We start from the raw sequence: 56,203 nt of genomic DNA on the forward strand, positions 1-56,203 counted from the left end.
ACCCGCGGCGGAGCGCCGTGGCGGCGTGCTGCGGTCGCGCCATTCGCCTGCGGCGGAGCAGTGGTTTGCGCTGGACCGGAGGCGCTTGTTCATGGTGTTGAGGGAGTTCTGCCTGAGCGCATCGGGGTTCTGGCTCGGGGCCGCGTCCGGCGCCGAGGTCGTGCTCGCGGCGACGGTCGAGGCGCCGCCGGCAGGACCGCGCGGACCGGTGTTCGAGGTGGTGGCGACGGGCGGGGCGGACCTGCAGGATCTCGCGGAGCAGCTCGCACGGCCCCCGACGCCGGAGGGGCTGGTGGCGGACGCCTTCAACAGCGGCAGGATCGGTCTCTACCTGTGCCGGCGGCTCCTCGAGGGTCTCGGCGGCACCCTCGACCTCGAGGCCATCGACGGCGGTTGCCGTTTCGTGCTCCGGATGCCCGCCGATGCCGTGCCGGCGCCGACGGATCGGCCGGACGGAGGGTCCGTCCCCGAACCGCGGTTGGCGGGCCATGTACTGGTGGTCGAGGACAATGCACTGAACCAAACGCTGCTCACCCGGATTCTGCAGCGCTATGGGGCGTCGTGCGCCTGTGTCGCCGGCGGTGCCGAGGCCATCGCTCGGTGCGCCGAGGGTGGCATCGATGCCGTGTTGATGGACGACACGCTCCCGGACATGGACGGCTGCACGGTCACCGAACACATCCGTGCGCAACGGCTCGGCGACGCCCGCCATCTGCCGATCGTCGGACTTCGTGTCCCGGTGCCCTCCGCCGAGAGACGCGAGCCCTGCGCGGGGCAGGATGCGGTGCTGATGAAGCCGGTGAAGCACACGGCATTGTTCGATGCGCTGCAGCCGTGGCTCGGCATGGCGAACAATGTCGCGGAGCCTTCGCCCGACGTGGGTTGAACCGAAGCCATGACGGGTTCGTGCATGCCCGCCGCGGTCGCGGTCGCGGTCGCGGTCGCGGTTCGGGACGACCTTGCCGAGCGCTTCGCCTCATGTGAAATTGCAATTCCACTGGCAGTTTACTTAATCGTAACGGTCGCAGAATCTGAATTGAGTAAACCGTCACCAGAAACTCACATTGAGCTCGTCCCCGACGCCAGCGGCCAGAAGGCACAGGCCATCCACTGGCAGCGCCATTCCATCGACGGCACCATGACGACCCATCCCGGGGTCTACTGCCTGCGCAGCAACGAACTCACTTGGGGCGCCGAGCAACTGTGGCGGACCAATATGATGTTCACCGACCCCAAGGCGGTGTTCTGCTCCTTCAAATCGGAACTCGGACTGCGTCCGATCTTCCACCATAGGGAAGAGCGTTGCGAGGGGCACCTGTTCATCACCGTACTCGCTTATCAGTTCGTGCAGCTGATTCGCCGACACCTGCATGCGCAGGGCATCAACGACAGTTGGGCGATGATAATACGCGGCAACTTCGTACGCTGTCACCCGAAGTGTCTGCCGCGGTCGATAGCGCATCCGAACAGCTGGGCTTTGCGTTCGCGACAACAGACCAGGATGCCGCCGATAAACTGGAATCGATTCCAGGAGCCTTGAGCGTCACAGCCCTGTCACTCATTCTGTCAGAGCAGCGCCCGTTTCGCGCGTTGAGCCTCGACGGCGTCGAACCAACCCCAGCCAACATTGCCAACGGAACGTATCCGCTCTATAAGCGGTTTTACTTCATTGTGCCGCGCAGTCCCTCGAACACGGTAAAGGCCTTTATTGACTATGCGCACTCGCCAGAAGGCATCGCTATTCTCGTCCGGACCGGGCACTGGATTCCCCAAGAATAGACGACAATGTCGACTCTGCTGAAACCACTTGATCGTTATATCCGGCGCTTCGCGACGTTCGTTGCGCTCTTCGCTTGGTTGATACTGCCGATCGGTGCCGGGGTCTTGACGTATCGGGATCTTGTGAACGACCTGGATTTCAAGGCGTTTGTGAAAGCCAACGCTCTCAATGAGTTGGTCGCTGATCTCCTCAACCTCTGGATGTATGCGGAAAACCGAGTCAATGGGATGATCGAGCGCGAGCCTGTTCCCCTTACCGATGAGCAGGTCAGCGTCTATGACCCGGCCGGCGAGCTCATCACGGTTGTCGGTCGTGGCGTCCTTGACGCGCCCGTCATCCGTTCCCGTGGCGTTTACGACGGCCCGCGGAAGGTCGGCTCTGTCGAGGTGTCCCTGTCCGCCTGGATTCTTCTCGGAGGGATTGCCGTGGCGGTTTTTTTCACCACCCTTCTCGCGACGCTGATCCTGGTCGGTTTGCAGGTCTTGTCTTTACGCGTGGAGCGGCGAATTGCGGACGAGCTCTTTCAATCCGAACAGCAAGCCGGCGTAACACTTGCCGTGATGCATGACGCCGTCGTCGTCGCCGATGCCAACGGCCGGACGATCTATCTCAACCCGGCGGCGGAGCAGATGCCTCACGTTGTCCTGTTTATGGATTTGGACCGATTCAAGGTCGTCAACGATACCTGTGGACATGCCACCGGTGATCAGTTGCTCAAAGATATCGGTGTGCTCATCGAGAACCGTTTGCGCGAGTCCGATACTCTGGCATCGGCATGGCCCTGATCGATCAGCACACCAAGGGTGTCGATATGGTGTTGAACGCCACCGATGCGGCCTGCTACCGGGCGAAGAGGCAGCGTGCCGGCGATCCTCACACCTATGATGGCAATGGCCCTGCGTCCGCTGCGCTATTGCAAGGCTAGACCGGCGCGGCAGTCGTGATCGGGAACGGGCAACGATGCCCGGCTGTCCGCATCGATTCGCTTACGCCGGCCGCACGATCAACTTGCGTCCGTCCATGACCGCCACCATCGCCAAATACACCAGCATCAGCAGGGTGCCGGCGGCGAACGCGTTCCAGCCGAGCTCGGAAGTCAGCCAGCGGCCCGTGCCGAACAGCCCGAGACCCAGCGCGATGTAGCCGAACACGCGGGTCATGTCGTAGGGCACCGGGTAATAGCGCCGGCCGAGCAGGTAGGACATAGCCACCATGGCGCTGTAACAGGCCAGGTGCGCCCAGGCCGCACCCTGATAGCCATAGATCGGAACCAATAGCCAGAGCATGGCGATGGTGATGCCGGCGCCGATCAACGCGACCCAGGCGCCCATCAGCGTGCGATCGGTGAGCTTGTACCAGATCGACAGATTGACGTAGATGCCGAGCAGCAGGTTCGCCAGCAGCAGCACCGGCACCACCGTCAGCCCCTCGCGATAATCGGCGCCGACAAAGTACTGAAACGAATCCAGGTACAGCGTCACCAGCAGGAAGATGAACACGCAGAAGATCACGAACCAATTCAGCACCAGTGCATAGAGCTGTTTGGCGTCTTGCTGCTTGGCGTAGGCAAAGAAGAACGGCTCGCCGGCATAACGAAACGCCTGAATGAACAGCGTCATCAGGATGGACAGCTTATAGCAGGCGCTGTAGATGCCGAGCTGTGCCATGTTGGTGGCGTCGTCATAGGGCAGCAGGTACTTCAGCGCGGCGCGGTCGAGCATCTCGTTGACGATGCCGGCCATGCCGATGATCACCATCGGCAGCGAGTAGCGGACGATGCGCTTGAACAGATCCAGGTCGAAGAGCGCCCCGGCGCCGAACAGGCCGTCCTTGAGCTGCGGTGCCAACAACAGGATCTTGAGCCCGCTCGCGGCCAGGTTGGCCAGGAAAACGTAGCCGATGCCGATGGCCGGATCCCACAGCCGGCCGAGCAGGGAGTCGGGATCGGCCTCGAAGGCCTGTCGGCAGAGGAGGATAAAGAACAGATTGAGTCCGATGTTGGCGCCGATCTCGATCAACTTAATGCCGGCGAAGCGCAGCGCCTTGTCTTCGGCCCGCAGCCGCGCAAAGGCGGCGGCGCCGACCGAGTCTAGCGCGACGATTGCGGCCACCCACCAGATGTACTCCGGATGGGCGGCATGGCGCAGCAGGTCGGCGATGGGCTGCTGCAACAGTACCGCGGCGAGCAAAAAGCCGCCGTTGGCGACGATCAGCGTGCGCACCACGGTCGCGAACACCACCGGCGGCTCGCGCTCGCCGCCGCTGCGGAAGCGGAAGTAGCCCGTCTCCAGCCCGAACACCAGCAGCACCGCCAGAAAGCCCATGTAGGCATAGAACTCCGCCACCACGCCGTAGTCGGCCGGCGCGAAGGTGTAGGTGTACAGCGGTACCAGCAGGTAGTTCAGAAACCGGCCGATGATGCTGCTGAGGCCGTAGACGGCGGTTTGGGAGGCGAGACGTTTGAGCGGGTTCAAGGTGCGGGACTCGGCGCTTGGATGCACTGGCGCGCGATTGTCTCACGATAGCCCGGCATGCCGCCGCCTGCTCGTCTTGCAACGGGCGCCCTCCGGGCAGCATCAGTTCAGATCCGTGACCGTTGACTTAATCGTAACGGTCGCAGAATCTGAATTGAGTAAACCGTGACCAGAAACCCAAACCCGTCACCAGAAACCCGAAACCTGCGCGGCGCCGACCGCCTCGGCGAGTGTTGTCGTCGCGGCACTGCCGGTACCGGTCAGCAGCAGACCGGTCAACGGGATGATGAGAAGTGGACGGGACATGCCTCCGCTCACGGCCTATCCGCCGCGGCGCGCCGAGGTTCCACTCGACAATAGTGTCGAGCCGAACGGTCATTGTCGCCCGCTGTCGGCGGCGAAATAGCCCAAAGCCATGATGTCGAAGCATTATTACGAGTGGTGCAGCTTTTGCCTTCGTCAAGTGCGGGATCCAATGCAGACCCGCACTCAAACGGAGCATTCGAATGAAATCTTACAGAACCCTCGTGATGGCGACATTGCTCGGCGCATCCATGACCCTGCCTGTTCTCGCCGGGAACGGCGGACCCGGGAAGGGACCCGGCGCCGGCGCTCTGCCGCAGATCGATGCGAACGAGGCGGCGACCCTGAGCTTCATGCGCGAGGAGGAGAAGCTTGCGCGCGACGTCTATCTCGACATGAACGATCTGTGGGACGCCGTCATCTTCGTGAACATTGCCGCGTCCGAGCAGCAGCATATGGAAACCCTGTTGCCGTTGCTCGACAAATACGGTCTGCCCGATCCGGCCGAATTGGATATCCCCGGTTGGTTCTCCGACGAAGACCTGCAAACCCTGTATAACGGCCTGGTGGATCGCGGCGGTGTGTCCTATGCCGAGGCTCTGCAGGTCGGCGCCTTGATCGAAGAGGTGGACATCGAGGATCTGCAGCTGGCGATCGAGCAGACCGACAACGCCGATCTGCAAAACGCCTACGAGAACTTGATGCGTGGCTCGCGCAACCATCTGCGTTCCTTCGTTGCCGAGATCGAGCGTGCCGGGGTCGTCTACGAGGCGCAGCATCTTGACCCGGCGATCGTCGATGCCATCCTCGACAGCCCGGTCGAGCGTGGCGGATCGAGCAAAAAACGCAACTGAGGGCTACCAGCGGTCAATATCCGGAAAGCGAGCCGTTTCCCGACCCGGAGCGGCTCGGCCGGACCTGCTGCGGCCGATCCCCCGAGACGGTCCGTCGGTGCAATCCGCGCTCAAACCTCGCGTCGTCGGATCCCGTATTTTCCCATCTTGTAGCGCAGCACCCGTTCGCTGATCCCGAGTATCTCGGCGGCCCGGGTCTGTATCCAGGCCGTCCGCTCCAAGGCGGACACCAGCATCTCGCGCTCCACGGCCTCGATGCGCTCCTGCAGCAGGCCGTGGTCGATCATCTCGGCACGTCGGACCTCGGGCGGCAGATCGGCCGGTTTGATCAGACCTCCTCGCGTCAAGGTCAGGGTGCGCTGAACGATATGCTCGAGCTCGCGCACGTTGCCCGGATAGGCGTACTTGACGAGGACGTCCAGGGCTTCGTGCGACAGGCGTACGGGACGATCCGCGTAGCGCGCGACGAAATGCTCGATCAGCGCCGGGATGTCTTCGCGCCGCTGGCGCAAGGGCGGCAGGTCTATCTCCAGCACGTTGAGACGAAAGAAGAGATCCTCGCGAAACCGCCCGTCCTCGACCATGATGCGCAGATCGCGGTTCGACGCGGTGATGATACGCACATCGGCGGTCAGGTCGCTCTCGCCGCCGACCCGGGTGAAGCGTCCCTCCTGCAGCGCCCTCAGCAGTTTCGATTGCAGGATCAGCGGCAGCTCGCCGACCTCGTCGAGGAAGAGGGTGCCGCCGTGCGCCAGCTCGAAACGCCCGCGGCGCTGTTTCGCCGCGCCGGTGAAGGCGCCTTTTTCGTGGCCGAACAGCTCGCTCTCGAAGAGGTTCTCGGGGATGGCCGCGCAGTTGACCTCGATGAAGGGTGCGTCGCGTCGTGTGCCGAGGAGATGGATCAACCGCGCGATCAACTCCTTCCCGGTCCCGGTCTCGCCGCCGATCAGGACGTTCCACGGGCTGCTCGACACCCGGTGGACGACGGACAGAAGCTCCAGCATCGCGGGGCTCTTGCCGATCAATCGAAGCGGCAGACCGGGATTCTCCTCGAGCGCATCCTCCACCGCCGCGACCTCTTCGTCGACCGCCAGCACGACCTCGACGCGCTGAATCTTTTCGAGCAGGCTCGGCAGGTCCAGCGGTTTTTCGAGGAACTCGTCGGCCCCGAGCTTCATCACGCTCACGGCGGTATCGACCGCGCCGTAGCCGGTGATCATGAAGGCGCGAATCAGCGGATTCAGCGCCTTCATTTCAGCCAGCGCCAGATCGCCGCTCAGCTTCGGCATGCGTTGGTCCAGCAGCACCAGGTGCACCGGCTCGGCACGCACGATCGCGACGGCTTCGGCACCGTCGGCGGCACAAAGGACACGGTGGCCCTGCCGTTGGAGGAAACCTTGCAGCAGCTCGCGCTGCATGGGGTCGTCGTCTGCGATCAGAATGTTCATCGGGGGCACTCGATCGAGGTCAATCTGAAGGTGGATGCAGGGCCAAACGGCCTCAGTCCGGGAGCAGGACGTCCACACGCAGTCGGCCGGGGCTCGGGGAGTCCACCAGCAATTGACCGCCGTGGGCCTGGATGATGCGCAAGGAGATGGCGAGACCCAGGCCCGTGCCGTCGGTCTTGGTGGTGAACCAGGGCTCGAGGATACGCGCCAGCGCCTCGGGTGCGAGCTGCAGACCGTCGTTGGTCATGGTCAACCGCGCGCCCTCGTTGCGCGAGGACAGACCGATCTCGAATCGGCCTCCAGCCGGCAGGGCATCCAAGGCGTTGCGCAGCAGGTTGTCGAGCACCTGCCGAAGCAGGTCCGGGTCGCCGCGGACCTTGGTGGAGCGCGCCAACTGTTCGGTCAGATGCACATCCAGATCCCGGATGCGCTGCCGGTAGAGACTCAGCTGCTCGCCGATCAGTTGGTCGAGCCGCACGGGCTCTCGGCGCGGTCGATAGGCTCGCGCATAGTCGAGCAGGCCCCCGACCGTGTCGTTGGTGCGTCGCAATGCCTCCAGGACAACACTCAACAGCCGCTGTTGGCCCTGATCAAGCCCGTCGGCCTCCATCTGCAGACGTTGCAGCCCCATCGCCATGGCGTTGAGCGGGTTGCGGATCTCATGGGCGATGCCGGCGGCGGCACGACCCAACCCGGCCTCTTCGCGTTGTTGGGACAACTGCCGCTCGTAGGCCCGCAGCTGGCGATCGTGCGCCTGTTGGTGCCGGTAGAGCAACCAGGTGCCGAGCCCGCCGGTCACCACCAACACCAGCAGGAAGCCGGCAAACTCCAACCATATCCGCCGGTGCTGCTCGACCAGGCGGTCGGCATCCATGACGAGCACCAGCTTGCCTCCGTCGACGGGTGTCAGCGCCTCGGCGACCAGCCGTCCACCGGCTTGGCGGCGAATGCGGACCGACGGGGTACCCACACCGCCGGCTCGGGCGAGCGTCGCATTCGGCTCGCCCTCCATCTCGACCGCCAACACACCGGGTAGGGTTGCCAGGTTCTCCAGTGCGCGGGTCAGACCGACCGCGGCCTTCAGTCGGTCGAGGCCGCGGCTGTCCAAGCCCACGAGGACACAGCCGTCGGTGCGGGCCCGCGGGACGCCGAACATCAGGGTTTGGGTGTCGGAGACGGGGATCAGCCGTTGTAGGAGCGCGCATCCCGGCCCGACCTCGTCGCGCCCGCCGGGCGATCCCTGAATACGGCGACCCGGCCCGATCACGCGGATCATGGACAGGCCCGCCTGCGTGGCGAATGCGCTGAGCTCCTCCTCGCTGAAGGGCTCGATACCGTCGAGATAGTCGACGAAACGTGCGGAGCTGCCGAGCAGATCGGTCAAGATGGAATCGATGGCGTCCTGCGCCAGAACGGCGCCGCGGGCCTGCAGCGCCACCGCATCCGAAAGCAGCCGTGCATGCTCCTCCATATCGGCGACGAAACCCTGCTGGCTCTGTCGTGCCTGGATGAAGAACCAGCCGGCAGCCATGGCGACCAAAAGCCCGAACACCAAGAGGTGGCCGATCCAGGATGGCGGAAGTCGGCGGGCTGCGACCTCACCGACCATGCCGACTGCCTCCGCCGCTGCCTGCGCCCTGTCCTCCGCCAAAAGGACCCTGTCCGGCACCGCGGCCGATGCGCGATCGCACGCCGGTGCGGTCGGCGTCGAGGGTGCCGACACGGCCTCCGGCCTGTGGAGCGAGGCGCCAACCCGGTCCTCCCGCGGCGACGTCCGGATCGGACCAGAGCCGCACCCGTGCGCCTGCGGAGAGGTCGCCCGGAATCTTGCCCGGCTCGACCGGCAGACGCACGGGTTGCGCGCCGACGCCTTCGGGCTGAATCAGAACAGAGCTCTTGTCCACCGAGACGACTCGACCGATCAGAGGCGTCTCCGCCAGCGCCGGTGCAACAGCGAGGAACACGCCGGCAGCCAACAGCATCGCGTGCCAACGATGTCGATCACCAACCTTGTCGATCAAAAGCGCCATACCAGGCCACAACGGGTCACCGTCTGTTGGAAGGACTTGATCGGGAGATCCGACTGGTTTTCGAGCCAGCGTAGCTCGCAAAGAACCTCGCCGGGCCCCGCACTCCATTGCAGCGATGCGCCGAGCGCAGATCCCGTGTCTTGCCGTCTAAACCCGCTCCGGGTGCGTTCATAATCGGTCCGATACCAACCCGCGTCGATCCGAGCCTGCCACCGCGGCGCCGGCATGAGCGTGAAGGACAGGTCGGCCGCGCAGGCGCCGTATCCATCCGGGACGATGGACGAGCTGTTGCGGGCGCAGCTCAAGGCCATCGCGCCGGATGCGTCGGCCGACAGATGCCAGCGACCCTCCACCCCAAGGCTGGCAAGCCAGTCCTCGCGATGCTTGACCCCGCCGCCCCACTCGGACGGAGTGGCCGAATGCGCACCGCCCGAGGTGCCGGCCCGAGAAGGCCCGGTCCGACCGGGGCCGGGTCGTCCCTCCCAGGGATAGGCCGGGTCCAGGTAATCGAGCCAACGCAGCTCGGCGAACGACATCAGATCCAGGCGCGGCGTCAGGATGCGGTCGAAATGGCCACGCACGGCGAGCTCGTGGCGCGAGTCCGCGGGGATGATCTCGTCCCGATACAGAACGGCCTCGGTCGAGACGGCGAGTGCGCCCGGAATGCGATCGAGCGTCGTCTGCCAGATCCCCGTCGCCGCAAGCCGCCCGATGCCGTCGGGGCCTTCGTAGTCCTGGTACCAGGCATCGAGGCGCCAATCCAGTCCGCTCATCCTCCGGTCCATTTGGCCTGCAATGCTCAGGGCGACGTCGGCGAAGAACAGACCCGAGCCGTCGCTGCTCTGTGCCGGGTTGCTGTCGTACCCGGTGCCGATGGCGCCTTCGATCGGCACGGATGCTGGCGGCTGCGCGTCCGTCGCGCCTGCTGTACACATCCAGGCGGCCAAGCCCCATGCGGGGGCGGTGCCCGAGCGTCGGCATCGCAACATTCCTTGGCGACTCCCCGAGCGCACCCTAAGCGTGCCGCTCGATCATCGTCGGGCGCCCCTCGGGTGCTCGATTACAGGTGAGTAAGCAAGTTTTCATCCAACGACGCTGGGTTCCCGTTGCTACGGCAGTCGGGGCCGCGATGGCTGTTCGGCATCCGACGTCGGTCGGCAGCGTCGACGAAATTGTCGCGCCGTTGAAGCGTCGGAAAAGGTGCCGGGCTCGATTATGAACCCGGAAAATGGCCTAACCTTCGGCCAAAGAGCGAGCGCGCGCCATCGATGTTCGAACTGGTTTGCAGGGTCCGTGGCCTAAACGTTAGCCCGCCGAGAGCGCGACAGGGCGATTCGGCAAGGCCCGCAGGAGCTTCTTGTCCATAGTGACGAGCTTCGTATCCAGCGTCATTGCCAGAGCAATGAATTCACAGGCATACGCTGAACAGTCACTGTCTCGAACAGGTTCAAGCACCGTTCTGGACTCAATCTCGAACTCGCAACCTGCCAGCAGACTTGCAGCCTCGCTTTGCAGATTGACCGCTTGTTCAAATGAAATAAATTTACGCCGCATGTACCCGGCCAGAATGTTTCTGAATTCACTCCGCCAAGAAATCGGCGAGGCCCAGTCCGGCGCTCGCTCGGGCAGGCTTCCGCGGCGGCCGTGTGTTCGCCCGGCAAGTACAGGTACGCCAGCACGTTGGAGTCAACAACAATCATGGCCTTCGTGCTTGTTCGCATCAATGTCGTCGGCTGACGAGCCACCATTGTAACTTCTCAAAAAGTAGTGGCAAGGAAACCAGTAAGCTACGAAAATAAGCTTTACTGTAAGACAAACTGTCGCCCCTGAGCACTTCATCTGTCGAGCATGGCTGATCCGAATCCACTGCCGGTGATTCCCGAAACGGAGCGTACGCCGCTGGTCGAGGTGTTGCTGGCGCGGATCGAGCGTCTGCTGGAAGAACAGCGCCGGCAAGCCGAGCTCATCGGGCAGTTGCGCGACGAGATCGCGGTGCTCAAGGGCGAGAAGGCTCGACCGAAGTTCAAGCCGAGCGGGATGGAGCAGCAGACCGAGCCCGAGACCTCCGACGGTGATGCCGGGGCCGCAGGCGCCGACGCAACGGACGGACCGGCCAAACGACCGGGCTCGGCGAAGCGGCCCAAAACCGCGCAGCTCACCATCCACGAGAGCGTCCGGGTCCCCCCCGGCGTGGAACTGCCGGCGGGATCGCGCTTCAAAGGCTACCGCGACTTCGTCGTTCAGGACCTGCGCATCACCCCGCACAACACCCGCTATCGCCTGGAAGTGTGGCAGACCCCGGACGGCGAGCAGCTGGTCGGGACGTTGCCGAGCGATCTGTTTGGCGGTCACTTCGGTGCCGAGCTGCGCCGCTACGTGCTCTACCAACACCATCACTGTCAGGTCACCCAGCCGCTGCTGCACGAGCAATTGCGCGCGTGGGGCATCGACATCTCCGCGGGGCAGATCGACGCCCTGCTCACCGGTCACACCGGCGCGTTCCTGGCCGAGAAGGACCAGTTGCTCACCACCGCACTGGAGGTCAGTCGCTGGATCAGCGTGGATGATTCCGGTGCCCGGCATCAGGGCCGCAACGGCTATGTCACGCAGATCGGCAACGACTGGTTTGCCTGGTTTGCCAGCACGTACAGCAAGAGCCGGATCAACTTCCTGCAGCTGCTGCAGGCCGGCGAGCGGCGCTACAGTCTCAATGCCCATGCCCTGGACTACTGGTGCGAGGAGGGTCTGCCCGCGGCAGCACGCCGGCAACTGCAGAGCCTGACCACGATCGCGGGCACGCCCGCTTGGGAGGCGCATCTGGACGCCCTCGGGATGACGAGCGTACGCCATCGGCGCATCGCCACCGAAGGGGCCTTGCTGGGTGGACTGATCGAACAGGGGTTCTCCCTGGATCTGGCGATCATCAGCGACGGCGCCGGACAGTTCGCGATCCTGCTGCATGCCCTGTGCTGGGTGCATGCCGAACGGCTGGTGCACAAGCTCATCCCCCTCAACGACCGCCAGCGTGCCGATCAAGCGCGGGTGCGCGGCGAGATTTGGGATCTCTATGCCGACCTCAAAGCCTATCGTCGCAACCCCGATCCGGCCCTGCGCTCCGGCCTGGAGGCGCGCTTCGATGCGATCTTCACCCAGCGCACCTCCTACACCACCCTCGACCGCACCCTCAAGCGCCTGCATACCCACAAGAGCGAGCTGCTGTTGGTCCTCGAACGCCCCGATCTGGTTCTGCACACCAACGGCAGCGAAGGGGACATCCGCGGCTTCGTGAAATGGCGAAAAATCAGCGGCGGCACCCGCAGCGATCTCGGCAAAGACTGTCGCGACGGCTTCGCCAGCTTGAAGAAAACCTGCCGTAAGCTGGGGATCTCGTTTTGGGACTACCTGGGCGATCGCATCAAACAGCTCGGGACGGTTCCGCTGTTACCCGACGTCATCCGCGAACGTGCGCTGGCCGCTTCGGCGACGCCATGAGTTTTTGAGAAGTTACCCACCATTGAGCTAACCCTGCGAAATGGCACCGCACAAAAGGGTCGGAGTTCTTTGCCGATATGATCAGAGTCCTGGAAGCTGTTGCCGGCGGTTTGCGTCAAGCGTTTCGCTCGTGCGGTGTATCGACCGGCTTTTTCGGCCGTCCCCGCTGCGTTTCTCCCAGCGCCGCCTCGATGTGCTCTTGAAACCAGCGGACCGATCAACGGGATGATGAGGAGTGGTCGTGACATGGTCCCGATCGCGACCTGCGTGAGGTGGGCACGAGGGAATGACATCTACCGAGCCTTCGCCCGCCGCTTCAACCAAACCTCCAGCCCCTGCGCATTCAGCTCGGTATCCAAGCTCAGCAGCTCGGCGATTGCGTCGTCCGAGAGCGCGACACCGTGGGCGCGGGCGCCGGCGACCAGATAGGCACTCACGGCAGTCTTGATACGGGACTCCCGTTCGGCGTCGGCATTGTCTTCCTCGGCGAGTGCGATGTCGGCGAGGGCTCGGATGCTGGCGCGAAGGTCGTCGACCAGATCGGCGGGGTGTTGGACCCGGCCGTAATGGGTGAGATACATGGCCTGTGGTGAGTAGGCCATGAGCTTGTCGAGGCTGGCGAGCCAGGCGTCGGGATCGAAGGCGACGGGGGTGGTCGGGGCGAACAGCCAGGGTCCGGCGGCGGTATCGAATTCGCGGTAGGAGATGCCGAAGGTGTCGCCGGTGAAGAAGCCGCGGCTGGTCTCGTCGTAGATGCACCCGTGGTGGTTGGCGTGTCCGGGCGTGTCGATGAACTTCAGCGTGCGGCCGGCGAGCTCGAAGGTGTCGCCGTCCGCCGCGATGACGACCCGCGCTTCCGGTACCGGCGTGAGTGCGCCGAAGTCGCGCGCGAAGGCCTCCTCGCCGTAGACGGCCGTGGAGCCGGCGGTCAGGCGGCTCGGGTCGATCATGTGGGTCGCACCCTTGGGATGAATGATTAGACGGGCGTTCGCACAGGCGGCCATCAGGGTGCCGGCGCCGCCGCCGTGGTCGAGGTGGACGTGAGTCGGGATGACGTAGTCGACATGCTCCGGGGTCAGGCCGAGGTCGGCGATCACGCCGAGCAAACCGGGAACGGAGTTGGCGGCGCCCGTGTCGATGAAGGCAAGCCGATCCGCGGAGCGCACCAGATAGCAGGCGGCGAGGCCGTGCCGGTAGAGACCGGTCTCGAGGCAATAGATACCGGCATCGATGTGTCGGTAGGGTGCGGGTGCGGTGGACATGCGCGTGCGTGCTCCGATTCGAATCGTATGTTTTGGATGGGGGCCGAGTCTAAACCAAGTGCCGTTTTGATGCAGTGCAGCACCCATTGGGATCCGGTTTCCGTATCGGCTAAAGCCCGAGATCCCAGCGAATGTCTCCGTATATACGGCATCCGGCATGACGTAAGCTTCACCCCGTTAATCCTGGGCGGCATCCCGTTTCGTGCGTTGCCGCAAGGGTGTCGGAGACCCGCCGATCGTCCGGTGCGGATGATGTCGCGACCCGATACCTCGGGATTGCTCGCGAAGCGGATCGGTCCGAAGCTCGGCCTTCGCACCGGATCCAGACTCGGCCCGCTTGCCTTTTCGGAAATCTTGTAGAATCGTAGTTCTTCGCTCAGTCTTCGCCTAGGGTAGAGTGGCTCGGGAGCTGGAGGGTTGCCGGCCTCATGGGTCGGCCCATACCGCAGCTCCGTGCAGTCCGCTCGCCGGTTTCCATAACAATATCGGAGGATTTAGGATGGACAACATCGCCGTCGCGGAAGAACCGCGCCAAGTAGACCCTCGCGTCAACAAGATCACCTTGGATCACCCCTGGCAATGGCTTGCCAAAGGCTGGCAGGACATCAAGGCAGCCCCCGTCCACAGTCTGAGATACGGCGCCATGATCGTGCTGCTCAGCGGCCTGATCGTCTGGCTGACGGTCATCGGGCACTTGACCTTTCTGATCCCTTTCCTGACAGCGGGTTTCTTCTTGATGGCCCCGTTTCTGGCGATCGGACTCTATCAGATGAGCGCGCACCTGGAGCGCGGGGAGCCGGTGGATCACTGTCAGGCATTGGAGGCATTCAAGCGCAATCAGGGGCAGTTGGGGATCGCGATGGGGTTCCTCATGATGACGATGCAGCTTTGGATCCTGGCATCCGTGTTTCTCTTCATTATGATGTTCAACGACCCGTTTCCGCCGTTCTCGCGCTTTATTCCGGTTGTCGTGCTCTCGGGCGAGTACACGGGCCTCATGCTCTCGGTGATCCTGGTCGGCGCATTTTTTGCTGTCTGCGCCTTCTGTATCAGCGCCATTTCGGTGCCGATGCTGATCGACCGCCCGGTCGACGGATTCACCGCCATGCGCACCAGTGTCCGCGCGGTGGCGCTAAATTGGCTGCCCATGCTGCTGTGGGCCGCGCTGCTGGTCGGGATCGTGGGGATCGGACTTCTGACCTTCTATGTCGGGCTCTTCATCGCCGTCCCCTTGGTGGGGCATGCGACTTGGCATGCCTATCGGGATCTGGTGCCGAGGGACTGAGCTGAACCGGGATCCGGCGACTGGTCGCTTCGTGCTTCGTGCGAAGGCTTTGGCGGCGTTGACGATGTCGGTCATCCGAGGGCTCACCGACTCGGTGATGGCTGCCACGTTCCGAAGTGTAGGCCGGGGTTCGCAGGCTCACCCCGGCCTACGGGTAAAACCACCCCGGCCCACCCGTAAGACCACCACAGCCTATCGGTAAAACAAGTGTCCACCTTGTTTCCGAGACCTTGTTTATCGTCCTGGACCGCGTCGGCGAGGATCTCGCTGGTGTCTGCGACGCAGCCCCAAGCCCGAGTCCGCGCATAGGTCTCCGGGGCGCGGTCTAGTCCGGCTCGAATCGATAGCCGAGAAGCGCGATATCCGCGGCGAAGTGTCTCGCGACCAGCTCGGCGGTCGCATCCGTGTAATACCCCCGATAGTCCTTGCTGCGATCGGTCGCCTTGCGCGCATGCGGCAGTGCCAGCGCGGGGATCCCGATGCGCTCGCAGGCGAGGGCGAAATCCTCGTGCAGACGCTCGTAGCGACCGATGAAATCGACGATCACGGCCCCGTGCAGGTCGATCAGGTAATCGCTCTGCAGCTCGATCGAGGTGTCGACGTGATACTGATAGGGCCGCTCGGGGTCGAGCTTCCAGCGCAGGAAGGGCTCGAACTCGGTGTGGCCGCCCAGGTACTGCGGTCGCTCGCGCCGGATGTGGTGGAAGGAGCTGACCTGAAGGTCCCAGGGGTTGCGCACGAAGGCGAACTTGAACAGTCCGTCGAAGACCTCCTTGGGCAGCATCTCCTGCGCGGCGATCGCCTTGGCATGGCGGGGCAGCTTGGTGGCGATGCGGTGCCCGCTGAGATGGCTTAGTCGGCTGCACAGGAACATGGACCAGTACCAGGGGTCGCGCCAACGCAGCCCTTCCAAGGCCGCGCGCACGCTGGTCCCGCCGGTCTTGGCGATGTGGACGAAGAGAAAGCGATATTTGGGCGAGAGCAGCATGGTGTGGGGTCAGCGCGGTCGATAAGCCTGAAGGCGGTCGTTGATCACGCCTGGCGTGAGATCCGGCGTGAGATCGGCCCTCTCGGGTCTGAAGCCGGAGGAGGCGGCGTCACTCCGACCTGGGTGTTTTCTGCTTCTTCGCACGCGGATGGGCCTGGTCGTAGACCTGCGCGAGATGCTGGAAATCGAGATGGGTGTAGATCTGGGTGGTGCCGATATCGGCATGTCCGAGCAGCTCCTGAACCGCGCGCAGATCGCCCGATGATTCCAGCAAATGGGTCGCGAAACTATGCCGCAGCAAGTGCGGATGAAGGTCCCTCGTTGCGCCGTGCTCCCGGGCCCAGCGGGCGATGCGCACCTCCACCGTGCGCGGATTGATCCGCGTCCCGCGGCTGCTGACGAAGAGCGCGGGCTCCCCGGACGCGGCCAGATTGGCGCGCACCTGCATCCAGCGCTGGACGGCCTCGCGCGCCTTGCTGCCCACCGGCACACGCCGGGTCTTGGATCCCTTGCCCAGCACGCCGAGCTCCCCCTCCGCCATGTCGATGTCGCCCAGGTTGACCGAGACCAGCTCCGCGAGCCGCAGGCCGGAGGAGTAGAAGAGCTCGATCATGGCCTGATCGCGGATCGTGAGCAGATCATCGTCGGCCGGATGGTCCAGCAGGCTGCCCAGCTGATCCGCGTCGAGTGTCGCCGGCAATCGGCGCGGACTCTTCGGCGCCCGCACCCCGACCGCCGGATTGGATCCGGCCAGACCTTCACGCAGCAGCCAGCGATAGAGACTGCGCAGGCTGGAGAGCTCGCGCTGCAGGGTCTTTCCGGAGGCCCCGCGACGGTGCCGCCAAGCGAGATACTGGCGCACGGCCTGCTCGTCGAGCTTCTCGATGGAGAATGATTCGGCCTCGCTCAGCCAGGCGTTCAGCCGCTCGAGATCGCGACGATAGGCGATCAGGGTCTGCTCGGACAGCCGGCGCTCGTGGGCGAGATGGCCGAGGAAGGATTCGATCAGGTCGCCCGATGTGCTCATGTTTTAGTGGTGAGTGGTGAGTGGTAAGTGCAGACCGGGGCTTCGGCGGGGCGCGATTTAAAATTCCGATTATTCATTATCCTAAATCGCGTCAGCTCCGACGTTTATGGATTTGGCCGAGGCAGACCCCATCCAAAAACCATGCATATCGCACCGGACGCGATTTAGCTCGCCTCGTCGCAATGCCCCAGCGCCACGACGCGTAGCTTTTGTCCGAGGATCTCGCCGAGCCGGTCGAGCAGTTCGGTACCCATGTCCGGGCGAAAGCGCTCGGCGTCGTGGCTGCCGATCGCGAGCACGCCGGCATGTCCGTCCGCACGGACGGGCACCAGCGCGGCCGATCGGATCTCGGCGCCTGTCCCGCCGAAGAGGATCTGCGCCTTCTCCGGGTTCAACGGACCGCACAAGGCATGGTGGCGATCGACGAAGTCGCGAAACGCCATCGTCAGCGCGTCCGGTCGGGTGCCGCCTTCGTCTTCGGTCTGGAAGAGCTTGAGCGTCATGGCCTCGGCCGAGAATTCGGTCAGGAGCGCATCCTTGAGCAGAGTGCAGATCTGCTGTGAATCCTGTGCGGCGATCAGCTTCAGGACCAGATGGTGGAGCCGACCCGAGAGCGCCTCGTACTCGCGGGCACGCGAGATGAGATGCGTGAGGCGATGGCGCTCGGCGTCCAACTGCTTGCGTAAGACGCGCACCTGCTGCTCGATCAGAGAGACCGCGGCCCCCGAGTCGTGCGGGATCTCCAGCGCCGCCAAGACCTTCGGATTGCGGGAGAAGAAGGCCGGATCGTTCAGTAGATAGTCGATGACCCTGGGTTCGAGATCCGGGTCTTCGCTCGCCACAGGGGCGGATTCGGGGGGAGTCATGCGCAATACCTCCCTGCGGGGGTGATGTCGGACGCGGCGATCAGGGCCCGATCTGCAGCGGTCTGTCGGGTCCGCTCGACGCTGCCGGGCCAGCCAAGTGTTCTCATAGCGCGATCTCGCCTTCAAAGACCTGCACGGCCGGCCCGGTCATCCACACGGACTCGCCGGGTGCGTTCCACGCGATCATGAGATCGCCGCCGGGCAGGCTGACCCGGACCCGTGCGCCCACCCGGTCGCATCGGCGGGCGTAGGCCATCGCCGCACAGGCACCGGTGCCGCAGGCCAGGGTCTCGCCGGCACCGCGCTCGTAGACGCGCAGGCGCAGATGATCCCGTGCGAGGATCTGCATGAAACCGACATTGACCCGTTGCGGGAAGCGCGGGTGTGATTCGACCAAGGGGCCCAAGCGTGCGACCGGCGCGCTGTCCAGGTCGTCCACCAGGATGACGGCGTGCGGGTTGCCCATCGAAACCGCGCCGATCAGCACGGACTCGCCCGCGACATCCATGTCATAGTCGAGCGCTTGCCGATCCGCCAGAAAGGGGATTCGCTCGGGCTCGAATTCGGGCGCGCCCATGTCGACGCGGACTTGGCCTTCGTCTTCCAGATAGAGTCGGATCGGACCGGCGGCCGTGCCGACCGGGATCTCGTCGTGCTCGGTCAGGCCGCGGTCGCGCACGAAGCGGGCAAAGCACCGCGCACCGTTCCCGCACTGCTCGACCTCCGAGCCGTCGGCGTTGAAGATGCGGTAGTGAAACTCGGTGCCGGGCAGGCGCGGCGGCTCCACCAGCAGGATCTGATCACAGCCGATCCCGAAGCGCCGGTCGGCCAGCCGGCGGGCCAGCGCGGGGTCGAGCGCGATGGGGCGCTCGGTGGCATCCAGGACAACGAAGTCGTTGCCGAGACCCTGCATCTTGCTGAAGGCGAGCCGCATCCCTGCTCTCATCCCGGCAGGCGCCCCGAGACGGCCAGATGGCGGTCGCTGACCACGCCGACCTCGAGCCCGTCGAGCCCCGCGGCGGCCAGCTGCTCGGCGACCTCCGCCGGCTCGAAGGCCGCGAAGAGCGAGTTGCGGAAGTCATCGCGCAGGACCTTCGGCTCGCCGTCGGCATAGGTCGCCACCAACGCCTCGACCCAACCGGCGGAGGCCGGGCGCATCAGGTCCATGATCAGCACCAAGGCACCGGGCTTGCCGGTCTCGATCAGTGTCCGCCACAAGACCTGCGGGTCGTGCAGATGGTGCAGCAGGCTGTTGGAAATGATCAGATCATAGCCGCCCCGTTCCAGGGCCGCGGAGGGGATTTGATCGCGGATCAGTCGACACCGCTTGGCTACGCCGGGCAGCGCATCGAGCGCGGCTCGGGCGAGATCGAGCATGGGTTGGGATCCGTCGAGCGCATCGCAGGAGGCTTTGGGCCAGGCGCGCAGGAAGCGGATGCTGATGTCCGCCGGCCCGCAGCCCAGATCGAGCACCCGCGCGCCGTCGAGCGGACCGGGATCGAGCCGGCGCAGCAGGTCGATGAAGAGCGTGTTGGACTCGTTGAAATCCGCCTGGGCGTAGGCGAGCGCCTGCTCCTGCGTGTCCATCAGCTCGGGCTCGGGACGGCGTTTCATGACGGCAGAACGGACTCCCCTGCGTAAAGGCTCGCGACGGTCTCGCGCTCGCGCACCAGATGCACTTGATCGCCGTCGACCATGACCTCGGGTACGCGCGGGCGGCTATTGTAATTCGAGCTCATGGTGAAGCCGTAGGCACCCGAGCCGCGCACGGCGAGCAGATCGCCCTCGCGCAACGCGAGCTGGCGGCCCTTGCCGAGGAAGTCGCCGGTCTCGCAGACCGGGCCGACCAGATCATAGCGGGCCGGCTCGGCCTCGGTGTCGTGGATCACCGGCACGATGTCCTGAACGGCCTGATAGAGCGCGGGCCGTACCAAGTCGTTCATCGCCGCGTCCAGGATCGCGAAGTGACGCGTGCCGTTCTCCTTGAGATATTCCACGCGGGTCAGCAGCACGCCGGCGTTGCCGGCGATGGCGCGGCCCGGCTCTAAGAGGATCTCGTAGGGGCGATCGCCGAGCTGGTAGCTCATGGCCGCGGCATAGGCGGCGGGTTCCGGGGGATGCTCTTCGGTGTAGCGGATGCCGAGTCCGCCGCCGATGTCGAGATGCGCGATCGGGATGCCGATCTCGCCGAGCCGCTCGGCCAGGGTCAGCACGCGCCCGAGCGCGTCGATGAAGGGGGCCAGATCCGTGAGCTGCGACCCGATATGACAGTCGATACCGGTCACCCGCAGGTTCGGCAGGGCCGCGGCCCGGACATAGACCTCCTCCGCCGCGTGGATGTCGATCCCGAACTTGTTCTCCTTCAGGCCGGTGGCGATGTAGGGGTGGGTCTGGGCGTCGACGTCGGGATTCACCCGCAGCGACACGGGCGCAACCACACCCATCTCCTCGGCGATGCGATCGAGCCGGATCAGCTCGGACTCCGACTCGACGTTGAAGCAGCGAATGCCGACCTCCAAGGCGAAGCGGATCTCGTCCTCGCGCTTGCCGACCCCGGAGAAGATCACCTTGGCCGGGTCGCCCCCGGCAGCGAGCACGCGCTCGAGCTCGCCGAGCGAGACGATGTCGAACCCCGAGCCCAGGCGCGCCAGGACGTTCAGCACCGCCAGATTGGAGTTGGCCTTGACGGCGAAGCAGACCAGGTGCGGATGATCGCGGAAGGCGCGGTCGAAGGCGCGCCAATGGCGCTCCAGCGTCGCACGGGAATAGACATAACAGGGCGTACCGAAACGCGCGGCGATGTCGGCGAGCGGGACATCCTCGGCGTAGAGGACATCGTCGCGATAATTGAAGTGATCCATGCGGTCTCGGGAGGCTCTCGGCTTGAGGTGATTTTGGGGGCGATCCGGCTAGGGTCGGTCGGGAGTCGCGCTCGATTCGGGAGGTGCAACGGGTGCGTTCGGGACATCGGAGCCGATATCGGCCGCGGACGCCGGAACCTCGACGACCGGCGGCTCGGGCAGATAGAGCGGGCCCTTCTGACCGCAGGCCCCGATCATACTCGCGATGCCCAGCACGGTGACGAGGAGGTAGAAGGCTGTTCTGGCCCAGCAGTGCATGCGTGCCTCGTTTGGGTCGGTCCCATGACGATCCGGAGTATAACCGGACTTGATCTCGGTCGGGCGGCTCCCGCGGGAGGCGCCCGACCGAGATCAAGCTGATTGAAACCTGGCGTGGTGCAACGGTCGGAGTGGATATCCTCGGTAGATTTGGTGCGGTTCCTTCGTCACCGTACCCGACTGCTCGGACAGGGGGCGTCGGGTGACGCAAAGGTTTCAATCACCGGGGACTTGACACGCGTGTCTTGCGGGCACCCTTGACGGCACGGTAAGTCGACTCTACGCCCTCGCGTGGCGCGGAGCGCCGGGGAGCGGTATGCCACCGCAGGAGCGATATCGCGAGCGCATCGGGTCGGGTGGCCGGCCTCATGACCGTGCTCCGATCGGTCGCATCCGCGAGGCGCTCAGCGTGTCTCGGTTGCTTTCGCGGTCTCGGGCACAACCCGGAAACGCGCGGCAGTCGCGCCATCCTCGGTCGTCAGCCAGAGCTGCTCGCCCTCGATGCGGTAGCCTCGCACCATCCCGAGCGCCGCGGCATAGGCCGCTGCCTGCTCGGCAACCGCCTGCGGACCCCGGCAGGCCATGCGGGTGGTGGCGATGGGTCCGATCATGAGTCGACCCTCGTCGGAGGTGTAGCCGCTCATATAGCGGTTGCAGCCGTCGGAGCCGGAGAGTGTGCCCTCCGCGGTGAGGGTCAGGGTGATCTCGGTGCCCTTCACCATGGAGACCAGCGCCTGCTTGCCGTTGTTGTACGTCTCCAGGCGCCAGGTGACGCCGACCAAGGGGGTCTCGGTCAGCGTTTCGAGCAGAATCAAGACGGCGCCCTCGGCATCGAGCAGCTCCAGTGTCTGGCCGGCTTGTCGAAATCCGGCCACGGCGGCGAGATGCGTCGTGATCGCCTGCTCCAGAGCCATCAACGACTCCTCGCAGGCCATCATGGTCATGGCCATCCGCGGGTCGATCGTCAGGCGATCGTCCTCGAGGGTGTAGCCGCCGGAGAAGCTGTTGCACCCCAGGGTGCCGGAGACACGACCCTCGGCGAAGGTGAGTCGCGGCGGCACATCGCGGGGCTCGATGGAGACGAGATCGGTGTCGGACCGGTAGGCGAGGATCCGCCACGCCGACGCGTCGATCGCGGGCGGGGCCGTCTCGGCGTTGCCCGCCGTCGGCGCGTCGGTCGCAAAGGACGGAACGACCGTGCCCATCAGGCCGAGAAGAACCAGGGTTCGAAGGGCTGACATGCGCAAGATCCTCTTGATTTCGGTGGATTGGGACAGGGATTCGGCCATCGGTGCGGTCAACGCCGAGCACCGTTTGCGGCCTTGGAAGATACCCCGTCGATCGGACGAGTGGGGCGTCACCCCGGCAGTGTAAACCCGCCTGAAACACCTGCGGGACCGTCGCGGAAAAACTTAGCGGTAAACCCGAGCGAATCGCTTGAGCCCCGACCCGGAATCGGCTTAATCTCCGGGTTCGCCGGATCGGGCTCAAGGATCCCGGCTCATGAACCCCGTCCTGCAAGGGCAAGCCGGCAACACGATGTGCGAGGTGGATTCAATCCATGACAGGGCCAACGTCCGAGACGCCGACACGCACGGATCAACACCCATGAGGACCGCGGCGCGCCGGTGTGCGCTCGGATGCCGAATCGTCGTGCTGTTGCTCGGAGCCGTCTTCGCCGCCTCGGCAGCGGCCATCTCCGACCCGCTCGGCTTGGAGGAGGCCCTGGAGGCCGCATCCGGCCACCCCCGCGTCGCGGCCTCGCCCGAGATCGCCGATCTTCTGCCCCGGCGCCAATCGCTCTACTTGGATTGTCAGCGGCTGGCCTTTCGCAGCTCGAGCGTTGCCGACCCCGAGCGGAACCGACCGCTCGAACCCTTGATCAGTGCCCTGGACGCGCAACGGATCGAGATCATGGAGCGCTTCTTCGACGTGCTCCTCGCGGATCTGAGCTTCTCCACCGAGAGCGAGGCCATGGCGGTCGCCTACATCCAGTTCGACCGCGCTTCCGTGCGCAACGAGCTCGGGCAGATCTCGCCGCTGCGTGTCCTGGAGCTGGAGTCGGTCTATCAGGAGATTCTGCACCGCCGCTCCGCAAGCGAGATCAGCCAGCAGTTGACGCGCGCACTGCTCGCACAGGCGCTCGGCAATCCGGCCGATCTACCGCGAGATCTACTGCAGCCGACCCTCTCGATGCCGCCCGAGCCCCCGCCGACCCTGGACACCGTCCTCGCCCGGGCGCTCGAGACCCCCGTCCTGCGCGACCTGATGGCTGGCCGCTCGCAGGCCGACCGGGAGCTGATCGAGATGGAGGTCCGCCAGCAGGTGCTGGAGCTGCTGCTGCGGCTGCGCGCATTGACCGCGGCCGAGCGCAACCTGCGCACCGAGTTGGCCTGGCGCGACCTGAAACTCGACGAAAGTCGCACACTCTACGAACAGGAGGTGACCGCCGACCTCGGCTATTCCATGAGTCAACAGACCCAGACCCGGCAGCAGAGCCAACGGGTGAGCTTTTGCCGCGCACTGGTGTGGGCGGAGCTCGAGGCCCTAGCCGGGCAGCCCCTCGCCGAAGCGGCAGACGGAGAAGAGAATCAATGACGAAACAGGCGTGGTTCATCGCCCTCGGCGTGCTCATGCTCGCCACGGAAGCCTTCGCCGCCGAGGAGCTCAAAGGCTGGCTCGAATGGGTGCACGAGGTCGAGATGCGCGTGCTCGAAAACGGCGTGGTCGACGAGGTCCTCGTCAGCGCCGGTCAGCATGTCACGAAAGGTGACCTCCTCTTGAGGATGGATCAGCGCGAAGCCCAAGCCCGGCTCCTCGAGGCGAAGGCGCGCGTCGCCCGAGCACGCGTGGAGACGGAGAAGGCCGGGCGCGATCTCACGCGCAGCCAAGAGCTGTTCGATCGCGGCTTGATCGCCATCGAAGAGCTTAAGGACGCCGAGCTTCAGCAGCTCGCCGCTTCAGCGGAGGAGGAGGCCGCGAAGGCGGCCGAGGCCACGGCCCAAGTCGCACTCGAGCACACCGAGCTGCGGGCCCCATTCGACGGGATCGTGGTCTCGCGCAAGGTCTGGAACGGCGCCGTGATCTACAAGACGATCCAGCAGGAGCCCCTCATCGTGATCGCACCGGACGATCAAATGCTCGCCCGCGCCCTCGTGACCGCCGGCACGCTGCGGCGCTTCAAGCCGGGCCAGCCGGCACGCATCAAGATCAACGGGGCCATGCGCGACGGGCGTGTCTACAGCCTCGGTGTGCAGGCCGTACGTGTCGAGCTCGAAGGCGCCGTCTACTATCTCGACATCATCTTCGACCGGCGCCCCAACGAGCTGCTGCGGCCTTCCGAGACCGTGCAGATCGTGTTGCCCTGAACGCCTCGAACCTCAGCTCATATCCTGCGGATCCACGTCGAGCGACCAGCGCAGTCCTTTGCTTCTGGGTAAGGCGCGCAGTGCGACGCTCCAGCCGGCAAGAAACCGCTGGAGCCGGGGGCGTTGTGGCGATTGGATCAGGAGCTGGGCGCGGTAACGCCCTCCGCGGCGCTCCATCGGGGCCGGGACCGGGCCGTAGCATTGCACTCCGGTCTCTGCGAGCCGTTCGGCCCGGCCTTCGGCAGCTTCCTCGGTATGGCCTTCTGCAAGCCCTTCTGCAATCAGGCGGGCCTGATTCAGGAAGGCCGATGCCGTCTCGGCGGCCGGGGCCTCGGCGCGCAGCAGGGCGAGATGGCTGAAGGGCGGCAGCTCGGCCTCGCGGCGCTCGGCAAGGGCCGTGGTCGCGAAGCCCGTGTATCCGTCGCGCAAGAGACTCTGAAGCAGCGGGTGCTCGGGGTGGCGGGTCTGGAGGACCACTCGTCCGGGGCGCTCGGCGCGTCCGGCGCGGCCGGTGACCTGTACGATCAGCTGCGCGGTGCGTTCCGGTGCGCGGAAGTCGCTTGCGTAGAGCGACTGGTCGAGATCCAGGATCCCGACCAGGGTCACGCCGGGGAAGTCGTGCCCTTTGGCCAGCATTTGAGTGCCGAGCAGGATCTGCACCTCGCCGCGCCGGACCTCGTCGAGCAGGCGGGCCAGCTCGCCGCGGCGTCGGGTGGTGTCGCGGTCGAGCCGGGCGATGCCGACGCCCGGAAACAGAGGGCGCAGCTCCTCGTCGAGTCGCTCGGTGCCGCGTCCGAGCATGCGCAGATCCGTCCCTTTGCAGTCCGGGCAGGTGTCGGGCAGCGGCCGAGTCCAACCGCAGTGGTGACACCAGAGGCGTCGGCGAGCCAGATGGAGTGTGAGGCGCGCGTCGCAATGCGGGCATTCGCCGACCCAGCCGCAGGCGTGACAGGTGAGCACCGGGGCATAGCCGCGACGGTTCAGGAAGAGGAGGACCTGGTTGCCGGCGGCGATCTCGGTACGCATCTCTTCGCGCAGGACGGCCGAGAGGCCGGCCTGGAGCGGCTGATTGCGGATGTCCAACAACGATGTCCGCGGCGTGCAGGCCGCACCCGCGCGCTGCGGCAGACGCAGCCAGCCGTAGCGCTCGGTTTGGGCGTTGTTGAGCGTCTCGAGCGAGGGCGTCGCCGAGCCGAGCACGACCGGGCATCCGACCAGCTGGGCGCGTCGCACGGCGAGATCGCGTGCCGAGTAGCGGAAACCCTCCTGCTGTTTGAGCGAGGCGTCATGCTCCTCGTCGACCAGGATCAGGCCGAGCCGCGGCAGCGGCACGAATACCGCCGAGCGGGTCCCGAGCACGACGCCTGCGCGCCCGGAGGCGGCGCGGTGCCAGGCCCGCTCGCGGTCTCCGGCGGCGAGCCCGGAATGCAGGACGGCGGGCGGATCGGGCAGTCGTGAAGACAGGCGCTCGCGCAGCTGCGGGGTTAGGCCGATCTCGGGAACGATCAGAAGGGTCTGTGCGCCGCGGGCGGCGGCGGCCTCGATCAGACGGATGTAGACCTCGGTCTTGCCGCTGCCGGTCACGCCGTCGAGCAGGAATGGGCTGAATCCGCCCAACCCGGCCGTGACACGACGAAGCGCTTCGGCCTGATCGGCATTGAGCTCGGGGCCGGGGCCGGCCGTGGCGCCGGGCGCAGGCGTGACGGGCCCCGCCGCCGCGAGACGGCAGGTCTCGAGCAGGCCGCGCGCACGGAGGCTGCGCAGCGTTGCCGCACAGGGGCCAAGGCGTGCGTTCAGATCGGCTACCGCGATCCCCTCGGGTCGGGATCTGAGCAGGGTCAGAAGCTCGCGCTGCTTCGGCGCCCGCCGCAATGTCTCGAGGTCCAGGGTCCGGCCGGCGACTGTCGCAGACACGCCGGGGACCTGCTCGTCCAGGATCGGTGTGGCTCGGCGCAGACGGGCGGGGAGTGCGCTGAAGAGGGCCTCGCCGATCGGCTGGCGGTAGTAGTCCGCCGCCCAGCGGATCAGGGTCAGGTCGGCTGCGCCCAAAACGGGACGTGCGTCGAGGAGGCGCTCGATCGTCTTCAGGCGAGCAGGATCTTGGTCGGAGGTGGCGCGCAGCTCGAGCAGGATGCCGACGCGCCGACCTTGGCCGAAGGGCACCAGCACGCGCTGACCGGGCAACAGTGACGGCGTTGCCGTGCAGCCGTCCGATGCCGGAGGAGGCGGCAGATAATCGAAGGCATCCATCAGCGGCGCGGCGACGGCGACACGCAGGATCGAGCCGGGCTTTTTGATCGATGCGGGCGGCACGTTGGTTGAGCGCTGTTTTCCGAGAAGGGTTCCGAGGCGGCTGTCTTCAGATTAGACGCGGGACGTCCATGCTTGGCTAGAAAACGCCGGCAATCACTTGTCGTGGAACATGAAACCCGAGCAATTCACAGTTTCTGTGGATAAGTCTGGGGATGACGGGTGTAAAGCCGACGCGAGCACGCGTCATTGTTACGGTTCTGTTCGTTTGGAAACTTTTTAGCCAATGTGTAAACATGTTTTTAATCAGTAAGTTGATTATTGCCATGGTGTCTCGTCCGGGGGCCACGAATCTACGCCGAGCGCCTTTGCGGATCCGGACGGCGGCTGTGAATGATCAGTGGGTTAAGGCGCGGTCTTGCAGAGGGTCGATCGCATAACCGCATGACGGCGACGGCTTGCGCGCGAAGGTCAACTGTGTATCATGCTCGCAAATTCCGAGCCGTAACGCCGCTATGTTGTCACTGACTCAGCAGGTACTGCGAACGGATTTGGCGGGTATGCCGATGGAATGGATAGACTACCGGGTTGCCGCTCGGCTGTATTTCCTCGGGCAGGTGGCCTATGCCTGCGGGGATGCCTTGTTCGAGCTGCGCGGCGGTATCAATTCCAGCACTCACCGACAGAGTCGCTTGGCGATCCACTCCATCATCGCGACCTACGGGACGCATCACGCCCTGAACAAGCTTCAGGACGATTATGCACCGCCCCTGTCGAACCGCACCCTCTTTCATCGCGACGACCATATGTGCATGTATTGCGGCAGTCGCTTCTCGGGGCGTCATCTGTCGCGCGATCACGTGCGCCCCACCAGTCGCGGCGGCAAGGATGTCTGGAACAACGTCGTGACCGCCTGCGTACGGTGCAACAACTTCAAGGCAGGGCGAACGCCCGAGGCGGCCGGCATGGAGTTGTTGGCGGTACCCTTCACGCCGACGCATGCCGAGTACATCTTCCTGATGGGGCGCCACGTCTTGGCGGATCAGATGGCCTTCCTGCGCGCCCACTTTCCGCGCTCGAGTCCCCTGCATCGGCGTATCGCTCGGGCTGTCGACGAGACCCCGATGAACGACACGGCTGCGTGAGCCCGCCGCGTGAGCCTGCCGTATGGCGGGGACATCGATCCGGATGAATGATCGCGAAACGATCGCACGCCATATCGCGCATGCGACCGGAAGGCCTTTCCGTATCCGGCGAGAGCAGTCGGTCGGCGGCGGCTGCATCAATCGCGCAGTCGTCCTCGCCGACGGTGCGCGGGCCTATTTCGTCAAGCTCAACAGTGCCGACCGCTTGGAGATGTTCGAGGCGGAGTCCGCGGGCCTCGCTGCGCTTGGGGCGGCGAATGCGATTCGGGTGCCGGAACCCGTCTGCACCGGCGTAGCGGGCAACCAAAGCTATCTGGCCATCGAGCATCTCGATCTCGCCGGGCGTTTGGACGGCGCGGAGGCGGGCCGCCGACTCGCGCAGCTGCATCGATGCACCGCGCCCGATTTCGGCTGGCATCGCGACAACACCATCGGCTCGACCCCGCAGCACAACACGCAAACCTTCGACTGGGTCGAGTTCTGGCGTGTGCATCGGCTCGGATTCCAGCTGGATCTGGCGGCACGCAACGGCCACGGCCGCGCCTTGTCGGGCTCGGGCGAGCGCTTGATGTCGGTTCTCGACCATCTGATCGGCCACCGCCCCGCGCCGTCTCTAGTGCACGGTGATCTCTGGGGCGGCAACATCGGTGCAACCCGCGAGGGCGAGCCGGTCATCTTCGATCCAGCGGTCTATTACGGCGATCGGGAGACCGACCTGGCCATGACCGAGCTCTTCGGCGGCTTCGGCTCCGACTTCTACGCGGCCTATCGGGAGGCTTGGCCGATGCCGCCCGAGTACGACACGCGCAGGATCCTCTACAATCTTTACCATATCCTGAATCACCTCAATCTCTTCGGCGGCGGCTATCTCGCACAGGCCAAAGGGATGATGGATCGGCTGCTGGCTGCGGTGCGTTGAGGAGGCGACGTACGCGATGCGGGGAATCCTCATTTCCCTGAAAATGACGGATATGTTAAAAGACCCGATACGACGTCCAAGATTTGTTCGACCTCTGCTTGAGTTACGCCGATCCCTTCTTCTCCATGCCTAGAGAGCTCCTCATCCTGCGACACGCCAAGTCCGACTGGGACTCGGTCGCAACGAGCGATTTCGAGCGTCCCTTGGCGAAACGCGGCAAGAGCGATGCCCCCAAGGTCGGAGCCTGGCTGTATCGCGAGGGTTTGGTCCCGGATCTGGTCGTGAGCTCCCCGGCCGAGCGCGCCAAACAGACCGCCTCGAAGGTCTGCAAGTGCCTCGACATCAAGAAAAAGCAGATCCTCTGGGATGCCGACATCTACGAGGCCGAGGTTCCGAAGCTCTTGTCCGTCCTCGGGCGCTGTTCGCCCGAGGCGGCGACCGTCCTCTTGATCGGCCATAATCCGGGTCTCGAGCAGCTCCTGATGCACCTGGTCGGCGAGGATCTGGAGATCCCGGACGACGGCAAACTCCTCCCGACGGGCACCGTCGCCCGACTGGAGATGCCCGACGATTGGAGTGCGCTGCCGTGCGGCAGCGCTCAGCTGATCTCGATCACCCGCCCGCGCAGCCTCAAGGGCTGAGTCCGTCACGACTTAAACCGCGCCCGAAGGGGTCTGCGGTGTTTTTGGATGGGATCGGCCCCGGCAGACTTGACCACCATTGGTGCCGGCGCGGTTTAAGCCATTAAAAAATAAATTATTTTAAGCAGCGCGCCCGCTAAGGGCCGTGGATGCACTAAACGTCGAGCTGAGTCGAAAACGAGCATCTTACTCGGGACACGGTTTAACCCGGCCGCAGCGTCCGATCGACAAGACCCTCTTTCGCTTTCTTCTCCTAAACCGCGCCCCGCCACGTCCGCGTGCGACCGCCAAGGCCGCAGCGACCCCGCAACATCGCGTGTCGTGTCGAGCGCGGTTTAGAGATCGAACCGGTCGAACTCCATACTGAACTGCCCCCGGCCTTGAGTGAGGCTGCGCAGCGCGGTGGCATAGCCGAGCAGGGGTTCCAGCGAGGCCTCGGCACGGATCGCGATGTCCTCGCCGACGGACTCGGTACCCTGAATCAGGGCCCGTCGCGCCTGTAGGTCGCCCAAGACCGTGCCGAGGTTCGGTTCCGGGATGACGACCTCGACACGCATGATCGGATGCATCGTGACCGGCTCGGCGCGTTCGAGCGCTTGGCGCAGGGCCTTGGATGCCGCCGCGCCGAGCGCCTCCGGGGTCGAGGCCGCGCCGAAAAGCTCGACCTCGACGATCCGCACCCGGATGTCTTGGACCTGGGCGCCGAGCACGGGTCCGGCCGCCAAGGTCGATCTCAGCGACTGCTCGATCGCCTCGCGTTGCGCCGTGCTCGGCTCGACCCCTACGGGGATGACGTGCGCGGCCCATTCGAGCCGGTCGCCGCTCCCGCGCGGGAGCGGCTCGATCGCGAGTGCGACGCGCGCCATGAGATCCTGCTGGCGCGGATCGGGTGTGGGCGGCGGCGCGAAGACCGCATCCGCCGTTGCCGGCCGGCGGATGGTCTCGCGAACGGCGACGGCGGGTCGGCCGCTGCGGATCCGCACGCCGAACTCGCGCTCGATGCGCTCGAGCACGATCTGAAGGTGAAGCTCCCCCATGCCGCGCAGCAGGCGTTGGCCGGTCTCGGGATCCTCTTCGACGCGCAGTGTCGGGTCTTCCTGCTGGACCTTGTCCAGAACCTCGAGCAGCTTCTCTTCATCCGTGCCCGCGGCGGGCTCGATCGCCAGCCCGAGCACGGGGGCGCGCGCCTCGATCCGTTCGAGGCTGAGCAGGTGACCGGGGGCGCACAGGGTATCGCCGGTCGAGGCGTGGCGCAGCCCGGCGAGGAGGACGATCTCGCCCGCCTCGGCGCGATCGATGCGGGTCTTCTTTCCGGCGTCCACGTCGAAGAGCCGTGCGACCTGCTCGCGCCGAGCACTGCCGCCGGGGGTCGGCACCTCCACCGTGTCGCCCGGCGACAAGGTCCCCCGATAGATCCGCGCAAAGACATGGCGGCGCCCGTCCCAGAGTTGGACCTTGAAGGCGAGGGCCGCCAGAGGGCCTTCGGTGCCCATCAGGATCTCGATGTCGGTCCCGTCCGGCTGCACGGCGTGAGCCGACGGTCGGTCGAGCGGCGCGGGAAGGAAATCGACTACCCCGTCGAGCAGCGGCTGAACGCCGAGATTCCGCAGCGCGCTCCCGCCGTAGCAAGGACAGAAGCGGCCCGCCAGCGCGCCGCGACGGATTGCCGCGCGCAGGGCGTCCGGTGCTGGCTCCTCGCCGGCCAGCACGCGTTCGGCCAGATCCTCGTCCATCTCCGCGGCGGCCAGATACAGGGACTCGCGAAGATCCGCGACCGCGTCCCAGAGCGCGTCCGGGCACGGCTCGGTCACGAGCGCATCTCCTTGCTCGCCGAGGAAACCAATTCGCCTTCGTTCGATCAAATCCACGACCGCGCTCTCGTCCGGGATCGGAAAAGTGATGGCGATCGGCTCGATCTTCAGGCGCCGCCTGACTGCATCGAGCGCCCGCCGGTAGTCCGCCCCGGGGCGATCCATCTTGTTGACGAAGAAGAGGGTCGGCAGATTGAAATGCGTGCGTTGACGCCAGACCGTCTCGGTCTGAGGCTCCACGCCCCGCACCCCGTCGAGCACCAGGATGCAGCCGTCGAGGACGCGCATGGCGCGCTCGACCTCGATCGTGAAGTCGACATGACCGGGGGTGTCGACCACCTGCAGCACGTGCTCGCGCCACGGCGCCTTGGTGACCGCGGAGGTGATGGTGATGCCGTGCTGCTGCTCCTCGGCCATATAGTCCATGTGGGCGGCGCCGTCGTGGACCTCGCCGATCTTGTAGGACGCGCCGGTGTAGAAGAGGATTCGCTCGGTCAGCGTGGTCTTGCCCGCGTCGACGTGGGCGGCGACGCCGATGTTGCGGACGTGAGACAATCGAGACAATTTCTTCATCCGATTTCAACCGATATAGAAGCGAGAGAATCTATGAGCGATTTTGTTCTTGGCCGACGTCAACGCGCCTGGATCGCCACCGCGGTCTGTGCGTCTGTCTTGGGCGTCGGGGCCGTCGACGGCGTCGGGGCCGAGACCTTCCGCCTCGAGAACCCGAACGACTCGGTGGTGGGGGTCCCCTTCTACTTCAAGGCGCGCGCCCAAGATACCTTGCTGGACGTCGCGCGCCAGAACGGGCTGGGTTTCGACGACATGCGTCAAGCCAACCCCGATGTCGACATCTGGGTGCCGGGCGACGGCACGCCTGTCATGGTTCCGGCCTTTTACGTGCTTCCGGATGCTCCGCGGACAGGCATCGTGATCAATCGCGCCGAAAAACGTCTCTACTACTTCCCGCCGAACGATCCGAATGAAGTTCGGATTTACGCCATCAGCGTCGGCAAGGACGCCATGGGCACACCTCTAGGCAGCTTCACCGTGATCGAAAAGCGCAAGGATCCGACCTGGACGCCCGGGCCGAACGTTCGTGCGGCCCACGCGGCTTACGGGGACATCTTGCCGGCCGTGGTACCGCCGGGCCCGGACAACCCGTTGGGCAAGTATGCCATGCGTTTGAGCCGTCCCGATTATCTGATCCACGGGACCAGTCAGCCGTGGGGGCTCGGGATGGAGGTCAGCGGGGGCTGCATCCGTATGTACCCCGAAGGTATCGAGGAATTATATGGTTTGACCGATATCTCGACGCCGGTAAACATCATCGACCAGCCCTACAAGGTCGGATGGCGTGGAGACGAGCTGTACCTGGAGGTCCAGACCGGCGAGAAAAGCGTGCGACGGAGCGCGAGGGAGGTGATCCCGCATTGGGCGAAGGATAGCGAGGGTGTGACGATCGACTGGGAGGCGGTGGAGCGGGCCGTGCGCGAGGACACCGGCATCCCACAGCTCGTGGGAAGCCGGCGCAGTCCCTCGGAAGGGTCTTACTTGCCCATGATCTTCTGATACATGCGGTCAAGACGCTCGGTGTTGGCGTTGCAGCAAGCCTGGGCACTGTTGGCAGTGTCCATGGCCTGCTGAGCCATGTCGCGAGCGGTCTGGTCGGTGGTGCAACCGCCCAGCAGGGAAACGCCGAGAACGGCAACAGCGGACAGGGAAGCGAGCTTGACAATCTTGGTCATCGTTTTAAATCTCCTGAAGTTGGCCACTAGGCCCTATGTATATAACACATCACCGCGGGTTTTTCCGAGCCTCGGACCTTTTCCCGCCCCGGAGAGCCGGAGCGTCTTGGCTTGAGGCTGGCGGCTGATCTCGCATTTGTTGCTTTTGCCCCACTCCAAAGAACGTGAGACGCTGAAGACAGACGCGGATCAACAGACAGATTGAGGCAAATTTAGCCACGTATCAAGTCTGCAACGACCGTGTAGGCGAGTTTTTTTCATCGGCACCGTGTCGATACACCTCCGGGGGTGTACGCTCGCTGAACGATATGCCCCGTCGCGGAACCTCGGCGCTGGATCCATGCACCCTCGTGGGGCAGAATTGCGCTCGGTCGACCACGGCGGTGATCCGTCTGCCGACCGTCCTTGCCGGCTCGAAGGAGATGCAGATGCGCCGTTACTACGGTCGTTCAGTTCAGGACCAGGGGACGCGATCCGCGCAGGCGTCCTTCCGCTGCGACGGGTTCGTCCGCGACGGCGTCATCGCCGCACCTTCCGGGGACCCGGTGGCGTTGATGACGCTCCCGCCCTTTTTGCGCGCGCTCCTGGTGACGGACGGAACCGTGACCAAGATCCTGGAGGCCTATTTTTGGGAGCCCGTCACGGTCGACACGCTCGAGCAGCGTTTCGAGACCGCCGAGGAGTCCGTTCCCGCGATCCAGGTCGTGCCCGGCGATCGCTGTCTGATCCGCGATGCGCGGTTGCGCGGCACGGATTCGGGCCGCAGTTTTGCCGAGGCCTTCTCGCTGATTCGAACCGAGCTGATCCCGTCCGGCTTCCGCCAGCGCCTCATCGACCGCGAGATCGGCATCGGCGTGCTGATTCGCGACAGCGGTCTGGAGAGCTATCGCGAGGTCTTGGACGTCGGTGTCGAGGTGAGCACCGAGGGTCGCCTCGCCGTGTGTCGAACCTACCGCATCATCATCGAGAGGCGTCCGGTGATTCTCATTACCGAGTGCTTCCCTCTTGCGCTCTATGCAGGGGAGCCGGACGCGGCCTGACCGGGCCCGACCTTCGGGTGCCTCGCCCTGAGCCCGCGTCCCGAACGGACCATGCCGACACCCATCGATACCGTTCGGCTCTACGAGACCCCGGAAGGCGTGGATCTTGCGCTGCGAGTGGCCGGTCCGGCTCCGCGGGCCATCGCCTACCTTCTGGATATCCTCATCCGCTTCGCGCTTCTGCTCCTCGTGCTGCCGCTCGCGGCCTTTTCCGGCCTCGGCACCGGTCTGATCCTCCTCGCCGTCTTCGGGCTCGAATGGCTCTACCCCGTGGTCTTCGAGGTCCGTCGCGGAGCGACGCCCGGAAAGCGCCTGATGGGCCTGATGGTGGTGCATGACGACGGGACGCCCGTGCGCTTGCCCGCGTCCCTGATCCGCAATCTGCTGCGGGTGGTGGACTTTCTCCCGGTGTTCTACGGCGTCGGACTCGTCAGTATGCTGGTGGATCAGGATTTCCGCCGTCTCGGCGATCTGGCCGCGGGCACCCTGGTGGTCTATGCCGATACGCCGCCGCCGAAACCGACACTCCCGCGGGTCGCCCCGCAACCCCCGCCGGCGGGTCTGCCGGTCGAGGCACAACAGGCGATCCTGGCCTTCGCCGAGCGCGGTCAAACCGTGTCCGAGGCGCGCCGGATCGAGCTCGCCGAGATCCTCGCGGACGGCGTCGGTCGGCAAGGCGAGGGTGCCGTCGCGCAGGTCAATGCCTGGGCCGCATGGCTTGCGCGCGGGGTACCGGACGGTCGCGGATGAAACAGGACGCCTTCGAGTCCGCCGCATCGCCGATCTGGACCGAGTACCGCGTCATGCTCGACGCACTCGAGAATCCGCGCCGACGGCGGGCGCATATCCCCGACTTAGCCTCCTTTCCGCAGCTGCATCGCCGTCTGTGCAGCGACTATGCGCTGGCGCGCAGTCGGCGCTACAGCCCCGGGTTGATTGCAGATCTCGAGGTGCTGGTGCGGCGGGGTCACCGCCAACTCTATCGGCGAGGCTCCGCCCCGTTGCGGGCCACGCTCGATTTCATGGCCAGGCAGTTTCCCCGGACCCTGCGTCGCCACTCGGCGGTCTTCTGGATCGCCGCGGCGCTGTTTTTTCTGCCGATGATCGGGATGGGGGTCGCCGTTCATCAGGATACGGATCTGGTCTACAGCCTGCTCGACGCCGAGCAGGTTGCGGATCTCGAGTCGCTCTACGACCCGACTCGGCACGCGCCGGGACGCGGCAGCGAGCGCTTGGCCGATACGGACGTGGCCATGTTCGGCTTCTATGTCATGAACAACGTCGGGATCGGTTTTCGCACCTTTGCCGGCGGCCTCGTCTTGGGTCTCGGCAGTCTGGTCATCCTGCTCGTGAACGGGCTGTCGATCGGTGCCGTCGCCGGGCACCTGACCCGCCTGGATTACGGGACGACCTTCTGGCCCTTCGTCAGCGGACACGGGCCCTTCGAGCTGACGGCGATCGCGATTTGCGGGGCCGCCGGATTACTGCTCGGTCAGGCACTCCTGGCGCCGGGGCAGCGCACCCGGCTCGCCGCGCTGCGCGCGAATGCCCGCGATGCCGTGATCCTCGTCGGCGGTGCAGCGCTGATGCTGGTCTCTGCCGCGGTGATCGAGGCCTTCTGGTCGGCGGGGCCAGCGCCGTCGGGGCTGAAATACGGCGTCGGTGTCCTCGGTTGGGTCCTGGTCGCGGTCTATCTCGCGCTGGCCGGACGGGCGGGCGACGATGCGCATTGACGCCATCGGCGCGCGTTTGCGTCCGCGCCGCCCCTGGGAGGGGGTCGATCTGGGCTTTGCGCTGGGGCGAGAGTGGTTCGTGTCGCTCTGGATCCTGTGGTGGGTCACCGCGCTGCCGATCGCTGCGCTCCTTGCGGTGCTGACCGGCGGAAGACCGGACCTTTGGCTGGTCGCCGTCTGGTGGTGCAAGCCGTTGTACGAGGCGCCGCTGCAGTCCTGGGCGGGCCGTGCCCTGCTCCGCGAGCGTCCGGAACGCGCAGAGCTTGTCGGCATCGTTCGGGCCGCTTTGACGCGACATATCCTGCCTCTACTCCTGTGGCGCCGACCCGGACTGCGCCGCTCCTTTCTGATGCCGGTCACGCTTCTAGAGGGTCTGACCGGTGCTCCGGCTCGTCGCCGCCGCGCGGTCTTGAGCGACGGCATCGGCGCGCCGACCTGGCTGACCCTGGTCTGCTATCACTTCGAGGCCATCCTTTGGGGCGGCGTGCTGCTTGGTTTGGTCTTCCTGGTCCCCGAGGAGCTGCCCCGTCTCGATCTGACCGCCGCCGTCACCGAGTCCGACTCCCCGGTCTATTGGATCAGCGCCGCGATCTATCTGCTCGCCTTTTCGGTGATCGCGCCCTTCTATGTCTGCGCCGGCTTCGGTCTCTATCTGACCCGTCGCACCGAGCTGGAGGCGTGGGATCTGGAGCTTGCGTTTCGCCGCGCGCGCGACGAGCAGGACGCGGCCGCCCGCGAAGCCCGGAGCCCGACCTCGGGCGCTCTCTCGGCCGTCGCGATCCTGTCCTTTCCGAGCACCTCCGCAGATGCGTCCACGCCGCAAGACCCCGCTCTCGATGCCTCTGTCGATGCCGCTCTCGATCCGGGCGAGGCGCAGGTCCTCATCCGCGAGATCCTTGCGGACGAGGACTTCGGAGGCACCCAAGAGATCACACTCTGGCTGCCGGTCGAGCCCGACCCGACCGAGCCCGTCGCAGGCTGGACCTGGTCGATCGATCTCGGCGGATTCGCGGTGGCCCTCGCCGAGATTCTGAAGTGGTCTCTGCTTGTTCTGGCCTTTGCCGTGCTCGTTTGGCTAGCGCTCAAGATCATTCAAGGGATGGCGCAGACGCGGTCTCGATCGCGCAGCTCGAGACCCGGATCGCGAGGCGAGAGCGATAGGCCGCCGCGCCTGCTCGAGGATCTCGGCACCGAGCCGCTTCCCGAGGACCTCCCGGAGATGATTCGTCGCTTGACCGACAAGGGCGAGCACCGCGCGGCCCTCGCCTTGTTGTATCGCGCGAGCCTCGCCGAGCTGGCTCGGGGCGGTGTGGCGATCCCCGCGGGTGCGACCGAGGGCGATGTCCTGGCAATGGCGGCGAAGACCCTGCCGGCCCCGCGCGTCGGTCTCATGGCCCGTTTGACCGGGCACTGGAGCCGGGTTGCCTACGCGCATCGGCCGCCTTCGGGCGCCGAGCTCATCGCGCTGCTCGATGACTGGTGTCGTGCTCGGGACCTTCCGACCGGACCGACCCGAGAACCGAGGTCTGCTCATGACGTCTGAGCGCCGCGTCTTCAAGCTGGTGGTGGTCGGGCTGATCCTGATCGTTGTTGCCCTGATCGGCGCGGTCTTAAGTCAGCTCGAGCGCAGGACACTCCAGATCGAGATCGGCCCCTCGGAAGAGGCCAGGCGCAACCCCTTCCTCGCGGCGGAGCGCTTCCTGGCGCGCATGGAGATCCCGGTGGCGAGCGAGAGCGGGCGCGAGCGTCTGCGTCGACTCCCGCCCCCGACCGACACGCTGGTCGTGCGCCACACGGGGTCTCTCGCGCCCGAGCGCCGTCGGGCACTCGACCAATGGCTGACGGACGGCGGGCGTTTGGTGGTTACGGCGAGCGCGCCCGAGACGGCAGGCGCGGAGGAGGGCGACCTCGCTGCCGGTTACGGGGTGCGCCCGAGCACCGAGGATGCGAAGCGGTCCGCGGCCGATGACCACACCGAGGTGATCGCCGAGATCCCGGTCGAGGGTACGGGGCGCCCGCTCCGCGCGGCCTTCTCGACCGAGCGAGCCCTGGAGACGGTTGCCGAGCCGGACATGGCGATCATCGCCGCCGATCGGCTGCGTCTGGTGCGGCTGCCCGTCGGCGACGGATCGCTCACGGTGCTCGCCGAGGATCGCTTTATGACCAACGCGGCGATCGGCGAGCACGACCATGCACTCTTGATGGCGTACCTCCTCGCCCCCGAGCCCGGCGGCACCGTTTGGCTGCTCTACGACCGCGAGATGCCTTGGTTGGGGGCCGTGGTCTGGTCCGCCGCGCCCTACGCGGTGATCTCCGGTGCCTTGTGTCTGCTCGCCTGGGCCTGGGCGGCGGGCGCACGGCTCGGACCGCTCCAGCCGGTGCCGAGTCGTGACCGGCGCGATCTACTCGAACATTTGGACGCGAGCGGCGACTTTCTCTGGCGACATGGACAGGCCGACCCTCTGATCAAACCCACCCGCCGGCGGGTCCTCGAGCGCTGGCGACGTCGCCGCCCGGACCTCGGCGGCCTCGACGATGCGGGCCTGGCCCACGCGATCGCGCTCGCCGCGGACGAAGACCCGGATGCCGTCGTCCGTGCCTTCCATGTCCATGCAGAAGACGCCGACGCCTTCGTGCGGCAGAGTGCCCTGCTTCAGCGTCTGTGGCGCAAGGCGTCGATTCGGTAGGGTGGATAAGCGCCGTAGGGTGGACAAGCGCAGCGCAGTCCACCAGCGTCGGTGCAGGGTTCGGTGGACTTCGCTCTCGCTCGTCCACCCTACAGGTCCCATACGCCCCGCATCGCATTCAGGGTCCGCGCCATCTGATCTCCACCAGCGGCACCTCCCAGCGCTCCGAGCGGCAATGCTGCGCATGCTCGGGCGGGTTTTGTCGGCTGTCGCGGCGGATCAACGCGTGGACGCGGATGCGCTCGATGCGATCGAGGTCGGGGAGCCAACGGGCCGCCGCACGTTTGGACAGGCGGGCGATGCGATGGCCGGCTTGGTCGAGCAGAAACAGGTCCTGGCCGACCTGCTCCCAACGCAGCTCGTCGCCCGGTTCGAGTGCGGCGAGATGACGGTGGATCGCCGCATCCGGGGACATCCGCCCGGCATAGCCGAGATCCAAGTCTGCCGGCGAGAGGCGCGTGTAGCGGCGCCCGATGACCTCGGCAGGCGGTGGCTCCACGGCCGGCTCGGCCTTGATCAGCCAATCGCCCTCGATCTCGGCAAGGTACGGGTGGCGAGTGCCGGCGATCGCCATCAGCGTCAGGGTCTCCTTCGCGCGCGTCATGCCGACATAGAAGAGGCGGCGCTCCTCCTCGTTCTTCGGATGCGCATCCCATGCGCCGTCGGCGATGAGGACATGGGGAAACTCCAACCCCTTGGCGCCGTGCAGGGTGGTCAGCAGCAGGCCCTCGCCGAGCCGGCGCTCGCGGCGCTGCTCGGCGAGCGTCTCGTAGCAAAACTCGGCGATCTCGGCGGCGGGCACCTCTGTGGCGCCGGCCTCGGCCTGCCAATCCTCGATCAGGCGCTGCATCACGGAGCGCCAGGGGCTCGGGCGCTCGGTCAGCCACTCCGACAGCGCCCGAGCGCTCATCGGCTCGCGTGCGTGCTGCGCGAGGGTGCTCAGGAAGGCGTCGATCTCGCGGACCCGGTGCAGGGGAGGTAGGTCGTCGGGCCAGTAGACCGGGATGCCTCGGTGCTCGCAGAGCGCGCGGACCGGCTCCAGGATGGCATGGCGGCGGGCGAGGACGGCGAAGTCCGACCAGTCTTGATCGCCGAGGCGCCGAAGCTCCTCGATGCGTGCTACCACCGCGACGGCCTGGCGCGGCGGATCGGCCACGCCGAGAAGGAGCACCCGTCCCTTCGCATGGCCGTCGAGGTCCTGCCAACGCCCGCCGGCGGCCCGGGTGGCGCGACGCCGATCGACCCGGATCGGGTGGTCGCGCTTCATCCGTTCGCGGTTGTGCGCGATCAAGGCGTTCGCGGCGGCGACGATGTGGCCGGTCGAGCGGTAATTCTCGACCAGGTGATGCAGCTCGGCGGCGTAGTCCTCTTTGAAGCGGCGGATGCAATCCACGTTCGCGCCGCGGAAGGCGTAGATGCTCTGGTCGTCGTCCCCGACCGCGAGCAGGGTCAGCTTGTCCTCGTCTTGGGCCCGGCCGGCGATGGCCGCCACCAATCGGTACTGATCCGCGTCGATGTCCTGATACTCGTCGACCAGGATATGCCTATAACCGGCGAGGAGGCGTTCGCGCGCCGTATCGGGCTCGATGCCGGGCAGGTCCACGCGGCCCTCCAGCAGGTCCACGGCCTCGGCGATGAGGCCGTCGAAGTCGGGCGCGGCATCGGTGGCCGCAGCGAGGCGCTCGGCGTAGGAGCGCCCCGTCAGCCGCATCGCAAAGCCGTGGTAGGTCTGTACCGTGACGCCGCGGGCCTCGTCCCCGACCAGCTCCGCGAGCCGGCGGCGCAGCTCGAGCGCAGCACCGCGATTGAAGCAGAGAACCAGGATGCGATGCGCCGGAACCCGCAGAACCCGCAGCAGATAGGCGCAACGGTGGACGATGACGCGGGTCTTGCCCGAGCCCGGACCGGCCAACACCAGACGGTTGCCGTCCTCGGGTGCGGCGACGATCTCGATCTGCTCGGGGTTGCCCAGATCATCGACGATCCGGCGGAAGGACTCCGCGGTGGTCGCGCGCAGGAGCTGCTCGCGGCGGTCGGCGAGCCAGCGTTTCACGAACGCCTCTTTGCCGAGCGTGAAGTAGCCTGTGACCAGATTCAGGGCCTGGCGGATCTTCTCCGCGCCAAGCCGGGCGTACTCGTTCATGACATGGATCTGGAACACCCGCTCGCGATAGTGCTGGGCCAGCGGCTGATACTGGGCCTCGCTGTAGCGTCGTCCCTTCGCCTGCGGGAGCAGGCGCAATGTCATGGCCGAGCGGAACACCGCGAATCCGCCTTGCAGGATGATGGCGCCGTGCTCGTGCAGGAACAGCAGGCCGCGCTCGGCTGCCGCCAGCGGGTCGCGCAGCTCGGCGGACAGGGCCAGATCGCCGCGCAGCGCGCGGGTGAGCTCGTCGGTGCCGAAGGCCACCAGCAGCGCGCCGTTGGCGGGGGCGTCGTCCGGCAGCTTGGCCAGGAGGGTCTCGAGGATGCGTTGGGCCACGGCGCGGCGGCGCTCGGCGGTGCGGTGCAGGGTCGGCCAATCGCGATGCAGACGCAGGCGGTAGTGGTCGCGGTCGGTCTGGCGCAGATCCAGGCTGCCGCGGGCGCCGGCCAGGCCGCGACCGTCCAGGGTCAGGCCCTTGAGCAGGGTGCGCAGGGTCTCCGGGTTGCCGTCGTGGCCCTGATCGAGCAGATGTTGGTTGAGACGGCGCAGCGAGAGCGGCAGCCAGACGCCGGTCTGCGCGTCCGGCTCCTGCTCGCGCAAGGCATCCAGCATGGCCCGCTCCAGACGGGCGACACGCGTGAGGATCAGGGCCGAGTGATTCTTGACCTTGTGACTGACGAATGCGGTGAGCTGCGGGCCGTCACGCAGGAGGCCGGCGCCGGCCATGTCGTGCAGGGTGCGCAGGACGCGCTGCGACGGGGTGTCGCCGCGATCCCAGGGCGGGATCGGGTCTGGCGTACCGGCCTGACCGGACGCTGCGCGGACGAAGGCCGGCAGGCGAGCCAGGTCATCGGCGCTGAAGGCCTCGTCCGGCTCGGTATTGAGCATCGCCTCAAGGATCGCCAGCCAGCGTTGACCCTGGGCGGCCGAGAGGCCCAGACCGCGGATCGTCCGCTCGGCATCCTCCAGGCTCGCCACCGCGGGACGGCCCTGGAAAACGAAGGTGCGGTTCTCGTTGCGCTCGACCAGCCCGGCACGCTCCAGCCAGGCGATGGCGATGCGCACCCGGGTGTCGGCGTCGGTGGCCTCGGGATCGAAGCCCAGCCTGAGGTCCTCGTCGCGCAGCAGCTCGCCGCTGGTGACGACCACGACGCCCTCGCGGTCGCGCTTGGCCCGACGCACACCGCGCAGGATCTCGGCGATGTCGCGGCGCGACAGCTCGGAGAAGGACTCCATGCGAAACTGCCGCTCGATGTCCTGCTCGTCGTAGAGCAGGATGCAGGCCGCGGGTTTGCGATCGCGACCGGCTCGGCCGGCCTCCTGGATATAGCTCTCGAGCGAGCCCGGGATGTCGGCATGCACGACCAGGCGCACGTCCTCCTTGTCCACGCCCATCCCGAAGGCATTGGTGGCGCAGATGACCTGCAGCTCGCCGGCGACGAAGGCCTCCTGGATGCGCTTCTTCTCTGCTGCATCGAGACCGGCGTGGAATTCCTCGACCGCCCAGCCTTCGCGCCTCAGGCGGTCCGCCAGCACCTCGGTGCCTTTGCGCGTCGAGGCGTAGACCACCGCCGCGCCGCCGGTCGGGTCCGGATCCTCACTGGATCTCGGAGGGCCGAGGTGCTCGGTCAGGATGGCGTGGATCCGGGCGTCCTTCTCGTGCTTGCCGACGACTTGGACCTCGAATTCGAGATTGTCGCGCTCGAGCCCGCCCGTGTAATCGACCAGATCCAGCCCCAGCTCTTCGCGGAAATAGGCCAGGATTTCGGTCTTCACGTCCCGCTTGGCCGTGGCCGTGAAGCAGGCCACGGGCGGGACCGGCACACCTTGGCGCTCGGCCAGGGTGCGGATGAAGCGCCCGGCATAGAGATAGTCGGGTCGGAAGTCGTGGCCCCATTTCGACAGACAGTGGGCCTCGTCGAAGATCCAGCAGCCGATCTCGCGGCTGGCCAGCATGTCCGCCACCGAGCGGTTGCGCAGCTGCTCCGGCGAGATGTAGAGCAGGGCGATGTCGCCGAGGCGCACTCGCTCCATCACGTCGCCGCGTTCCGGCGGGGTCAAGAGGCCGTAGATGGCCGCCGCACTGGTTGCACCCGTCTTCTTCACCAGGTTGTCGACCTGATCCTTCATCAAGGCCTGCAAGGGCGAGATGACGACGCTCAGGGTGCCGCGTCGATGTGCGCGCACCAGGGCCGGCAACTGAAAGCACAGCGATTTGCCGCCGCCTGTCGGCAGGATCGCGAGCAGCGAGCGATCCGCGATGCCGTCGCGAACGACGCGTTCCTGCAGGCTCCCGCCGTCCTGCGCCTGCGGCTCGGCCCGGAAGGCGTCGAAGCCGAACCAGCGCGCGAGCTGCGCCCGCGGGTCGTTCACCTCCCGGCACCAGGCACAGCTTGGGTCCTCGCAGGGGGTGTCCCGCAGGGCCTTGAGCAGCGTGACCGTCGCCGGGAAGCGATGCCGCACCCAGGGCGGAAGCACCGAGCTGCCGCCGGCCACCTGAAGCCAGGCGGCGGCATAGGCGAGGACCGGGCGACGGTCGGGATTCGCCAGATGATCCAGAATCAGGCGCGGCGCGACGCTCGAGCAGGCACGGCCCTGCCAGCGGGCGAGCAGGGTCTCGCGCACCTCCGACAGGCTCGGCAGCTCGCCCGAGAGCAGTCGAAAGACCGCCGCTAGGCCGTCGCCGCCGGTGGCGTTGGCCTCCAGCAGGGTCGCGCCGCGGAAACAGAACTGGAAGACCCGGATCAGGTCGCGCTCGCCGTTTCCGGCCCCGCCCGTGGACGTGTTCGTAACAACGGCCGGTAGGGTGGACGAGCGAGAGCGAAGTCCACCTACGTCCGCGCCGGCGCTGGTGGACTGCGCTTCACTTGTCCACCCTACGACACTTGTCCACCCTACGACGCTTGTCCACCCTACGACGCTTGTCCACCCTACGACGCTTGTCCACCCGGCGGCGCGTGTCTGGCCTTCCGGCCCGGTCGGCGAGGTGGTTGGGTTTGCGAGCGAGGGCTCGTCGGCAATCCCGTGGGTGCAGCGCCGCGCCAGCTCGTCGAACTGCTCGCGCAGCACCTGCTCGGCCAGGCGGCAGTCCTGAACCGGGTCGGCGACGCTGTCGCGCACCAGCTTGTAGTCCTTGACCAGCCGGTGATAGGGGTTCGCCGGGAAGGCCAAGGGGGACAGATACAGGGTATCGATGATGCGCCGCCCGAGCAGGTCCAGGCTCGGCGCGCGGGCCCGCAGTGTCGGCAGGTCGTGCCCGAGCAGATTGTGGCCGACGACGAAGCTCGCATCGCCGGCAAACCGCGTAAGGTCATCGAGCGCACGCGCCGGATCGAATCTCCCTTGGCGACGGAATTCGCGCCCCTGTCGGATCGCCCCGATCTTGTGGATGGCGCCGTCCGGCCCGGTCTCCAGGTCGAGCAGGAGCGAGCGCTCGATGAGCGAATCGATGCCGGACGTCGGTGGCGGCTCGGTTGTCGGGGCGTGATGAGGCACGGGTCTAGTGCGGGTCTGCTTCCATGAATCCTCCGCAGATTAAACCGAAACGCGGGCGAGGTATCGACCGAAAGACCGGAATCGGTCCTGCGCTTGCCGAGGCCTGCTTCACCGGCCGATCGGTCGATGCAATCCCCCTACCGACCTGAGGGCGTGCGCGATGCGTTCGACATCCTGATTGCGCAGGATCGGATGCCTCCCGAGTGTAACGCGTTGGGGGTCGAGCAGCGGAGTGACCCCGATGATCGCTGGCGCGCGATTCAACCAGGATCGCTTCGGGGAGGCTCGAACAGGTCCGCACGGCCCTGCGCAATGCCGAAGGTGTGGGGCTGGATTCAGGGGGCGACGGTCGCGACCCGATTCCGCCCTCTGCGTTTCGCCTCGTAGAGGGCGGCGTCCGAGGCCCGTATCAGATCCGCCGGCGACGCGACGGACGCATGGTCCGAGGATGCGACGCCCACGCTGACGGTCACGCGCTCGGCGATCGGCGAGGACTCATGCGGCAGATTTAGGTCCCAGACGGCCTTGCGGATCCGCTCTGCGACCTGTTCCGCGCCGAGCACGGTCGTCTGCGGGAGAACAAAGGCGAACTCCTCTCCGCCGATTCGCGCGGCGGCGTCACCCGGTCGCTGCAGGGCGGACGCCATCGCCTGTGCGACGCCGACCAGGCAGCGGTCTCCCGCCGGGTGTCCGTAACGGTCGTTGTAGGCCTTGAAATGGTCGACGTCGGCTGAAATCACGGCAAGGGTACCGCCGTTGCGATCGGCTCGTTTCCACTCGCTCGCGAGCTGCTCTTCGAAACACCGCCGATTGCCGATCTGCGTGAGCTCGTCGAGACGCAACATCTCTTGAAGAGCCGAGCCCTCCGCAACCGACGACGCGAGCCGCAGGCGCATGTCTGTAGCCTCGCGAAACAATCGCTGTACCCGAGCGTACGAAGACAGCATCGCGATACCGAACACCAGGATCATCAGCCCCATGATCACATGCACGCGGTCGCCGAGCATGAGCATACTGAAGGTGATGGGCAGCACGATCGGGATCGCAAAACAGGGGTATGCACGATACAGAGGCGAGAGCAGCGGTACACCTCCCGCTACCATTCCGCCGAGTACGAAGGCAAGAAACACCTGATGCGTGAAGGATGTCGGGTGAAACAGGGCGATCCCCGCTCCTCCCCATACGAACCCCGCCGCGCACGCGCCCGCCACGAAGTTTCGCCTCCAGACCGCGTCCTCGACGCTGCGGGTCCGAAAATGCACGCAGGTTCAGGAACCGAAACGCGGTTACCGAAACAAGACAGGCCAGCCAGATGAGTAACGTCGTCTTCCGGATGCCTCCCCAAAGAACGCCGGTGAGGAGGAGAGCGTTGACCAGGCTCACCGCCAAGGCGATCGGGAGCTGTCGATAGGCTTGTTCGATCAGAGCGGAGAGAATTGCGGACTCTCCGGGACCGGCGAGCTCGCGGTTTGCAGGTTCCAAATCAGAACCTCCTCCGGCAGGATTCGGTGGTTCGAGACGTCTGTTTGCCGGCGTGTTTTCCAATGCTTCGAGCGGCTGCCGACCTCCCCGGCGGCGGCGAATAGCCGAGTACTCGGAATGTTCTTCTTCGGCTAGACGGCCTTGAGTCTACTGCGTTTTGTAAAGTCATGTAAAACGAGGGTTGTCGAGTGCGTTGTCGACCGCTTGCGCCAAAGTCTTTTCGGCTGGAGTCTTGATCTCATCCACCGATCCAAAGCATGCGTGCTACCCGAGCGCGGTGCACATTACGCATCGTCGTCGCGTCGGCGCTATCATCAGGCGATGAGCACGCTGCGCGAGTCCATGGCCGAGCACGGTTTCGAGTCCAACGACGACTACGCCTTTCAGGTGCGTTGTCTCCTGAAAGGGACCCCGAATCGGATTCGCACCTTGAGCATCCAAGGCGACGGCGAGCGCCGGAAGACGGCCTTTGCGACCGCGCTCGCTCATGCCCTCGATACCCCGCAGATCCTTTATCACGACTTCTCGGACGCAGAGCCGCCCACACCCGAGGTGATCTTGCCGCCAGGTACCGACGAGTACGGACGCAAGGCGGCACCGGTCGCCCCGCTCGACGACATCGTGAGTCAGGCCTGCGCGCTGAGCGAGGCGGAGTCCACGGTCCTGATCCTGGACCAATTACAGGCGGCGGATTTCCGCGAGCACATCCGGGTGCACCGCTTGATCCGCGACCGCCGCTGGCTGGTGCGTGATGCGCCTTACTACGCCAACCCGCGCAACCTGCTCTTGTTCCTGATCAGCGAGGCGCCGCTCTACCACTCGCTGCAACGCGAAAGCTTCCGGGTTTGGGTCGGTCGGGTGTCCGAGCGGCGGGTGACCTTGAGTCCCGCCGAGGTGGGGCTCGGTGTCGACGCGGCGCCCTTGCTCGATGCACTGAACGATCTCTTTCGTGTCGTCGATGCTTCGCCGACACGCAGCGAGCTTACTCGGCTGCTCGAGGATCTCACGGCGCACGTTCAAACCGAGGAGCACCTGATCCACGCCCTGTTTGGCCGCTGCGAAGGTATCGACCGCGAGCGCCTGAATGATTCGGATCTCGTGCCGGTCCTGACGCGGGTCATCGAGCGGCTACGCGACTATCTGGACATCGAGCAGATCGTGGTCGGGCGGGGGCGCGACGACGTGGAATCCGGTTTTGACGGGACTGGGTTCGGCGTTTAGGAACCCCAAACGATCGACCGGGCACATGTGCCGTATTTGGTCGCCAGCAGTGCTGGAGCGCTCCCTCGAGCACGACCCGCGATGTCGAGTCATCGGTATTGATCGAAGAACGGTTGGTCGATGTCGTAGTCCTTTTTCGGCCGAAGCCCCAATCCGAGCGCTTCGAACATCTCGACCAGCTTTTCCCCATCAACCAACTCGATCGGAGTCGCCCCATCCCGGATCGCCTCCCGTTTGGCGTCGGTCGTAAAGGTCCCGGGCAACAGTCGCTGGCAGATCCGCTCGAATCCTTTCATGCGGAATCCACCAGCACCACATGCAGCCGCCGCGGCCCATGTGCGCCGAGCTGAATGGTCTGCTCGATGTCCGCCGTGCGCGAGGGGCCCGAGACGAGGTTGACGGCCCGCGGCATGCCTCCCGTTCGCTTGCGCAACGCTGCCCAGGCGTCCTCGAAGTGCCGAAGGATCCGCGTGGTCTCCAGAATTATGACCTGGTTGTCCGGGACGAAGTTGTGGGTGGTCGGGCTCTCGGGCGAGGCGAGCAGCATGAGGGTGCCGGTCTCGGCGATCCCGGCGAATGCGGGGCTCACCGATAGGGACTCTGCGATGCCGGCGCGGTCGTGATGGATGGTCCAGTCGGCGGGCCAGTCGATGTCCTTCAGCCCGGCGCCGACGGCGGCGCGCGGCGCGAGGCCATGTGCCGACCGGAAGATCTCCACGGCGGCTGGGATTCCCGCTCGGCCGTCCACGCGCGCGATTGTTCCCGAGCGGCTTTCGAGCTTGCGGATAAAGCGCGCCGTCAGGTCTTCATCGAAGGCCGGGCGGAGATGGCGGACCGGTGTGGTGATGCGTGCATCCAGGGTTGCGCGGGTGGGCGCATCGCGTGATCCGCGCCCCTGCGCGCGACGCACGGCATCCAGAATGTCCTCTCGCGCGCTGCTCATGACTGCCCTCGCTCGGTTTGCCAGCGTTCCAGGAAGGTTCGGCCCGGCGGGGCGGGGAGATCGCGACCTTCGGTCCAGCCGCCGGCTCCCGGCAGGCGGCGGATGCGACCCGCACGTCCGCCGATCGCGGCGAGCGCGCGCGCGGCCAGGCGCTCAAAGGCATGGTAGAGCTTGGGCCGGGTCGCCAGAAGACGCCAGGCGGCGAGCGCACGGCGCCGGCGCAGCGTGGTGATCGCCTGCTTGAACTGCTCGTGGCGCAATCGGCGCAGGAGATCCGGCAGCGGGATCTTCACCGGGCAGACCGAGGCGCAGCGGCCGTTCAGGGTGCAGGCGTTGGGAAGGTCGTAGGCCGCGTCCAGACCCTTGATCAACGGGGTCAGCACCGAGCCCATCGGGCCGGGATAAACCCAGCCGTAGGCATGACCGCCGATCGAGCCGTAGACCGGGCAGTGATTCATGCAGGCGCCGCAACGGATACACCGCAGCATCTGCCGAAAGGGTCCGGCGAGCATCCGGGAGCGGCCGTTGTCCACCAGGACGACATGGTATTCCTCCGGCCCGTCGAGGTCGCCCGCCCGTCTGGGCCCGGTCGAGAGGGTCGTGTAGGTCTCGGTCTCCTGCCCGGTGGCGCTGCGCGCGAGCAGTCGCAGAAAGAGTGTCGCGTCGTCCAGCGTGGGCACGACGCGCTCGATGCCCGCGGTGACGATGTGTACCCGTGCGAGCGTCTGGGTGAGATCGCCGTTGCCCTCGTTGGTGACGATCAGACTGGAGCCGGTCTCGGCGATCAGGAAATTGCCGCCGGTGATGCCGACGTCGGCCTGGAAATAGCGCTCGCGCAGGGCTAGGCGGGCCGCGTCGACCAGATCTGCGATCTCGGTCAGGCGTGGTCCGCCGTGGGCCTTCTCGAACAGATCCGAGACCTGCTCGCGGGTCTTGTGCACGGCCGGGGCGATGATGTGCGAGGGGGCCTCGCCGGCGAGCTGGATGATGTACTCGCCCAGATCGGTCTCGACCACGGTCAAACCGGCGTCGATCAGTGCCGTGTTGAGACCGATCTCCTCCGACACCATCGATTTGCCCTTGGTGACGGTGCGTGCATCCACGCGTTTGCAGATGTCGAGGATGATCCGTCGGGCCTCGGCGTCGTCGCGGGCCCAGTGGACCTGACCGCCCGCCGCGACGACGGCCGCCTCGTAGCGTTCCAGGTAGTGATCGAGATGATCGAGGACGTGGTCCTTGAGCGTCTTGGCCGTCTCGCGCAGGGCCTCGAACTCGGACAGCTCGGCGACCTGGACCGCGCGTTTGGCGACGAAGCCGTCGCGCGCCTTGTCCAGCGCCTGCTGGAGACTGGCGTCATGGAGCGCGGCGACCGCGCGCGGTTGAAACTCTCGGGAGCGGATGTCCAATGAGCGTGCCCTCGAAGTCTGTGGTTGGATATCGGTCGGATGTCTGTCGGATGGCCGCAGGGTCATCCGACGTGCCGTTTCGCGACCGCGTTGTCGCTTAACCTATCTCACAAGAAGCCCTCTGAGTAGTCACCACCGTTCTTCCCGGACGATTCCGCGTTCAACCTGCGTAGCGCACAAGCGTTTTGGCCATGAACGCCAAGGACACGGGCACTCAGACTTCGGCGCGCTCGTAGGTCAGGCCGAACTGGTCGTCGAAGGTCTTGAGGATGTTCGAGAGCCGATCCAAATTCGGCTCGGGCTTGCGGCCGCCCCCGGTGGTCGGCACCGGCTCGATCTCCGTGTCCGCATCGGGGAGCTGGATCTTCACTGCCGCCAGCTTCTCGACCCGGTAGCTGTCCATGTCGATCGCTTCGAGGATGCCCTTGGCGAGGTCCTCCTCCACGGGGGCGGGCAGCTTGGGCACGTGAACCTAGATCCGGCAGTTGACCGCTTCGTGCTTCATGCAAGGCTTTGACTGCCTTGAAGATCGTGGTCGTCCGAGAGCTCACCCGCCGGGTGACGGCCGCTACGCCCCCTGGAGCACGCCCCGCGCGGCGCCCGGCTGCGTTGCAACGCGTTGGCGTAGAACCACTACGCCGCCTCGTTGCGCCTTGCCGGACACCGCGCGGGACGCACTCCAGGGGGCGTTCAACTGCCGGATTTAGGGTGAAAGGTGAGGAAGATCGAGAGCTTCTCCCAGTCGGCGTTGGTGTAGGGCAGGATCGCGGCGAGGAAGCCGTAGATCCGCAGGAACGCTTTGGCCTTGCCTTTGAAGTCGACCTGGCCGTCCTCGTCGAGCTGGTCTCTGTAGACGGCCACGCAGGCTCGAGAATCGGGTCGAGGGCATCGCGCTCGGCCCCGCCCAGGGAGCGCTGCACAAGGTCCTCGATCTGCTCAGACATGTAGACCTGGTAGCCGTCGAGCGCGGCCTTCAGGTCGTGGAGCTTGTCCGGGTCGGTCTCCTCGGCCAGGATCGTGGTCCGGTAGTAGGCGCTGAACGCCTGCTGGATGGCGTCCGAGTCATTGGCGAACTGCTTGATGGTGTCCTTGATCTGCTGATCGAGGATACGTCGGTCGGTGACGACGATGATGGAGTCGAACATCGGCACGCCGTCTTGCTCCAGCCCGATCAGCTGGTGTGCGAGCCAGGCGATGGAGTTCGACTTGCCGCTGCCGGCCGAGTGCTGGATCAGGTAGCGCCGGCCGGCGCCGTTCTGCGCCGCGTCTGCCAGCAGTTTGCGCACCACGTCGAGCTGGAGGTATCGCGGCCAGATCTGAACCGTCTTCTTGCGGCCGGTCTTCTCGTTCTTGATCTCGACCACCTGGGCATAGTTCTCCAGGATGTCGGTCAGCCCCGCGGGGGTGAGGATGCGCCGCCACAAGTAGTCGGTCTTGAGGCCATTCGGGTTCGGCGGGTTGCCCGCCCCATCGTTCCAGCCCAGGTTGAAGGGTAGGAACCAGGATGCCTTGCCCTTGAGCTGGGTGCAGAAGCGCACCTCGTGATCGTCCACGGTGAAATGCACGACGCAGCGGCCGAGCTCGAAGAGCCTCTCGCGCGGGTCGCGGTCGAGCTTGTACTGCTGGACGGCATCCTCGACGGTCTGCTTGGGCAAGCTGTTCTTCAGCTCGAAGCTGGCCACCGGCAGGCCGTTGATGAAGAGGCACAGGTCCAGGGCGAGCTGGGTCTCGTCGCGGCTGTAACGGAGCTGCCGCGTGACGCTGAAGCGGTTGGCTTTGTTCCGCTCGGCGGCCCTCGCATTCCCGGGTGACGGCGTGCCGTAGAAGAGATCGACGTGATGTGGCCCGTGCTTGATCCCGTGCCGCAGCACGTCGATGGTGCCGCGCCGTGTGATCTCCCCTTGGATGCGGGCCAGGAACTTGCGTCGCGTCGGGCCGTCCTCATGCAGGTCGAGTGCCGCGGCGACCTCAAGCTGCGTCTCGTGGAGGAAGGCCGCAAGCTGGGTCAGATCGACGCAGTATTCCCGGTCGTAGTCCGCCGCCCTGCCGCACATCCAGCCCACCCCGTAATCGGCGTGAGGCTCGTCCAGCGGACCGTGCGTCAGGGCGCCGGGCTCGCACGGGGAGCCGGTCATCGCCGCACAGATCAGCCGTTCAAGGCCGCGCTCGGTGGTGTCCGTGGTCATGGTCAATCCCCGCCGACCAGCAGATGCATCAGGATGCGGACCAGGATGTCCTTCTCCTCGTGCAGCACGTAGGGAGCCGCGGTGTGCCGTCCCGGCGTCGACACCCGCTGATGGTCGTAATCGTCGAGCAGACTCAGGGCTCGATTGTAGTCGCCGACGATGGCCAGCAGGGCCTGAGCCTCGTCGGCGGCCAGGTCGCGCCGTTGCGCGGTGTCGGCGATGAGCCGCACGGCCTGGCCGAGGTCGCGCAGCCGGGCCTGGTTCACCGAATAGCCCTGAACCAGATGATCGCGCAGCACCCGCGTGGCCCAGATGCGGAACTGGGTCCCGCGGGGGGACTTGACCCGGTAGCCGACCGAGATGACCACGTCCAGACTGTAGAATCCGACCGGCTTATCGGAGCCAGCAATGTGCAAAATTTGCACATTGCCATCCTGTTCCAGTTCCCCCTCGCGAAAGACATTCTGCACGTGCTTGGTCACGACCGACCGTTCGCGGCCAAACAGCTCCGCCATCTGCGCCTGCGTCAACCAAACCGTGTCCCCATGCAGCCGCACCTCGACCCGGACCGCCCCGTCCGGGGCCTCGTACAGCACCAGGCCGCCGCGCGACGCTTCGTCGGGTGTATTGCTCACGCCAGCGTCTCCTCCGGCAGGGTGTCGAGGTTGTCTTCCGCGACATCTTCCCTCTCGGGATCGGCCTCGTTGAGTGGCTCCGACTCCTCGGATTCGTCCGGCAAGAGCAAAGCCGCCTCGCGCACGTCGAGCTTGCCGGTGACTACGTCGGCGATGAGGCGGGTGCGGTATTCGTGGAGGAGGGCGATTTCACGTTGGACGCTCTCCAGCGATGCGGCAAGCCGGTCCAAGGTGGCATCCAGCTTGGCGCAGATCGCCGACTGCTCTGAGAGAGTTGGGATGGGAATCAGCGCCGACTTGACATCATCGAGGCCGAGACCTTGCTTGGTTCCATCGTATTCCACCGACTTGAATTGGATCCTCCCGATTTGGGAGTGGAATGCGTAAGCAAGGTATCTCGGAATTACAGCTGCGCGATTCGGCCGAATAAGTGCCACGTGCTGGTTTACGTAACTTGGCGCGGGGAGCTCATCCGCAACATGGACAACATTTCCGGTCAGCGCACCAGTGATGCAAAGCAGCAGATCATCACACTCAACGCGGGTGCGTTCACCTTCCGCCCCGTCCGGTGGTCGTACCCGCTGAATGAAGGACAAGTTCAGGGCCATTGATCGCCCGAGATTCCCGCTTTGAAGGAAAATATCACCTTCGTCGCTGTAGAACTCTGCCCATCCGCGCGATCCGGAGGTCGCGAACGAGATCAGCCGGCGCACCGGCGAGACTACCCAATGCTCCGGCACCTCCCCCAGCCACTCCACGCCGGAGGGCTTGAGGCGGACGCTTGGGTCAAGGCCGCGGGTGGCGGCGCGATGGATGATGGCTTGCTTCTGCTCCTCCAACAGTTTGATCAGCTTCTGCTTGGTGCGGATGGAGCGCCGGATGCGCCGGTCGGCGTAGTCGAGGAAGCGGACGATCGCTGCCTGCTCGACAGCCGGCGGGTATGGAGTCGGGATTTGCTTGAACCGCTCCCAATACAATCGGTTGCGGTCCTTGACGATTCCACGCGAAAAATTATCGACCTCATCCACGTAAACGGCGGTTCGATACAGGTAGACAAAGTAGCTGGGCTCGGTGCCTGCCAAAGGGCGCGCAACGACATACGCCGGGCTGATCAGGCCATCGACTGGCGCGACGCCGACTGCACCCTGCCACATCCGCATCTTGTTGTAAGTGATGTCGCCGCGTAACGCACGCTTGTACATCGCCCGATCGCGCATCACCTGCTTGCGTGACGAGGCATCAAAGTCCCGTACGCAAACCCCGGACCTCAGAGAAACCTCGAGGATCGGCAAGTCAGGAAATCCGGTGTCGTTTCGCTGCGAAAACAGCCTTCCGTTTCTTCGCACCTCCCAATGCCCTGGCACCTCCCCCAGCCACGCGACGCCGGAGTCCTTGTACCCGGGATAGGGCTTGAGTCCGTCGATCATGGGATCAGCAGCAGTCCGGGCACGGCCTGGAAATGGGCGTCCCTGGTGTAGACCGGCAGTCCGTGGCGCTGGGCGACGGCAGCGATCCAGATGTCGTTGGTGGGGATCGGTGTCCCGGCGCGCTTCAGAGCCACGACGATCGCGGCATAGAAGTCCGCGGTCTCCTCGTCGGCGGCCAGGAGACGAACCCGTGGGGAGTCCAGGAACCGTCCAAGCTCCTGTCGGTTCTTCGCCTCCCGATGACCGGCGCGGAACCCGGCGAGCAGCTCGCCGAGGCTCACGACGGAGAAGGCGAGGTCATCGAGCTGTTGCAGCCGATCCACCACATCCGGCTCGCCGCGCATCGCGAGCGAGTAGATGTTGGTGTCGATCAGGGCGCGTCGCATGACCACAGCTCGGGATCGAGGCGGCGTTGAGCCTCCACCGCACCTTGTATCCCTTGATACTCCTCCGCGCTCCAGGTGCCGAAAAGGCCGTCCAGGTCGTGGTGCCGGGTGCTGTGGCGCGCGACCTTGGCCAGCCCGAAGCGCTCCCTCAGCACGTCCAGCACCAGTTGATTGACGCTCCTGGCCTCCCGGTCGGCAAGGGCCTTGAGGGCCTGGTCAAGCGGATCGTCGATCCCGCGGATGGTGATGTTCTTCATGGCCTACCTCGCTTGCTATCGTGTCGTGCCATCAGGTTGCCATTATAGGTCGTATTCCCGGATCGGCAGGGTCTGCACCGACCTATCAACCCGGCCCAAGGCGCGATCCGCTTGGGACAACAGCGGTTTAAGCCCGCCTTGGAGGCGTGAGGGCCGGCCCGCTCGCAGGGGCTTTTGAGTGCTCTCGATCACGATTTCGGCTCCGTTGCGCATGGCCCGGCTCGTAGTCCATGTTGAACGCCGCGTTTAACATGGAGCGCAGGCGGGCCCATGCTAAACGCTGGCAGGCATATGGGGGGTGCAGGTGCGCCTCGCGCTGGGCGATCCGGGGCGCGACGGCCGCGGTTTGGGCGTCGAGCCCGGCGGGGCCTGTCCAGGCCAGACGCTCATCGCGTCTGTCACCCGACGATCTCGCTTAAGAGCCCCTCGGTCTCCCGTTCCAGCGCCAGGATATCGGCGCGGATCTCCTCCAGGGTGCCCAGGGGCTTGGGCTTGTAGAAGTCGCGGGTGAAGCTGATCTCGTAGCCGATCTTGACGCTGTCCGGGACGTACCAGGCATCCGGGGCGTGGGGCAGGACCTCGCGGCGGAGGAAGGCGACGATGCCCCCGTCCTCCAGCAGCGGCACCTGCTCGGTATCGCGCAGGTCGGTGTCGGGTTCGTACTCCAACACGACGGGCTTGCCGCCGATGGTGGCGGCGAACAGGCCGCGCAGAGGGTCCGCAACCGCGCCCTTCTTGTGGATCTTTTTGATGACCGGCGGCGCGTCCTCCGCTCGTTCGGCGGTCTCCTTCAGCGCTTTAATCTCCTTGGGGGTGTAGGCCCGATCCGGGTCGATTCCCCCGAGGCGCAGCGGGCGCTCGACCGTGACCTTCCAGTAGCCGAGGGCGGCGTTGGGGAAGATCTTGGACTGCTCGGTCTCCTCGAAGGCGAGGAAGGTGTCGCAGATCCGCTGGATGTCCGCGTCGGCCAGCTCGCAGTTCTTCTTGCCGAGGTTCTTGCGCAGCGGCTTGCACCACAGGGTGGCGTCGATGAGCTGGACGCGGCCTTTGCGATGCTCGGGCTTGCGGCTGCCGAGCGGTGTCGAGCGCTTCATCTTGCTCAGCAGGTTGACCAGGAAGAGCATCTGGCCGTCGCTCGAGCGGGTGATCAGGGAATACTCGGGGTCCGCGGCGTGCTCGATGACGAAACGCGGGTCCTTGATGTCGCCCTTGCCGCCGAGGCGCTCCAGGTCGCTCTTCCAGCTCTTGCCGTAGGGCGGATTGGAGAGCATGAAATCGAACTCGCGCGACGGGAAGGCGTCGTTGGCCAGCGTCGAGTGCTCGGGTCCGCCGACCAGGTTGTCGGCCGCCTCGTTGTTCTCCTCGTTGAAGTGCCGCACCAGCTCCTCGAAGACGGTACCCATGCCGTGGTTGTCCAGCCCCGGGTGCTTCACCGAGCCGTCGCCGTTGAGAACCGGTTTGGGGCTCAGATGGATGCACCTCAACCTCGCCCGTCCCCGATGCCTGGCCCGTCCGTCAACCCGGCCAGTACCTCTGCAACATGAAAGACCCGGATCGGCGAGCCGATCCGGGTCAGCCGCCCGGTGATGTTCATTAGACAGCCCAGATCGCCGCCGATCAGCGTATCGGCCCCGGTGGCGAGGATGTTGCGGATCTTGTCGTCGACGATCTTGACCGAGATCTCGGGATATCCGACGCAGAAGGTCCCGCCGAACCCGCAGCAGACCTCGCTGTCGGTCATCTCGCGCAGGGTGAGCCCCTCCACACCGGCGAGCAGTTGTCGCGGCTGACCTTTGATGCCGAGTCCGCGCAGGCCGGAGCAGGAGTCGTGGTAGGTCGCGACGGCGTCGAGTCGGGCCGTCACCTGTGTGATGCCGAGCACGTCGACCAGAAATGACGTCAGCTCCCGGCTTTTTGCCGCAACGGCCTCGGCGCGGTCTCGCCAGTCGCGGTCCGCGGCGAAAAGGACGGGGTAGTCGTGCCGGATGGTGGCCATGCAGGAGCCTGAGGGGCCGACGAGATAGTCGTAGTCCTCGAAGGTGGCGATCACCTGTTTGGCGAGCGCTCGCGCGGCGTCGTTGTCGCCCGAGTTGTAGCCCGGCTGTCCGCAGCAGGTCTGGCTTTGCGGCACGCCGACGATGCAGCCTGCGTCCTCGAGAAGCTTCGCGGCGGCAAAGCCGATGTTCGGCCGGAAGAGGTTCATGAGACAGGTTGCGAACAGGCCGACACGCGGGGATCTCGTCGGGGAATCGGTCATCGAAAAGGGCTCCGGTGGGTCTGGACCCGGGTCGTGGTCGGTGTCGATCCGGAATCGTAAAGCTTGATCGAGGGCGGGCCGCGTCGTCGACG

The 56,203-nt window shown here is 65.7% G+C and carries 49 protein-coding genes and 1 pseudogene; 20 read left to right on the forward strand and 30 right to left on the reverse strand.

The window, feature by feature from the left end; all coding sequences use genetic code 11:
* The 5 genes and pseudogenes from THIMADRAFT_RS06280 to THIMADRAFT_RS27385 form a co-directional block, all read left to right on the forward strand.
* The coding region (locus tag THIMADRAFT_RS06280; protein ID WP_040730088.1) for an ATP-binding response regulator at positions 1-886 on the forward strand (886 nt) is incomplete at its 5' end.
* Positions 887-1,060: 174 nt separating this feature from the next.
* Positions 1,061-1,405 (forward strand): annotated as a pseudogene (locus THIMADRAFT_RS28720) (IS1634 family transposase); the annotation flags it as partial.
* A gap of 131 nt (positions 1,406-1,536) precedes the next feature.
* Positions 1,537-1,779, forward strand: a complete 243-nt coding sequence (locus tag THIMADRAFT_RS24485) for a substrate-binding domain-containing protein (RefSeq protein WP_007192146.1) — start codon at positions 1,537-1,539, stop codon at positions 1,777-1,779.
* 6 nt (positions 1,780-1,785) lie between these two features.
* Positions 1,786-2,565 (forward strand): PAS domain-containing protein, encoded by a 780-nt coding sequence (locus tag THIMADRAFT_RS06295; RefSeq protein ID WP_007192147.1) that lies wholly within the window; start codon positions 1,786-1,788, stop codon positions 2,563-2,565.
* Positions 2,556-2,705: a hypothetical protein gene (locus THIMADRAFT_RS27385; RefSeq protein WP_199484218.1), complete on the forward strand. Its 150-nt coding sequence runs from the start codon at positions 2,556-2,558 to the stop codon at positions 2,703-2,705. The genes THIMADRAFT_RS06295 and THIMADRAFT_RS27385 overlap by 10 nt, the downstream gene beginning before the upstream one ends.
* Positions 2,706-2,766: 61 nt before the next feature.
* Here THIMADRAFT_RS27385 and THIMADRAFT_RS06300 read toward each other — a convergent pair whose 3' ends face one another.
* Entirely contained in the window at positions 2,767-4,254 is a 1,488-nt protein-coding gene (locus tag THIMADRAFT_RS06300) for an oligosaccharide flippase family protein (RefSeq protein WP_007192148.1), read from the reverse strand.
* Positions 4,255-4,760: 506 nt separating this feature from the next.
* Here THIMADRAFT_RS06300 and THIMADRAFT_RS06305 point away from each other — a divergent pair.
* Positions 4,761-5,411 (forward strand): DUF2202 domain-containing protein, encoded by a 651-nt coding sequence (locus THIMADRAFT_RS06305; RefSeq protein WP_007192150.1) that lies wholly within the window; start codon positions 4,761-4,763, stop codon positions 5,409-5,411.
* A gap of 110 nt (positions 5,412-5,521) precedes the next feature.
* Here the strand turns inward: THIMADRAFT_RS06305 and THIMADRAFT_RS06310 are convergent, their stop codons facing one another.
* The 5 genes from THIMADRAFT_RS06310 to THIMADRAFT_RS27825 all read right to left on the reverse strand — a co-directional run bounded on the left by THIMADRAFT_RS06310 (position 5,522) and on the right by THIMADRAFT_RS27825 (position 10,443).
* On the reverse strand, positions 5,522-6,859 hold the full coding sequence (locus THIMADRAFT_RS06310; RefSeq protein ID WP_007192151.1) for a sigma-54-dependent transcriptional regulator: 1,338 nt from the start codon (positions 6,857-6,859) through the stop codon (positions 5,522-5,524).
* A 52-nt stretch (positions 6,860-6,911) separates the two neighbouring features.
* A complete protein-coding gene (locus THIMADRAFT_RS06315) occupies positions 6,912-8,468 on the reverse strand; it encodes a sensor histidine kinase (RefSeq protein ID WP_007192152.1) in 1,557 nt (518 codons plus the stop codon).
* On the reverse strand, positions 8,458-8,841 hold the full coding sequence (locus THIMADRAFT_RS06320) for a hypothetical protein (RefSeq protein WP_139052721.1): 384 nt from the start codon (positions 8,839-8,841) through the stop codon (positions 8,458-8,460). Before THIMADRAFT_RS06320 ends, THIMADRAFT_RS06315 begins: the two co-directional genes overlap by 11 nt.
* A 35-nt stretch (positions 8,842-8,876) precedes the next feature.
* Entirely contained in the window at positions 8,877-9,878 is a 1,002-nt protein-coding gene (locus THIMADRAFT_RS06325; RefSeq protein WP_007192154.1) for a hypothetical protein, read from the reverse strand.
* Positions 9,879-10,194: 316 nt separating this feature from the next.
* On the reverse strand, positions 10,195-10,443 hold the full coding sequence (locus THIMADRAFT_RS27825; protein WP_007192155.1) for a type II toxin-antitoxin system VapC family toxin: 249 nt from the start codon (positions 10,441-10,443) through the stop codon (positions 10,195-10,197).
* Positions 10,444-10,737: 294 nt separating this feature from the next.
* Between THIMADRAFT_RS27825 and THIMADRAFT_RS06335 the strand changes: the two genes are divergently transcribed.
* Positions 10,738-12,381, forward strand: coding sequence for an IS66 family transposase (locus THIMADRAFT_RS06335; protein WP_007192156.1), 1,644 nt, complete (start codon positions 10,738-10,740; stop codon positions 12,379-12,381).
* A 293-nt stretch (positions 12,382-12,674) separates the two neighbouring features.
* Here the strand turns inward: THIMADRAFT_RS06335 and THIMADRAFT_RS06340 are convergent, their stop codons facing one another.
* The gene (locus tag THIMADRAFT_RS06340; protein WP_007192157.1) at positions 12,675-13,643 is read right to left on the reverse strand and encodes an MBL fold metallo-hydrolase; all 969 of its coding nucleotides are present in this window, start codon (positions 13,641-13,643) and stop codon (positions 12,675-12,677) included.
* 499 nt (positions 13,644-14,142) lie between these two features.
* Between THIMADRAFT_RS06340 and THIMADRAFT_RS06345 the strand changes: the two genes are divergently transcribed.
* Positions 14,143-14,928 (forward strand): DUF2189 domain-containing protein, encoded by a 786-nt coding sequence (locus THIMADRAFT_RS06345; protein ID WP_007192158.1) that lies wholly within the window; start codon positions 14,143-14,145, stop codon positions 14,926-14,928.
* Positions 14,929-15,253: 325 nt separating this feature from the next.
* Here the strand turns inward: THIMADRAFT_RS06345 and THIMADRAFT_RS06350 are convergent, their stop codons facing one another.
* The 8 genes from THIMADRAFT_RS06350 to THIMADRAFT_RS06385 all read right to left on the reverse strand — a co-directional run bounded on the left by THIMADRAFT_RS06350 (position 15,254) and on the right by THIMADRAFT_RS06385 (position 22,169).
* Entirely contained in the window at positions 15,254-15,916 is a 663-nt protein-coding gene (locus THIMADRAFT_RS06350) for a sulfotransferase family 2 domain-containing protein (protein WP_007192159.1), read from the reverse strand.
* A 109-nt stretch (positions 15,917-16,025) separates the two neighbouring features.
* A complete protein-coding gene (gene xerC, locus THIMADRAFT_RS06355) occupies positions 16,026-16,943 on the reverse strand; it encodes a tyrosine recombinase XerC (RefSeq protein ID WP_007192160.1) in 918 nt (305 codons plus the stop codon).
* Between the two features lie 164 nt (positions 16,944-17,107).
* Positions 17,108-17,809 (reverse strand): DUF484 family protein, encoded by a 702-nt coding sequence (locus tag THIMADRAFT_RS06360; RefSeq protein ID WP_007192161.1) that lies wholly within the window; start codon positions 17,807-17,809, stop codon positions 17,108-17,110.
* Between the two features lie 103 nt (positions 17,810-17,912).
* Positions 17,913-18,743: a diaminopimelate epimerase gene (gene dapF, locus THIMADRAFT_RS06365; protein ID WP_007192162.1), complete on the reverse strand. Its 831-nt coding sequence runs from the start codon at positions 18,741-18,743 to the stop codon at positions 17,913-17,915.
* 8 nt (positions 18,744-18,751) lie between these two features.
* Positions 18,752-19,423 (reverse strand): class I SAM-dependent methyltransferase, encoded by a 672-nt coding sequence (locus THIMADRAFT_RS06370; RefSeq protein ID WP_007192163.1) that lies wholly within the window; start codon positions 19,421-19,423, stop codon positions 18,752-18,754.
* Positions 19,420-20,670, reverse strand: coding sequence for a diaminopimelate decarboxylase (gene lysA / locus THIMADRAFT_RS06375; protein ID WP_007192164.1), 1,251 nt, complete (start codon positions 20,668-20,670; stop codon positions 19,420-19,422). Before lysA ends, THIMADRAFT_RS06370 begins: the two co-directional genes overlap by 4 nt.
* A gap of 48 nt (positions 20,671-20,718) precedes the next feature.
* Positions 20,719-20,928, reverse strand: a complete 210-nt coding sequence (lptM, locus tag THIMADRAFT_RS06380) for an LPS translocon maturation chaperone LptM (protein ID WP_007192165.1) — start codon at positions 20,926-20,928, stop codon at positions 20,719-20,721.
* A gap of 404 nt (positions 20,929-21,332) precedes the next feature.
* Complete coding sequence (locus tag THIMADRAFT_RS06385; RefSeq protein ID WP_007192166.1) at positions 21,333-22,169, reverse strand: META domain-containing protein; 837 nt, start codon at positions 22,167-22,169, stop codon at positions 21,333-21,335.
* Positions 22,170-22,431: 262 nt separating this feature from the next.
* Here THIMADRAFT_RS06385 and THIMADRAFT_RS06390 point away from each other — a divergent pair, with 262 nt between their 5' ends.
* Both THIMADRAFT_RS06390 and THIMADRAFT_RS06395 read left to right on the forward strand, forming a co-directional pair.
* A complete protein-coding gene (locus THIMADRAFT_RS06390) occupies positions 22,432-23,526 on the forward strand; it encodes a TolC family protein (protein WP_007192167.1) in 1,095 nt (364 codons plus the stop codon).
* On the forward strand, positions 23,523-24,296 hold the full coding sequence (locus THIMADRAFT_RS06395) for an efflux RND transporter periplasmic adaptor subunit (protein ID WP_007192168.1): 774 nt from the start codon (positions 23,523-23,525) through the stop codon (positions 24,294-24,296). Before THIMADRAFT_RS06390 ends, THIMADRAFT_RS06395 begins: the two co-directional genes overlap by 4 nt.
* A gap of 12 nt (positions 24,297-24,308) precedes the next feature.
* Here the strand turns inward: THIMADRAFT_RS06395 and THIMADRAFT_RS06400 are convergent, their stop codons facing one another.
* The gene (locus tag THIMADRAFT_RS06400) at positions 24,309-26,609 is read right to left on the reverse strand and encodes a primosomal protein N' (RefSeq protein ID WP_007192169.1); all 2,301 of its coding nucleotides are present in this window, start codon (positions 26,607-26,609) and stop codon (positions 24,309-24,311) included.
* A gap of 452 nt (positions 26,610-27,061) precedes the next feature.
* On the opposite strand from THIMADRAFT_RS06400, the gene THIMADRAFT_RS06405 reads away from it, so the two are divergent.
* The 3 genes from THIMADRAFT_RS06405 to THIMADRAFT_RS06415 all read left to right on the forward strand — a co-directional run bounded on the left by THIMADRAFT_RS06405 (position 27,062) and on the right by THIMADRAFT_RS06415 (position 29,251).
* Complete coding sequence (locus THIMADRAFT_RS06405; RefSeq protein WP_007192170.1) at positions 27,062-27,691, forward strand: HNH endonuclease; 630 nt, start codon at positions 27,062-27,064, stop codon at positions 27,689-27,691.
* A gap of 43 nt (positions 27,692-27,734) precedes the next feature.
* Positions 27,735-28,610 (forward strand): fructosamine kinase family protein, encoded by an 876-nt coding sequence (locus THIMADRAFT_RS06410; RefSeq protein WP_040730101.1) that lies wholly within the window; start codon positions 27,735-27,737, stop codon positions 28,608-28,610.
* A 125-nt stretch (positions 28,611-28,735) separates the two neighbouring features.
* On the forward strand, positions 28,736-29,251 hold the full coding sequence (locus tag THIMADRAFT_RS06415) for a SixA phosphatase family protein (protein ID WP_040730201.1): 516 nt from the start codon (positions 28,736-28,738) through the stop codon (positions 29,249-29,251).
* 335 nt (positions 29,252-29,586) lie between these two features.
* On the opposite strand, the gene THIMADRAFT_RS06420 is transcribed toward THIMADRAFT_RS06415, so the two are convergent.
* On the reverse strand, positions 29,587-31,635 hold the full coding sequence (locus THIMADRAFT_RS06420) for an elongation factor G (RefSeq protein ID WP_007192173.1): 2,049 nt from the start codon (positions 31,633-31,635) through the stop codon (positions 29,587-29,589).
* A 33-nt stretch (positions 31,636-31,668) separates the two neighbouring features.
* Here THIMADRAFT_RS06420 and THIMADRAFT_RS06425 point away from each other — a divergent pair, with 33 nt between their 5' ends.
* Complete coding sequence (locus THIMADRAFT_RS06425; protein WP_007192174.1) at positions 31,669-32,634, forward strand: L,D-transpeptidase family protein; 966 nt, start codon at positions 31,669-31,671, stop codon at positions 32,632-32,634.
* Here the strand turns inward: THIMADRAFT_RS06425 and THIMADRAFT_RS06430 are convergent.
* Entirely contained in the window at positions 32,613-32,810 is a 198-nt protein-coding gene (locus THIMADRAFT_RS06430; protein WP_007192175.1) for an alanine-zipper protein, read from the reverse strand. The two genes, THIMADRAFT_RS06425 and THIMADRAFT_RS06430, sit on opposite strands and share 22 nt — an antisense overlap.
* 428 nt (positions 32,811-33,238) lie before the next feature.
* On the opposite strand from THIMADRAFT_RS06430, the gene THIMADRAFT_RS06435 reads away from it, so the two are divergent.
* Genes THIMADRAFT_RS06435 through THIMADRAFT_RS06455 form a run of 5 tightly spaced genes read left to right on the forward strand, consistent with a single transcriptional unit; the run spans position 33,239 to position 38,270 of the window.
* Positions 33,239-33,850: a chorismate--pyruvate lyase family protein gene (locus THIMADRAFT_RS06435; protein ID WP_007192176.1), complete on the forward strand. Its 612-nt coding sequence runs from the start codon at positions 33,239-33,241 to the stop codon at positions 33,848-33,850.
* Positions 33,851-33,901: 51 nt separating this feature from the next.
* Positions 33,902-34,600, forward strand: a complete 699-nt coding sequence (locus THIMADRAFT_RS06440; RefSeq protein WP_007192177.1) for an RDD family protein — start codon at positions 33,902-33,904, stop codon at positions 34,598-34,600.
* Positions 34,597-35,583 (forward strand): stage II sporulation protein M, encoded by a 987-nt coding sequence (locus tag THIMADRAFT_RS06445; protein WP_007192178.1) that lies wholly within the window; start codon positions 34,597-34,599, stop codon positions 35,581-35,583. The genes THIMADRAFT_RS06440 and THIMADRAFT_RS06445 overlap by 4 nt, the downstream gene beginning before the upstream one ends.
* Positions 35,573-37,126 (forward strand): DUF4129 domain-containing protein, encoded by a 1,554-nt coding sequence (locus THIMADRAFT_RS06450; protein ID WP_007192179.1) that lies wholly within the window; start codon positions 35,573-35,575, stop codon positions 37,124-37,126. Before THIMADRAFT_RS06445 ends, THIMADRAFT_RS06450 begins: the two co-directional genes overlap by 11 nt.
* A complete protein-coding gene (locus THIMADRAFT_RS06455) occupies positions 37,116-38,270 on the forward strand; it encodes a DUF4350 domain-containing protein (RefSeq protein WP_007192180.1) in 1,155 nt (384 codons plus the stop codon). The genes THIMADRAFT_RS06450 and THIMADRAFT_RS06455 overlap by 11 nt, the downstream gene beginning before the upstream one ends.
* Before the next feature lie 118 nt (positions 38,271-38,388).
* Here THIMADRAFT_RS06455 and THIMADRAFT_RS06460 read toward each other — a convergent pair whose 3' ends face one another.
* Both THIMADRAFT_RS06460 and THIMADRAFT_RS06465 read right to left on the reverse strand, forming a co-directional pair.
* A complete protein-coding gene (locus tag THIMADRAFT_RS06460) occupies positions 38,389-43,911 on the reverse strand; it encodes a RecQ family ATP-dependent DNA helicase (RefSeq protein WP_007192181.1) in 5,523 nt (1,840 codons plus the stop codon).
* A 335-nt stretch (positions 43,912-44,246) separates the two neighbouring features.
* On the reverse strand, positions 44,247-45,173 hold the full coding sequence (locus tag THIMADRAFT_RS06465) for a diguanylate cyclase (RefSeq protein ID WP_233490201.1): 927 nt from the start codon (positions 45,171-45,173) through the stop codon (positions 44,247-44,249).
* A gap of 541 nt (positions 45,174-45,714) precedes the next feature.
* On the opposite strand from THIMADRAFT_RS06465, the gene THIMADRAFT_RS06470 reads away from it, so the two are divergent.
* Positions 45,715-46,614, forward strand: a complete 900-nt coding sequence (locus THIMADRAFT_RS06470; protein ID WP_007192183.1) for a hypothetical protein — start codon at positions 45,715-45,717, stop codon at positions 46,612-46,614.
* Between the two features lie 89 nt (positions 46,615-46,703).
* On the opposite strand, the gene THIMADRAFT_RS06475 is transcribed toward THIMADRAFT_RS06470, so the two are convergent.
* The 10 genes from THIMADRAFT_RS06475 to THIMADRAFT_RS06525 all read right to left on the reverse strand — a co-directional run bounded on the left by THIMADRAFT_RS06475 (position 46,704) and on the right by THIMADRAFT_RS06525 (position 56,111).
* Positions 46,704-46,910, reverse strand: coding sequence for a PDDEXK family nuclease (locus tag THIMADRAFT_RS06475; protein WP_007192184.1), 207 nt, complete (start codon positions 46,908-46,910; stop codon positions 46,704-46,706).
* Positions 46,907-47,557, reverse strand: a complete 651-nt coding sequence (locus THIMADRAFT_RS06480) for a LutC/YkgG family protein (RefSeq protein ID WP_007192185.1) — start codon at positions 47,555-47,557, stop codon at positions 46,907-46,909. The genes THIMADRAFT_RS06475 and THIMADRAFT_RS06480 overlap by 4 nt, the downstream gene beginning before the upstream one ends.
* Complete coding sequence (locus tag THIMADRAFT_RS06485; protein ID WP_007192186.1) at positions 47,554-48,963, reverse strand: LutB/LldF family L-lactate oxidation iron-sulfur protein; 1,410 nt, start codon at positions 48,961-48,963, stop codon at positions 47,554-47,556. The genes THIMADRAFT_RS06480 and THIMADRAFT_RS06485 overlap by 4 nt, the downstream gene beginning before the upstream one ends.
* A gap of 107 nt (positions 48,964-49,070) precedes the next feature.
* Positions 49,071-51,149, reverse strand: a complete 2,079-nt coding sequence (locus THIMADRAFT_RS25470; RefSeq protein WP_007192187.1) for a type I restriction endonuclease — start codon at positions 51,147-51,149, stop codon at positions 49,071-49,073.
* Between the two features lie 2 nt (positions 51,150-51,151).
* Entirely contained in the window at positions 51,152-51,784 is a 633-nt protein-coding gene (locus THIMADRAFT_RS06500) for a virulence RhuM family protein (RefSeq protein ID WP_007192188.1), read from the reverse strand.
* Complete coding sequence (locus THIMADRAFT_RS06505) at positions 51,781-53,211, reverse strand: restriction endonuclease subunit S (protein ID WP_007192189.1); 1,431 nt, start codon at positions 53,209-53,211, stop codon at positions 51,781-51,783. The genes THIMADRAFT_RS06500 and THIMADRAFT_RS06505 overlap by 4 nt, the downstream gene beginning before the upstream one ends.
* Entirely contained in the window at positions 53,208-53,597 is a 390-nt protein-coding gene (locus tag THIMADRAFT_RS06510) for a type II toxin-antitoxin system VapC family toxin (RefSeq protein ID WP_007192190.1), read from the reverse strand. The genes THIMADRAFT_RS06505 and THIMADRAFT_RS06510 overlap by 4 nt, the downstream gene beginning before the upstream one ends.
* A complete protein-coding gene (locus THIMADRAFT_RS06515) occupies positions 53,582-53,854 on the reverse strand; it encodes a FitA-like ribbon-helix-helix domain-containing protein (protein ID WP_007192191.1) in 273 nt (90 codons plus the stop codon). Before THIMADRAFT_RS06515 ends, THIMADRAFT_RS06510 begins: the two co-directional genes overlap by 16 nt.
* Before the next feature lie 398 nt (positions 53,855-54,252).
* Complete coding sequence (locus THIMADRAFT_RS06520; protein ID WP_007192193.1) at positions 54,253-55,338, reverse strand: DNA methyltransferase family protein; 1,086 nt, start codon at positions 55,336-55,338, stop codon at positions 54,253-54,255.
* Positions 55,335-56,111: a (Fe-S)-binding protein gene (locus THIMADRAFT_RS06525; RefSeq protein ID WP_007192194.1), complete on the reverse strand. Its 777-nt coding sequence runs from the start codon at positions 56,109-56,111 to the stop codon at positions 55,335-55,337. The genes THIMADRAFT_RS06520 and THIMADRAFT_RS06525 overlap by 4 nt, the downstream gene beginning before the upstream one ends.
* Between the last annotated feature and the right edge of the window lie 92 nt (positions 56,112-56,203).

The organism is Thiocapsa marina 5811 (assembly GCF_000223985.1).
Lineage (GTDB): Bacteria > Pseudomonadota > Gammaproteobacteria > Chromatiales > Chromatiaceae > Thiocapsa > Thiocapsa marina.

Bases quoted from the DNA above. Each gene is read 5' to 3' on its own strand.
- THIMADRAFT_RS06480 (WP_007192185.1), bottom strand. From the start codon at position 47,557: ATGAGCAGCGCGCGAGAGGACATTCTGGATGCCGTGCGTCGCGCGCAG.
- xerC (WP_007192160.1), bottom strand. From the start codon at position 16,943: ATGAGCACATCGGGCGACCTGATCGAATCCTTCCTCGGCCATCTCGCC.
- dapF (WP_007192162.1), bottom strand. From the start codon at position 18,743: ATGCGGCTCGCCTTCAGCAAGATGCAGGGTCTCGGCAACGACTTCGTT.
- THIMADRAFT_RS06325 (WP_007192154.1), bottom strand. From the start codon at position 9,878: ATGTTGCGATGCCGACGCTCGGGCACCGCCCCCGCATGGGGCTTGGCC.
- THIMADRAFT_RS06310 (WP_007192151.1), bottom strand. From the start codon at position 6,859: ATGAACATTCTGATCGCAGACGACGACCCCATGCAGCGCGAGCTGCTG.
- THIMADRAFT_RS06315 (WP_007192152.1), bottom strand. From the start codon at position 8,468: ATGGTCGGTGAGGTCGCAGCCCGCCGACTTCCGCCATCCTGGATCGGC.
- THIMADRAFT_RS06510 (WP_007192190.1), bottom strand. From the start codon at position 53,597: ATGCGACGCGCCCTGATCGACACCAACATCTACTCGCTCGCGATGCGC.
- THIMADRAFT_RS06425 (WP_007192174.1), top strand. From the start codon at position 31,669: ATGAGCGATTTTGTTCTTGGCCGACGTCAACGCGCCTGGATCGCCACC.
- THIMADRAFT_RS06320 (WP_139052721.1), bottom strand. From the start codon at position 8,841: ATGCTGTTGGCTGCCGGCGTGTTCCTCGCTGTTGCACCGGCGCTGGCG.
- THIMADRAFT_RS06340 (WP_007192157.1), bottom strand. From the start codon at position 13,643: ATGTCCACCGCACCCGCACCCTACCGACACATCGATGCCGGTATCTAT.
- THIMADRAFT_RS06415 (WP_040730201.1), top strand. From the start codon at position 28,736: ATGCCTAGAGAGCTCCTCATCCTGCGACACGCCAAGTCCGACTGGGAC.
- THIMADRAFT_RS27385 (WP_199484218.1), top strand. From the start codon at position 2,556: ATGGCCCTGATCGATCAGCACACCAAGGGTGTCGATATGGTGTTGAAC.
- THIMADRAFT_RS06475 (WP_007192184.1), bottom strand. From the start codon at position 46,910: ATGAAAGGATTCGAGCGGATCTGCCAGCGACTGTTGCCCGGGACCTTT.
- THIMADRAFT_RS06305 (WP_007192150.1), top strand. From the start codon at position 4,761: ATGAAATCTTACAGAACCCTCGTGATGGCGACATTGCTCGGCGCATCC.
- THIMADRAFT_RS06455 (WP_007192180.1), top strand. From the start codon at position 37,116: ATGACGTCTGAGCGCCGCGTCTTCAAGCTGGTGGTGGTCGGGCTGATC.
- THIMADRAFT_RS06435 (WP_007192176.1), top strand. From the start codon at position 33,239: ATGCGCCGTTACTACGGTCGTTCAGTTCAGGACCAGGGGACGCGATCC.
- THIMADRAFT_RS06370 (WP_007192163.1), bottom strand. From the start codon at position 19,423: ATGAAACGCCGTCCCGAGCCCGAGCTGATGGACACGCAGGAGCAGGCG.
- THIMADRAFT_RS06360 (WP_007192161.1), bottom strand. From the start codon at position 17,809: ATGACTCCCCCCGAATCCGCCCCTGTGGCGAGCGAAGACCCGGATCTC.
- THIMADRAFT_RS06385 (WP_007192166.1), bottom strand. From the start codon at position 22,169: ATGTCAGCCCTTCGAACCCTGGTTCTTCTCGGCCTGATGGGCACGGTC.
- THIMADRAFT_RS06420 (WP_007192173.1), bottom strand. From the start codon at position 31,635: ATGAAGAAATTGTCTCGATTGTCTCACGTCCGCAACATCGGCGTCGCC.
- THIMADRAFT_RS25470 (WP_007192187.1), bottom strand. From the start codon at position 51,149: ATGACCACGGACACCACCGAGCGCGGCCTTGAACGGCTGATCTGTGCG.
- THIMADRAFT_RS06390 (WP_007192167.1), top strand. From the start codon at position 22,432: ATGAACCCCGTCCTGCAAGGGCAAGCCGGCAACACGATGTGCGAGGTG.
- THIMADRAFT_RS06345 (WP_007192158.1), top strand. From the start codon at position 14,143: ATGGACAACATCGCCGTCGCGGAAGAACCGCGCCAAGTAGACCCTCGC.
- THIMADRAFT_RS06405 (WP_007192170.1), top strand. From the start codon at position 27,062: ATGTTGTCACTGACTCAGCAGGTACTGCGAACGGATTTGGCGGGTATG.
- THIMADRAFT_RS06430 (WP_007192175.1), bottom strand. From the start codon at position 32,810: ATGACCAAGATTGTCAAGCTCGCTTCCCTGTCCGCTGTTGCCGTTCTC.
- THIMADRAFT_RS06350 (WP_007192159.1), bottom strand. From the start codon at position 15,916: ATGCTGCTCTCGCCCAAATATCGCTTTCTCTTCGTCCACATCGCCAAG.
- THIMADRAFT_RS06515 (WP_007192191.1), bottom strand. From the start codon at position 53,854: ATGAAGAACATCACCATCCGCGGGATCGACGATCCGCTTGACCAGGCC.
- THIMADRAFT_RS06295 (WP_007192147.1), top strand. From the start codon at position 1,786: ATGTCGACTCTGCTGAAACCACTTGATCGTTATATCCGGCGCTTCGCG.
- lptM (WP_007192165.1), bottom strand. From the start codon at position 20,928: ATGCACTGCTGGGCCAGAACAGCCTTCTACCTCCTCGTCACCGTGCTG.
- THIMADRAFT_RS06395 (WP_007192168.1), top strand. From the start codon at position 23,523: ATGACGAAACAGGCGTGGTTCATCGCCCTCGGCGTGCTCATGCTCGCC.
- THIMADRAFT_RS06470 (WP_007192183.1), top strand. From the start codon at position 45,715: ATGAGCACGCTGCGCGAGTCCATGGCCGAGCACGGTTTCGAGTCCAAC.
- THIMADRAFT_RS06410 (WP_040730101.1), top strand. From the start codon at position 27,735: ATGAATGATCGCGAAACGATCGCACGCCATATCGCGCATGCGACCGGA.
- THIMADRAFT_RS06335 (WP_007192156.1), top strand. From the start codon at position 10,738: ATGGCTGATCCGAATCCACTGCCGGTGATTCCCGAAACGGAGCGTACG.
- THIMADRAFT_RS06450 (WP_007192179.1), top strand. From the start codon at position 35,573: ATGCGCATTGACGCCATCGGCGCGCGTTTGCGTCCGCGCCGCCCCTGG.
- THIMADRAFT_RS06440 (WP_007192177.1), top strand. From the start codon at position 33,902: ATGCCGACACCCATCGATACCGTTCGGCTCTACGAGACCCCGGAAGGC.
- THIMADRAFT_RS06445 (WP_007192178.1), top strand. From the start codon at position 34,597: ATGAAACAGGACGCCTTCGAGTCCGCCGCATCGCCGATCTGGACCGAG.
- THIMADRAFT_RS06505 (WP_007192189.1), bottom strand. From the start codon at position 53,211: ATGATCGACGGACTCAAGCCCTATCCCGGGTACAAGGACTCCGGCGTC.
- lysA (WP_007192164.1), bottom strand. From the start codon at position 20,670: ATGGATCACTTCAATTATCGCGACGATGTCCTCTACGCCGAGGATGTC.
- THIMADRAFT_RS06525 (WP_007192194.1), bottom strand. From the start codon at position 56,111: ATGACCGATTCCCCGACGAGATCCCCGCGTGTCGGCCTGTTCGCAACC.
- THIMADRAFT_RS27825 (WP_007192155.1), bottom strand. From the start codon at position 10,443: ATGCGGCGTAAATTTATTTCATTTGAACAAGCGGTCAATCTGCAAAGC.